The organism is Micromonospora sp. NBC_00821 (genome assembly GCF_036347035.1).
In the GTDB taxonomy this organism is placed as follows: domain Bacteria; phylum Actinomycetota; class Actinomycetes; order Mycobacteriales; family Micromonosporaceae; genus Micromonospora; species Micromonospora hortensis.
This window is the reverse complement of the sequence record NZ_CP108880.1, coordinates 1,547,816-1,604,919: the sequence shown is the minus strand read 5'-3', so window position 1 is coordinate 1,604,919 and position 57,104 is coordinate 1,547,816. Positions and strand designations below refer to the sequence as shown.

52 protein-coding genes and 3 tRNA genes (1 of these 55 cut by a window edge) are annotated in these 57,104 nt (G+C 71.3%); 23 read left to right on the top strand and 32 right to left on the bottom strand.

Annotated features, from left to right (window positions below; all coding sequences use genetic code 11):
- Positions 1-446, bottom strand: the 5' portion of a protein-coding gene (gene leuC / locus OHB44_RS07520; protein ID WP_238684638.1) for a 3-isopropylmalate dehydratase large subunit. The gene continues 1,000 nt to the left of window position 1, outside the view; only the first 446 of its 1,446 coding nucleotides appear in the window; its start codon is at positions 444-446; its stop codon lies beyond the left edge, outside the window.
- Positions 447-495: 49 nt separating this feature from the next.
- Here leuC and OHB44_RS07515 point away from each other — a divergent pair, with 49 nt between their 5' ends.
- Positions 496-1,182 (top strand): IclR family transcriptional regulator, encoded by a 687-nt coding sequence (locus OHB44_RS07515; protein WP_007456408.1) that lies wholly within the window; start codon positions 496-498, stop codon positions 1,180-1,182.
- Positions 1,183-1,354: 172 nt separating this feature from the next.
- Here the strand turns inward: OHB44_RS07515 and OHB44_RS07510 are convergent.
- The 4 genes from OHB44_RS07510 to OHB44_RS07495 form a co-directional block, all read right to left on the bottom strand.
- A tRNA-Glu gene (locus OHB44_RS07510) sits at positions 1,355-1,427 on the bottom strand.
- Positions 1,428-1,601: 174 nt separating this feature from the next.
- A tRNA-Glu gene (locus OHB44_RS07505) sits at positions 1,602-1,674 on the bottom strand.
- Between the two features lie 134 nt (positions 1,675-1,808).
- Positions 1,809-1,880 (bottom strand) — tRNA-Gln (locus OHB44_RS07500).
- Positions 1,881-1,988: 108 nt separating this feature from the next.
- Positions 1,989-2,792 carry a fumarylacetoacetate hydrolase family protein gene (locus OHB44_RS07495; RefSeq protein WP_091393135.1) on the bottom strand — a complete coding sequence of 268 codons (804 nt, stop codon included), beginning with the start codon at positions 2,790-2,792 and terminating at the stop codon, positions 1,989-1,991.
- Positions 2,793-2,966: 174 nt separating this feature from the next.
- Between OHB44_RS07495 and OHB44_RS07490 the strand changes: the two genes are divergently transcribed.
- Both OHB44_RS07490 and OHB44_RS07485 read left to right on the top strand, forming a co-directional pair.
- Positions 2,967-4,496: a hypothetical protein gene (locus OHB44_RS07490; RefSeq protein ID WP_330440038.1), complete on the top strand. Its 1,530-nt coding sequence runs from the start codon at positions 2,967-2,969 to the stop codon at positions 4,494-4,496.
- A 34-nt stretch (positions 4,497-4,530) separates the two neighbouring features.
- Positions 4,531-5,397: a 3-methyladenine DNA glycosylase gene (locus OHB44_RS07485; protein ID WP_330440037.1), complete on the top strand. Its 867-nt coding sequence runs from the start codon at positions 4,531-4,533 to the stop codon at positions 5,395-5,397.
- Between the two features lie 64 nt (positions 5,398-5,461).
- Here OHB44_RS07485 and arfB read toward each other — a convergent pair whose 3' ends face one another.
- The 7 genes from arfB to OHB44_RS07450 all read right to left on the bottom strand — a co-directional run bounded on the left by arfB (position 5,462) and on the right by OHB44_RS07450 (position 11,051).
- Positions 5,462-5,887 (bottom strand): alternative ribosome rescue aminoacyl-tRNA hydrolase ArfB, encoded by a 426-nt coding sequence (arfB, locus tag OHB44_RS07480; RefSeq protein WP_238680798.1) that lies wholly within the window; start codon positions 5,885-5,887, stop codon positions 5,462-5,464.
- A gap of 34 nt (positions 5,888-5,921) precedes the next feature.
- On the bottom strand, positions 5,922-6,218 hold the full coding sequence (locus tag OHB44_RS07475; protein ID WP_238684641.1) for a hypothetical protein: 297 nt from the start codon (positions 6,216-6,218) through the stop codon (positions 5,922-5,924).
- A 98-nt stretch (positions 6,219-6,316) separates the two neighbouring features.
- Positions 6,317-7,204, bottom strand: coding sequence for a S1C family serine protease (locus tag OHB44_RS07470; RefSeq protein ID WP_238684642.1), 888 nt, complete (start codon positions 7,202-7,204; stop codon positions 6,317-6,319).
- A gap of 38 nt (positions 7,205-7,242) precedes the next feature.
- Positions 7,243-8,202 (bottom strand): VWA domain-containing protein, encoded by a 960-nt coding sequence (locus OHB44_RS07465; RefSeq protein ID WP_238684643.1) that lies wholly within the window; start codon positions 8,200-8,202, stop codon positions 7,243-7,245.
- Entirely contained in the window at positions 8,199-9,212 is a 1,014-nt protein-coding gene (locus tag OHB44_RS07460) for a DUF58 domain-containing protein (protein WP_266303446.1), read from the bottom strand. The genes OHB44_RS07465 and OHB44_RS07460 overlap by 4 nt, the downstream gene beginning before the upstream one ends.
- Positions 9,209-10,258: an AAA family ATPase gene (locus OHB44_RS07455; protein WP_238684645.1), complete on the bottom strand. Its 1,050-nt coding sequence runs from the start codon at positions 10,256-10,258 to the stop codon at positions 9,209-9,211. Before OHB44_RS07455 ends, OHB44_RS07460 begins: the two co-directional genes overlap by 4 nt.
- Positions 10,259-10,544: 286 nt before the next feature.
- Positions 10,545-11,051, bottom strand: a complete 507-nt coding sequence (locus tag OHB44_RS07450; RefSeq protein ID WP_210786399.1) for a hypothetical protein — start codon at positions 11,049-11,051, stop codon at positions 10,545-10,547.
- A 341-nt stretch (positions 11,052-11,392) separates the two neighbouring features.
- Here OHB44_RS07450 and OHB44_RS07445 point away from each other — a divergent pair, with 341 nt between their 5' ends.
- Complete coding sequence (locus tag OHB44_RS07445) at positions 11,393-12,370, top strand: endonuclease/exonuclease/phosphatase family protein (protein ID WP_442932689.1); 978 nt, start codon at positions 11,393-11,395, stop codon at positions 12,368-12,370.
- A gap of 144 nt (positions 12,371-12,514) precedes the next feature.
- Here the strand turns inward: OHB44_RS07445 and cimA are convergent, their stop codons facing one another.
- On the bottom strand, positions 12,515-14,098 hold the full coding sequence (gene cimA / locus OHB44_RS07440; protein ID WP_238684646.1) for a citramalate synthase: 1,584 nt from the start codon (positions 14,096-14,098) through the stop codon (positions 12,515-12,517).
- Positions 14,099-14,414: 316 nt separating this feature from the next.
- Between cimA and OHB44_RS07435 the strand changes: the two genes are divergently transcribed.
- The 4 genes from OHB44_RS07435 (at position 14,415) to OHB44_RS07420 (ending at position 16,510) form a co-directional block, all read left to right on the top strand.
- Complete coding sequence (locus OHB44_RS07435; protein ID WP_330440033.1) at positions 14,415-14,609, top strand: hypothetical protein; 195 nt, start codon at positions 14,415-14,417, stop codon at positions 14,607-14,609.
- A gap of 2 nt (positions 14,610-14,611) precedes the next feature.
- Positions 14,612-15,142 (top strand): carboxymuconolactone decarboxylase family protein, encoded by a 531-nt coding sequence (locus tag OHB44_RS07430; protein WP_330440032.1) that lies wholly within the window; start codon positions 14,612-14,614, stop codon positions 15,140-15,142.
- Positions 15,143-15,225: 83 nt separating this feature from the next.
- Positions 15,226-15,684 (top strand): PRC-barrel domain containing protein, encoded by a 459-nt coding sequence (locus OHB44_RS07425; protein ID WP_330440030.1) that lies wholly within the window; start codon positions 15,226-15,228, stop codon positions 15,682-15,684.
- A gap of 55 nt (positions 15,685-15,739) precedes the next feature.
- On the top strand, positions 15,740-16,510 hold the full coding sequence (locus tag OHB44_RS07420; protein ID WP_330440028.1) for a tyrosine-protein phosphatase: 771 nt from the start codon (positions 15,740-15,742) through the stop codon (positions 16,508-16,510).
- A 51-nt stretch (positions 16,511-16,561) separates the two neighbouring features.
- Here the strand turns inward: OHB44_RS07420 and OHB44_RS07415 are convergent, their stop codons facing one another.
- Together OHB44_RS07415 and OHB44_RS07410 are read right to left on the bottom strand one after the other, a co-directional pair.
- Complete coding sequence (locus OHB44_RS07415; protein WP_238684651.1) at positions 16,562-17,659, bottom strand: branched-chain amino acid aminotransferase; 1,098 nt, start codon at positions 17,657-17,659, stop codon at positions 16,562-16,564.
- Between the two features lie 156 nt (positions 17,660-17,815).
- The gene (locus OHB44_RS07410; RefSeq protein WP_330440026.1) at positions 17,816-18,847 is read right to left on the bottom strand and encodes a 3-isopropylmalate dehydrogenase; all 1,032 of its coding nucleotides are present in this window, start codon (positions 18,845-18,847) and stop codon (positions 17,816-17,818) included.
- 228 nt (positions 18,848-19,075) lie between these two features.
- On the opposite strand from OHB44_RS07410, the gene OHB44_RS07405 reads away from it, so the two are divergent.
- Positions 19,076-19,918 carry an FAD:protein FMN transferase gene (locus OHB44_RS07405; RefSeq protein ID WP_238684652.1) on the top strand — a complete coding sequence of 281 codons (843 nt, stop codon included), beginning with the start codon at positions 19,076-19,078 and terminating at the stop codon, positions 19,916-19,918.
- Positions 19,919-20,227: 309 nt separating this feature from the next.
- The gene (locus OHB44_RS07400; protein WP_091393184.1) at positions 20,228-20,584 is read left to right on the top strand and encodes a hypothetical protein; all 357 of its coding nucleotides are present in this window, start codon (positions 20,228-20,230) and stop codon (positions 20,582-20,584) included.
- A 75-nt stretch (positions 20,585-20,659) separates the two neighbouring features.
- On the opposite strand, the gene serA is transcribed toward OHB44_RS07400, so the two are convergent.
- The 5 genes from serA to OHB44_RS07375 all read right to left on the bottom strand — a co-directional run bounded on the left by serA (position 20,660) and on the right by OHB44_RS07375 (position 28,695).
- Positions 20,660-22,258, bottom strand: a complete 1,599-nt coding sequence (gene serA / locus OHB44_RS07395; RefSeq protein WP_238684654.1) for a phosphoglycerate dehydrogenase — start codon at positions 22,256-22,258, stop codon at positions 20,660-20,662.
- Positions 22,259-22,648: 390 nt separating this feature from the next.
- Positions 22,649-23,662, bottom strand: coding sequence for a ketol-acid reductoisomerase (gene ilvC / locus OHB44_RS07390; protein WP_238684655.1), 1,014 nt, complete (start codon positions 23,660-23,662; stop codon positions 22,649-22,651).
- Between the two features lie 95 nt (positions 23,663-23,757).
- Positions 23,758-24,273 (bottom strand): acetolactate synthase small subunit, encoded by a 516-nt coding sequence (gene ilvN, locus OHB44_RS07385; RefSeq protein WP_088946549.1) that lies wholly within the window; start codon positions 24,271-24,273, stop codon positions 23,758-23,760.
- On the bottom strand, positions 24,273-26,153 hold the full coding sequence (locus tag OHB44_RS07380; RefSeq protein WP_238684656.1) for an acetolactate synthase large subunit: 1,881 nt from the start codon (positions 26,151-26,153) through the stop codon (positions 24,273-24,275). Before OHB44_RS07380 ends, ilvN begins: the two co-directional genes overlap by 1 nt.
- 187 nt (positions 26,154-26,340) lie before the next feature.
- Positions 26,341-28,695: a putative bifunctional diguanylate cyclase/phosphodiesterase gene (locus OHB44_RS07375; RefSeq protein ID WP_442932688.1), complete on the bottom strand. Its 2,355-nt coding sequence runs from the start codon at positions 28,693-28,695 to the stop codon at positions 26,341-26,343.
- Between the two features lie 129 nt (positions 28,696-28,824).
- On the opposite strand from OHB44_RS07375, the gene ilvD reads away from it, so the two are divergent.
- Positions 28,825-30,672: a dihydroxy-acid dehydratase gene (ilvD, locus tag OHB44_RS07370; RefSeq protein WP_238684658.1), complete on the top strand. Its 1,848-nt coding sequence runs from the start codon at positions 28,825-28,827 to the stop codon at positions 30,670-30,672.
- Between the two features lie 69 nt (positions 30,673-30,741).
- On the opposite strand, the gene OHB44_RS07365 is transcribed toward ilvD, so the two are convergent.
- The 5 genes from OHB44_RS07365 to OHB44_RS07345 all read right to left on the bottom strand — a co-directional run bounded on the left by OHB44_RS07365 (position 30,742) and on the right by OHB44_RS07345 (position 35,069).
- The gene (locus tag OHB44_RS07365) at positions 30,742-31,302 is read right to left on the bottom strand and encodes a phosphoribosyltransferase (protein ID WP_238684659.1); all 561 of its coding nucleotides are present in this window, start codon (positions 31,300-31,302) and stop codon (positions 30,742-30,744) included.
- A gap of 172 nt (positions 31,303-31,474) precedes the next feature.
- A complete protein-coding gene (locus OHB44_RS07360) occupies positions 31,475-32,389 on the bottom strand; it encodes a DNA-processing protein DprA (RefSeq protein ID WP_238684660.1) in 915 nt (304 codons plus the stop codon).
- A 117-nt stretch (positions 32,390-32,506) separates the two neighbouring features.
- Positions 32,507-34,531, bottom strand: coding sequence for a hypothetical protein (locus OHB44_RS07355; RefSeq protein ID WP_266303455.1), 2,025 nt, complete (start codon positions 34,529-34,531; stop codon positions 32,507-32,509).
- Entirely contained in the window at positions 34,528-34,779 is a 252-nt protein-coding gene (locus tag OHB44_RS07350; protein ID WP_238684662.1) for a hypothetical protein, read from the bottom strand. Before OHB44_RS07350 ends, OHB44_RS07355 begins: the two co-directional genes overlap by 4 nt.
- The gene (locus tag OHB44_RS07345; protein WP_330440016.1) at positions 34,776-35,069 is read right to left on the bottom strand and encodes a DivIVA domain-containing protein; all 294 of its coding nucleotides are present in this window, start codon (positions 35,067-35,069) and stop codon (positions 34,776-34,778) included. Before OHB44_RS07345 ends, OHB44_RS07350 begins: the two co-directional genes overlap by 4 nt.
- 207 nt (positions 35,070-35,276) lie before the next feature.
- Between OHB44_RS07345 and OHB44_RS07340 the strand changes: the two genes are divergently transcribed.
- Positions 35,277-36,161 (top strand): helix-turn-helix domain-containing protein, encoded by an 885-nt coding sequence (locus OHB44_RS07340; protein ID WP_330440015.1) that lies wholly within the window; start codon positions 35,277-35,279, stop codon positions 36,159-36,161.
- Positions 36,154-36,345 carry a DUF397 domain-containing protein gene (locus OHB44_RS07335; RefSeq protein ID WP_330440014.1) on the top strand — a complete coding sequence of 64 codons (192 nt, stop codon included), beginning with the start codon at positions 36,154-36,156 and terminating at the stop codon, positions 36,343-36,345. The genes OHB44_RS07340 and OHB44_RS07335 overlap by 8 nt, the downstream gene beginning before the upstream one ends.
- A 256-nt stretch (positions 36,346-36,601) precedes the next feature.
- On the opposite strand, the gene OHB44_RS07330 is transcribed toward OHB44_RS07335, so the two are convergent.
- The 3 genes from OHB44_RS07330 to OHB44_RS07320 all read right to left on the bottom strand — a co-directional run bounded on the left by OHB44_RS07330 (position 36,602) and on the right by OHB44_RS07320 (position 40,013).
- Positions 36,602-37,414 (bottom strand): DUF4352 domain-containing protein, encoded by an 813-nt coding sequence (locus OHB44_RS07330; RefSeq protein ID WP_330440013.1) that lies wholly within the window; start codon positions 37,412-37,414, stop codon positions 36,602-36,604.
- Positions 37,415-37,836: 422 nt separating this feature from the next.
- Positions 37,837-38,664 (bottom strand): DUF3152 domain-containing protein, encoded by an 828-nt coding sequence (locus tag OHB44_RS07325; RefSeq protein ID WP_266303464.1) that lies wholly within the window; start codon positions 38,662-38,664, stop codon positions 37,837-37,839.
- A 176-nt stretch (positions 38,665-38,840) separates the two neighbouring features.
- On the bottom strand, positions 38,841-40,013 hold the full coding sequence (locus tag OHB44_RS07320) for an ROK family transcriptional regulator (protein ID WP_238684669.1): 1,173 nt from the start codon (positions 40,011-40,013) through the stop codon (positions 38,841-38,843).
- A 163-nt stretch (positions 40,014-40,176) separates the two neighbouring features.
- On the opposite strand from OHB44_RS07320, the gene OHB44_RS07315 reads away from it, so the two are divergent.
- From OHB44_RS07315 to OHB44_RS07290, 6 genes are read left to right on the top strand one after another with little or no spacing between them, the layout of a single operon-like run.
- Positions 40,177-40,905: an amino acid ABC transporter ATP-binding protein gene (locus OHB44_RS07315; RefSeq protein ID WP_210781094.1), complete on the top strand. Its 729-nt coding sequence runs from the start codon at positions 40,177-40,179 to the stop codon at positions 40,903-40,905.
- Between the two features lie 19 nt (positions 40,906-40,924).
- The gene (locus OHB44_RS07310) at positions 40,925-41,893 is read left to right on the top strand and encodes a glutamate ABC transporter substrate-binding protein (protein ID WP_330440011.1); all 969 of its coding nucleotides are present in this window, start codon (positions 40,925-40,927) and stop codon (positions 41,891-41,893) included.
- Positions 41,894-41,909: 16 nt separating this feature from the next.
- Positions 41,910-42,554, top strand: a complete 645-nt coding sequence (locus OHB44_RS07305; RefSeq protein WP_091393215.1) for an amino acid ABC transporter permease — start codon at positions 41,910-41,912, stop codon at positions 42,552-42,554.
- Entirely contained in the window at positions 42,551-43,420 is an 870-nt protein-coding gene (locus tag OHB44_RS07300; RefSeq protein WP_238684672.1) for an amino acid ABC transporter permease, read from the top strand. The genes OHB44_RS07305 and OHB44_RS07300 overlap by 4 nt, the downstream gene beginning before the upstream one ends.
- Positions 43,417-44,436 (top strand): asparaginase, encoded by a 1,020-nt coding sequence (locus OHB44_RS07295; protein ID WP_330440009.1) that lies wholly within the window; start codon positions 43,417-43,419, stop codon positions 44,434-44,436. The genes OHB44_RS07300 and OHB44_RS07295 overlap by 4 nt, the downstream gene beginning before the upstream one ends.
- The gene (locus OHB44_RS07290) at positions 44,433-45,176 is read left to right on the top strand and encodes a copper homeostasis protein CutC (RefSeq protein WP_330440008.1); all 744 of its coding nucleotides are present in this window, start codon (positions 44,433-44,435) and stop codon (positions 45,174-45,176) included. The genes OHB44_RS07295 and OHB44_RS07290 overlap by 4 nt, the downstream gene beginning before the upstream one ends.
- A gap of 116 nt (positions 45,177-45,292) precedes the next feature.
- On the opposite strand, the gene OHB44_RS07285 is transcribed toward OHB44_RS07290, so the two are convergent.
- Both OHB44_RS07285 and OHB44_RS07280 read right to left on the bottom strand, forming a co-directional pair.
- A complete protein-coding gene (locus tag OHB44_RS07285) occupies positions 45,293-45,829 on the bottom strand; it encodes a hypothetical protein (protein ID WP_330440007.1) in 537 nt (178 codons plus the stop codon).
- A 466-nt stretch (positions 45,830-46,295) separates the two neighbouring features.
- The gene (locus tag OHB44_RS07280) at positions 46,296-48,764 is read right to left on the bottom strand and encodes a glycoside hydrolase family 2 protein (RefSeq protein WP_330440006.1); all 2,469 of its coding nucleotides are present in this window, start codon (positions 48,762-48,764) and stop codon (positions 46,296-46,298) included.
- A 110-nt stretch (positions 48,765-48,874) separates the two neighbouring features.
- Here OHB44_RS07280 and OHB44_RS07275 point away from each other — a divergent pair, with 110 nt between their 5' ends.
- Positions 48,875-49,894: a LacI family DNA-binding transcriptional regulator gene (locus OHB44_RS07275; protein WP_330440005.1), complete on the top strand. Its 1,020-nt coding sequence runs from the start codon at positions 48,875-48,877 to the stop codon at positions 49,892-49,894.
- 6 nt (positions 49,895-49,900) lie between these two features.
- On the opposite strand, the gene OHB44_RS07270 is transcribed toward OHB44_RS07275, so the two are convergent.
- Positions 49,901-52,267, bottom strand: coding sequence for a GGDEF domain-containing phosphodiesterase (locus tag OHB44_RS07270; protein WP_330440004.1), 2,367 nt, complete (start codon positions 52,265-52,267; stop codon positions 49,901-49,903).
- Between the two features lie 217 nt (positions 52,268-52,484).
- Here OHB44_RS07270 and OHB44_RS07265 point away from each other — a divergent pair, with 217 nt between their 5' ends.
- Positions 52,485-52,877 carry a PH domain-containing protein gene (locus OHB44_RS07265; RefSeq protein ID WP_238684679.1) on the top strand — a complete coding sequence of 131 codons (393 nt, stop codon included), beginning with the start codon at positions 52,485-52,487 and terminating at the stop codon, positions 52,875-52,877.
- On the opposite strand, the gene OHB44_RS07260 is transcribed toward OHB44_RS07265, so the two are convergent.
- Entirely contained in the window at positions 52,871-53,797 is a 927-nt protein-coding gene (locus OHB44_RS07260) for a 2-hydroxyacid dehydrogenase (RefSeq protein WP_238684680.1), read from the bottom strand. The genes OHB44_RS07265 and OHB44_RS07260 overlap by 7 nt on opposite strands.
- Positions 53,798-53,983: 186 nt before the next feature.
- On the opposite strand from OHB44_RS07260, the gene OHB44_RS07255 reads away from it, so the two are divergent.
- Complete coding sequence (locus tag OHB44_RS07255) at positions 53,984-55,801, top strand: SpoIIE family protein phosphatase (RefSeq protein WP_330440002.1); 1,818 nt, start codon at positions 53,984-53,986, stop codon at positions 55,799-55,801.
- Between the two features lie 93 nt (positions 55,802-55,894).
- Positions 55,895-57,067 (top strand): PQQ-dependent sugar dehydrogenase, encoded by a 1,173-nt coding sequence (locus OHB44_RS07250; RefSeq protein ID WP_238684682.1) that lies wholly within the window; start codon positions 55,895-55,897, stop codon positions 57,065-57,067.
- Positions 57,068-57,104: the final 37 nt, after the last annotated feature.

Here is a 57,104-nt window from a genome sequence, read left to right as displayed (position 1 = left end):
GTGGCGGTGTGCGAGTCGCCACAGACGATCGTCAGGCCCGGCTGGGTGAGACCGAGCTGCGGGCCGATCACGTGCACGATGCCCTGGTTGTCGTCGCCGAGCGGGTGCAGTCGCACGCCGAACTCGGCGCAGTTGCGGCGCAACGTCTCGATCTGCGTACGCGACGTGGGGTCCTCGATGGTGAGCAGGTCACCACGGCGGAGGCGGAACGCCGGGTCGGCGTACCCGGTCGGGGTGTTGTGGTCCTCGGTCGCGAGGGTCAGGTCGGTACGACGCACCCGGCGCCCGGCGAGCCGCAGCCCGTCGAAGGCCTGCGGGCTGGTCACCTCGTGCAGCAGGTGCAGGTCGATGAAGAGCAGGTCCGGCTCACCAGCGGCGGACCGTACGACGTGCGCGTCCCAGACCTTCTCGGCCAGGGTCCTCGGCTCAGGAGTGACTCCCACCATCTGGACATCCTAAATTCTGGGAGGTAAGTTTCGGCTTGTGGGACACAGTATGAGCGGTGTCGGCGTTCTCGACAAGGCGGTGGTCATCCTGGCCGCCTGCGTGGACGGCGCCAGCCTGGCCGAACTCGTCGAACGCACCAAGCTGCCCCGGGCCACAGCACATCGCCTGGCCCAGGCCCTGGAGATCCACCGAATGCTGGTGCGTGACACCCAGGGCAGATGGCGGCCCGGCCCCCGCCTGGGCGAGCTGGCCAACGCCGCACCGGACGTTCTGCTGACCGCCGCCGAGCCGCTGCTGGCCGCGCTGCGCGACGCCACCGGCGAGAGCGCGCAGCTCTATCTGCGCCGCGCCGACGAGCGGATCTGCGTGGCGGCGGCGGAACGCGCCAGCGGCCTACGGGACACCGTTCCGGTCGGCTCGGTGCTGCCGATGACCGCCGGCTCCGCGGCCCAGATCCTGCTCGCCTGGGAGCCGCCGGAGGCGGTGATGCCGCTGCTGCCGCGCAGCAAGTTCACCGGCCGCACCCTCGCCGAGGTACGCCGACGCGGCTGGGCGCAGAGCGTCGCCGAGCGGGAGGCCGGTGTGGCGAGCGTCTCCGCACCGATCCGCGACCGCACCGGCCGGGTCATCGCCTCGGTCAGCATCTCCGGCCCGATCGAGCGCCTGGGCCGCCGCCCCGGCGAACGCCACGCCATGGCCGTAGTAAGAGCCGGCCAACGCCTATCCGGCCTCTAACCCCCCAGTGCCCGCGTTGATCATGAAGTTATTGCCACCCACCTCGGCGTGTCGTGACAATAACTTCATGATCAACCGGGGAACGAGGGGTGCGGGCCTGGGGTGGGGGGACGGGGGCGGGGTCGAGGGACGAGAAAGGCTCATCTCGCGTCGCGAGATGAGCCTTTGGTTGTAGCCCCGACCGGATTCGAACCGGCGCTACCGCCTTGAGAGGGCGGCGTCCTGGGCCGCTAGACGACGGGGCCAGAACTTTTCCGTTCACCACCCTCGCGGGCGGTGCGAATGTAGTCTAGCGGCACCGTACCCGGGCACGAGCGCGGGGTGTGCTGTCACCCGAGGGCCCGGCGGGGGGCCGGAACGGGCCCGGCGGCGGACACGAAACAGCCCGCCTCACGAGGTGAGACGGGCTGTGCACGCTGTAGCCCCGACCGGATTCGAACCGGCGCTACCGCCTTGAGAGGGCGGCGTCCTGGGCCGCTAGACGACGGGGCCAGAACAACTTTTGCTCCCCCACCTTACCGGTGGAGGAGCTGCACTCTACCGAAGACCACCCTCCGCCCCCGGAGGGGCGGAGTCGAACTCCGTCAGAATCCAGCGTCTGGAAATTCTCGCGAATTCCAGCAGCGCTGGGGTACCAGGACTCGAACCTAGACTAACTGAACCAGAATCAGTCGGGCTGCCAATTACCCCATACCCCATTGGCCCCTTGCGGTGCCGGGAGTGAACTTTACCCTCCCGGTACCGACAGGCCAAATCCGATCCCCCCGAACCGCCCGTGAGCTGCGGAAGCAGGGGCATCAGACGGATCAGGCGACGGGCACCACCGGGTTGGTGAGCTCGCCGATGCCGTCGATCCGCACGGTGACCGTATCCCCCTCGACAAGCGGGCTAACCCCGGCCGGAGTGCCGGTGAGAACCACGTCGCCGGGCAGCAGAGTCATGACGTGCGAGATGTAGGACACCAGGCCCGGCACGTCGAAGACCATGTCCTTCGTCCGGCCGAGTTGGCGCACCTCCATCTCCTCCGGGTTGCGACCCACCTCACAACGGATCTCCAGGTCGGAGACGTCCAGCCCGGTGGTGATCCACGGGCCGATCGGGCAGAACGAGTCGAAGCCCTTGGCCCGGGTCCACTGCCCGTCCGAACGCTGGAGGTCACGAGCGGTGACGTCGTTGGCGCAGGTGTAGCCGAAGATGGCGCGTTCGGCGGCGGCGCGGTCGGCCCGACGCGCACCCGGCGCCCCGATCACGACCGCCAGCTCCGCCTCGTGCTCGACCTGCTTGGAGAAGATCGGCAGCCGGATGGCGTCCCGGGGGCCGATCACCGAGGTGGACGGCTTGAGGAAGAGCAGCGGCTCCTTGGGCACCTCGTTGCCGAGCTCGGCGGCGTGGTCGGCGTAGTTGCGGCCGACACAGACGACCTTGCTGGGCAGGATCGGCGAGAGCAGCCGGACGTCGGAGAGGGCCCAGCGGGCCCCACTGAAGGACAGATTGCCGAACGGGTGGCCCTCGATCTCGGCGATGGTCAGGCCCTGCGGCCCAGCCTCCGCTTCGCCTTCGACGGCACCGAACGACATTCCCTTGGCATGGGCGAAACGAGCGATACGCACCCGGCCAATCTAGCGCCGACGGCGCCCCAACCGGCCAGGACAGGCGCTCGGGTGTGCTCAACCTGTCAGCGCGCGGCACCCTATCGGAGCTGGAGGTGACCGGCGCGGACTTCTCGACTTCGTACCCGCACGGAGGCGGCTCGCCCCTAGCGTCGGCTCCGGAGGTTCGTTCGTATGCCTGCATCGACACGACACCACAGAGCCCTCGCAGTGTTCGTGCACTGCCTCGGCATCCTCGCCGCCGTGCCGGCCCTGCCGTCGGCGGCTCCGGAGGCGGCGGCCGCACCACGACCACCGGCCGCCACGCCACAACCAACGGCGGCCGCACCACGACCACCGGCCGCCACGCCACAACCAACGGCGGCCGCACCACGACCACCGGCCGCCACGCCACAACCAACGGCGGCCGCACCACCAGCGACCGCACCACCAGCGGCCGCACCACCACCGGCCGCCACACCAGCATCAGCGGGAACCCGGCCGCCGCTGGCGATGGTCGCGCGGGTGACCGAGCCCACCCCGCCGTCGGCGCCACCGGCGATGGCACCACCGACCCGGGCACCGGCGTCGGCGCCCCCGCAACAGGTCACGGTGGCGGTAGCGACGGAGAGCAGCCCGGCGCCGAGGTACCGGATCCAGGTGCGCAACGTGAGCAACTCTCCGCTGGAGACCACTGTGCGCCAGGAACTGCCGCCGGGCTCGTCGACGACAGCTATCAGCGGTGGTGGCCGGTCCACCCCGGCCGGCGGATCGGCCACCGAGGTGACCTGGCGCTTGCGGCTGCCCGCGCACAGCACCACCACCCTGGGCACCGCGCTCGCGACGACCGCGCCGGGCCGGCCACTGACCGCGCCGACCTGCGCGTTCACCAGCGACGGCAGCCGGCCGTACGACTGCGCCACGGCCACCTGGCGGGCGGCAGCGGTACCGGCCGCCGAGGTGAGCGAGGCGCCGGCGTGGCGCCGCTACCCGGTGCTGCTCGCCGGCTTGGCGGTCCTGCTGTTGATCAGCGCCGCCCTGGTGTGGGTGTGGCGACGTCGGCGCGGGCGTCGGGTGACGGCTGCCGCGTTGTCCACCGGCGGCGGCGAGGGTGACCGCGGGACGGTCTACCCGCGCCCGGCAGCCCCGAGTCCGGTACGGCGTCGGCGTACCCCACCGGTCTGGATGTTGGTGGGCGCCGCCGTCGTGGTGCTGGCCGGCGTGGTCGGCACCGCGGGTTGGACGGCGACCCGGCAGGTAGCGGCGATCGACACGCAGAAGCAGCCCACCAGTGGCGCGTGGGTGGGCACCGGGGTCAACGGGTCGCTGGGCGTGCCGCTGCGCGAGTCGGCGTTCGAGTTCACCGTGTACCGGATGACCTGCGGCGCGCCCGGCACCGCCGGGAAGCCCGACGGTGGCGGTGCCGCACCGGCCAACGGGCGACGCTGCGAGGCCACAGTGGGTGTGCGCAACGTCACCGGCGAGCACCAGCCCTGGCACAGCGAGCTGCAACGGGCGTACCTGCCCGGTGGGCGCTGGGTGAGCACCGACGAGTCGGCCACCCGGACGGCGAACCTGGGCCGGGACGTCTTCGCCGACCCGATGGCGGCGGGCACCCGGATGGTGCTCCCGCTGGTCTTCACCGTGGACGGGCGGGACCCGCCCCAGCAGCTGGAGCTGCGCAGCGGGGTGTTCTCCGCCGGGGTCCGGGTGCAGATGCCCTGACCGGGTGTGCGGGCGGCGGTCGTACCCTGGGTGCGTGACCGCCGCCCTCGCCCCCGCCGTGCTCGACGCGGCGCGGTGGCGGGCCCGCCGGCGGGCCCACGAGGAGCGGGTCGACGTCTGGCTGACGCCGCACCTGGCCCGGCGACGACGCGGTGAGCGGCATCCGGTGGCCGACTTCCTGTTCACCTACTACTCGCACCGCCCGGCCCAGCTGCGTCGCTGGCATCCGGGACCCGGGGTCGAGCTGCGCGACGCCGATCCGGGCGAGTTCGGCCGCGACTACCGCGCCAGCGCCGCCGGGGTCACCCTCGACACCGCTGGGGTACGCGCGCGGCGCGGCGAGTCGATCGCCTGGATCCGCTCCCTGCTGGAGGCGACGCGGGGCCGGGCGCCGCACTTCGGCTGCTTCGGGATGCACGAGTGGGCGATGGTCTACCGGCAGACCCGGGAGGAGTTGCGGCACAACTCCTGGCCGCTGCGGCTCAGCGCGGAGCGCACCGCCGAGGTCGTCGAGGAGCGGGGCGTGCGGTGCAGCCACTTCGACGCGTTCCGGTTCTTCACCGCGCCGGCCCGCCCGCTGAACCTGCTCACCCCGACCCGGGAGACGCAGCACGCGCACGAGCAGCCGGGCTGCCTGCACGCCAACATGGATCTGTACAAGTGGGCGTACAAGTTGTCGCCGTTGGTCTGCTCGGAGCTGGTGGCCGACGCGTTCGACCTGGCCCGGGACATCCGCACGCTGGACATGCGGGCCAGCCCGTACGACCTGGCGGCGCTCGGCTACCCGCCGGTGCGGGTGGAGACTCCGGACGGCCGGGCGGAGTACGCGGCGGCGCAGCGCGGGTTCGCCGAGCGGGCCGCCGTGCTGCGCGACCGGCTACTCGCCGCCGTCCCGGCCTAGTCGCCGTTCCGGGCGGGTCGCCGTCCCGAACGGGTCGCCGTCGCGGGCTGGTCGTCGTCGCGGGCTAGTCGTCGTCGGCGCGGCGGTCCCGCTTGCGCTGGGACTGGCGTTTCTTCTCGGCCAGCCGGCGTTCCTTGGCCCCGCGGGACGGGCGGGTCGCTCGGCGGGTCGGCGGTGGGGGCGCTGCGGCCTCCCGCAGCAGGGCGGTCATCCGGGCCCGGGCCGCCTCCCGGTTGGCCAGTTGGGCCCGGTGTTCGCTGGCGGCGATCGTCAGCACCCCGTCGACGAGGCGGTTGGCCAGCCGGTCCAGCGCCCGCGACCGCAACCACTCGGGCACGGCCGGCGAGTTGGCCACGTCGTAGCTCAGCTCGACCCGGGAGTCAGCGGTGTTCACACCCTGCCCGCCCGGCCCCGACGAGCGGGAGAAGCGCTCCCGTAGCTCCCCGGCGGGGACGACCCACCGGTCGGTCACCCGCAGTCCGTCGTCCACGCCCCGAGGCTAACCCGCGACGACCCGCCGGGGGTCATCGGTGCGGAGGCTCACTCTGCGTCGGGGACTGGCTGGGCACCGGCCCGGCGGTCTCCTCGTCGGAGCCGACGGCCGCGTACGCCACAGCGCCGAAGAGCAGCACCCCGATCACCGCGGCCTTCACGACGACGCCACGGATCAGCGACCAGGCGCCCCGGCGGGCGCCTGGCACCGATTTCTTGACGGTCTGGTAATCGTTCCACCCGCGCCGTGCCCGGGTGTACGCCGACCCCACTGCACATCCGATGACCAGGCCCACCAGCAGGAGGACCGTGAGAAGAGGACGCTCCACCTCCGCCAGTATCCATACCGAGCGTAATATTTCCATGGTCCGATGCCGTCTGGCCGGATATCTGACAGTGGTGGCCCCCGTGGGGGCGTTCGGGCAGCTCAGCCGCCCTTGCCGATGATGGTGTCGGCGGTCTGCTGCACCTGGTCGATCGGGATGGCGAACCCGATGCCGATCGAGCCGTTTCCGTCGATGGTGGCGATGGCGGTGTTCACCCCGACCACCTCCCCGCGGGCGTTGACCAGTGGTCCACCGGAGTTGCCGGGGTTGATGGACGCGTCGGTCTGCACAGCGCTGTGCCGGTTGTTGCCGAGCCGTACCTCCCGGTCGAGCGCGCTGACGATGCCCGCGGTGACAGTTCCGGCCAGACCGAGCGGCGACCCCACCGCGAGCACCGGCTCACCAACCCGGGTCGCGCCCGGCTTGGCCAGGGGCAGCGGGGTGAGACCGGCCGATGCCGGCACCTTCAGCACCGCCAGGTCGCTGCGCGGCTCCCGTCCGACGACCTCGGCGGCGAACCGGCGGCCGTCGGGCAGCTCCACTGTCACCGGCCCGCCACCTGCCTTGGCCAGGATGTGGTCGTTAGTGATCAGGTGCTGCTGGTCGTCCACCGCGAAGCCGGAGCCGGTCGCGGACCCGCCGGTCGTGGATCCGCCGGTCGTGGATCCGCCGGTCCTGGATCCGCCGGCCAGCACCGACACCACCCCGGGTACGGTCCGCTCGGCCGCGGTGACCAGCTCGGCGGGCACCGGGGCGGCGGACGCCGCGGCCGGGCCACCAGCCCCGTCCCGGCTGGCCACCACGCCGCCGGCGAGAGCACCGGAGACGGCCGAGACCGCCACCACTGCCAACACGGCGAGCAGCCGCCCGGGCCGTCGCCCGCCCGGGTCGCGCTCGGGCGTGTCCCACCACCCGCGCCCGTCCGGGCCGAGTTCCGGTGAGATGAACCAGGGACCGCGCGGTTCGCCCAGTCCGGTCTGCACTGCCATGCGTGCTCCTCACTGTCGACGTCGGTTGTGCGCGGCGATCAGGGCAGTCGGGAGAACCAGCGCATCGAGCCGGCGGCGGCGCCCATCGCGAACACCAGTCCGAGGCCGATGAACCGGGCCGAGATGTCCTGCCGCTCCGTGCGGTAGCCGACCGAACTGCCGATGTCGTCGTAGACGGCCCGCAGCTCGTCGGTGGTGCTGGCCTCGTGGAACATGCCGCCGGTCTCCTCGGCGACCGCCTTGAGGGTCTGTCCGTCCACCGGCACCTGGATGGGCCGTCCACCCCTGTCGACGAAGCCGGACGGGGTGCCGAACGAGATCGAGTGCACAGGCACCTCCGCCTTCACCGCTTCCGCGGCCGCCTCCATGGGGTCCATCCCGGAGGTGTTGGCGCCGTCGGAGAGCAGGATGACCCGGGCGGGTGGTGTCTCCTTCGCAGCCTCGCTGTCCAGGCTCTTGACCGCGCCGAGTGAGGTGTTGATGGCCTCGCCGATCGCGGTGCCCTGGACACCGGTGATGCCCTCGGCGAGCCTGTCGATCCCCTCGTCGAGGGCGTCCCGGTCGGTGCCCGGGGGCACCAGCACTGCCGCACTGCCGGCGAACGCGACGAGACCCACGTTGAACTCGTCGGGCAGGCCCTCGACGAATCGCCGGGCGGCCTCCTTCGCCGCGGCCAACCGGTCCGGTTCGACGTCGGTGGCGAGCATCGACGTGGAGACGTCCACCGCCACCATCACAGTGGCCCGTTCCCGGGGCACCCGGACCTCGGCGCTCGGACGGGCGAAGCCGACCACGAGCAGCGCCAGCATGGCCAGGAAGAGCCCGGCCGGTACGTGTCGACGCCAGGCGGGCCGCTCCGGCGCCACCCGGTCCAGCAGCCGCAGGTTGGTGAAGCGGACCGCGTACCGGCTGCGTCGCCGCTGCAGCACCAGGTACGCGACGACCAGGGCGAGCACGCCGAGCAGCAGCCAGAGCCGCAGCGGCGACTGCCAGATCACGCGGCACCTCCCCGGTGTCGGCCGGCCGGCGCGGCGGCCAGCCGACGCTGGGCGTGCACGTGCCGGACGATGTCCGCGCTCCAGTCGCCGTCGGTGCGCAGCGGCAGATGGGTGGCCCCGCTGCGGCGCAGCGCCTGGTGGACCTGTTCGCGCTGGGCGGTGGCGGCCTCGGCGTACCGCTCGCGCAGCCCACGGTCCGATGTGCACACCTCGCGGTGTCGGCCGGTCTCCGGGTCGACGAGCGTGATCAGGCCGACGTCCGGTAGTTCCAGCTCCCGCGGGTCGGTGACCTCGATCGCCAGCACCTGGTGCCGGACGGCCAGCCGGCGCATGGTCCGCTCCCAGGGCGCTGTCTGGCCGGGGTCGTCGGGCAGGCCGTCGAGGAAGTCGGAGACCACCACGACCAGCCCACGCCGGTTGGCGATCCGGTGCAGCGCGTCGAGCCCGTCGGCCAGATCGGGCGGTCGGGTCGCCGGCCCACGCCCCGGCCGGTCGGGGGGCGCTGTGGCCCGGGGGGCGGCGAGCAGCGCGCGGAGCAGGGAGAGCAGATGGGTACGCCCGCTGCGGGCCGGGAAGCGGCGTACCCCGTCGGCGCGCAGCACCTGGGCGCCGAGGCGGTTGCCGACGCCAGCGGTCAGGAAGCCGACCGCCGCGACGGCAGCCACGGCCAGTTCCCGTTTGTCCAGCTCGGCGGTGCCGAACTCCATGCTGGCGGTGCCGTCGACGAGCAGCCAGGTGGTCAACTCCCGGTCGGCGTCGACCTGCCGGACGTGCGGCACTGCGGTCCGGGCGGTCACCGCCCAGTCCATCCGGCGGACCTCGTCCTCGCCCGGTCGGTATTCGCGACTGCCGGAGGGTTCGCTGCCGGGACCGGGCAGCAGACCACGGTACTGGCCGTGCAGCAGACCGTTCAGTCGGCGCGTGACGGTCAGTTCCAGGCGGCGCAGGCGCTGGTCCGGGGCCAGCTCGGCCAGGCCGGGGTCGGCGGGCGCGACGGCGGCGCGTCTCATGCCGCCGCCAGATCCGGTGCCTGCTGCGGGTGTCCGGTGGCAAGCCGGGGCGGCGGTACCGCCTCGACGAGCCGTCGCACCACGCTCTCGGCCGACACCCCGTCGGCCACCGCGTCGAAGGAGAGCACCAGCCGGTGGGCGAGGACGTCGACGGCAAGCTCGCGGATGTCCTCGGGCAGCACGTACTCCCGCCCTCGCAGCAGGGCCTGTGCCCGGGCAGCCGCGACCAGGCCCAGGGTGGCCCGGGGGCTGGCCCCGTACGCCAACAGCGGGGCGATCTCCGGCAGCCCGAACCGGCCGGGGTCGCGGGTGGCGAGGATCAGCCGCACGACGTACTCGGCCAACGCGTGGTGGACGAAGACCCGCTCGGCGTGGAGCTGGAGGTCCCGCAGCCGTTGCGCGTCGAGCACCTGGCGCGGGGTGGGCCGGTCGGTGCTCATCCGGTAGAGGATGGCCAGCTCGTCGGCGTCGCTGGGGTAGTCGACCACCACCTTCATCAGGAACCGGTCACGCTGTGCCTCCGGGAGCTGGTAGACCCCCTCGGACTCGATCGGGTTCTGGGTGGCCAGCACCAGGAACGGCTCCGGGACCGGCCAGCTGCGCCCGCCGATCGAGACCTGCCGTTCGGCCATCGCCTCCAGCAGCGCCGACTGGACCTTGGCCGGGGCCCGGTTGATCTCGTCGGCCAGCACCATGTTGGCCATGATCGGGCCCAGCTCGATGTCGAAGGTCTCCTTCGACGCCCGGTAGATCCGGGTGCCGACGATGTCGGAGGGCACCAGATCCGGGGTGAACTGGATCCGGGAGAAGGTGCCGCCGACCACCGTCGCGAGGGTCTGCGCGGCCAGTGTTTTGGCCACGCCGGGTACTCCCTCCAGGAGGCAGTGTCCGTTGGCGACCAGGGCGGTGAGCAGGCGTTCGACGAGGCGATCCTGCCCGACGATCACGCGTTTGACCTCGAAGAGGGTCTGTTCCAGCTCGATGCCGGTCGGCTCCGGATCGACCGGGCTGGGCATGCTGGCCAGGGTGTCCGAGATGTCCGTCACGGTGCTTGCTTCCCTGGCACACGCTCGACAAACGTGGGATTGTGCGGCAGGGACCGGCCCTGAGTGGCCGGAATGGGGATGAGCCGCGCGGAAGGGTGACGACCGTCGCGAGCCTGCCGAGTCACGGACAACCGGCGAGGGATCGGCCAGTGTGCGCCCGACCGGCACGAACCGGTCGAGGAGGGCCCGACGCTTCCTGGGCTGCCGATCCGGGCGGGCGGCGCGCGCCGGGCGGACAGGGTCCGGCCCCCGCGCCGGAGGCGACGGGGGCCGGGTGTCGGTTCGGTCAGGGTGTGTGGGTGAGCAGGGTGAAGCCCAGGTTGGCCGGCGTCCCGGCCGAGTTGCGGGTCTGCACGAAGACCGCGTTGGGCGTCAGCAGCCGCGGGGCGACCGAGACCTCCCCACCCGGCGGAATGCAGCAGGAGCCGGACAGGGAGAGGGTGGCCAGGAAGGCACCAGCCGAGACGGTGTGACCGAAGATCACCTCGTACTCCCCGACGCCGTACTTGACCACGGTGCCGCCGCCGCGCGCCTTGGTGCCGTTGGAGTTGACGACGGTGAAGACGTTTGTGGCCACCAGTGGGGTGGCCGCACTCGCCTTCAGCGCTGCTTTCGCGATGCGCGCCGACTCGGCGCTGACCGGCGGCTGGGAGTTCGTGCCGCGTGCCGGCTGGACCGTTTCCTGCGGCGCCTTCGCGGACGGCTGGGCGATAGCGATGCCCCCGCCGGCGAGACTGAGCCCCAGGACAGCGAACGTGACCGCCGCCACCTTGCGTCGGAAGGATGTGCTCATGACAGGTCCCCCTTGTGTGACCGTGCGAATTCGGCCGACCCGCGGGGCGGGACGGATGACTGCCCATAAATAGGCGTACGACGACAGTTGGGCGGGGGAAAGCTGCCTCGCTCACACCCAATGAGATTGATTTTCCACCAATCTTCATCCCCTCTGAGCTGCTGTTACTACTCAGAGTTGCGTCGTTTAAGCCAGATGGAACGTAGCACCGGAAAAAGCCGCCAGTCAATAGTTGATCTCGCTTTTCCGGGGTGTCAACCAACCGTCAGATAATTGTGAAAGGTGAGCGCATCGCCATTCATGAAATGGGTTCGTCGGGGCCGACTACGATCACCGTCGTGATCGTCGACGCTCCACCCGCGCACCGGAACGCTCGGCTCGGCACGGTGCTCTGCTGGCTTGCCGTCGTACCCACCGCCCTCTGGGCGGCGGCCCGACTGCTCGGCCTGGACCGGGGGCCGTTGGTGCAGGCGCTCGCCTTCACGCCGTACGTCGCGGGGGTCAGCGTGCTGGTCCTTGCCCTCGCGCTCGCCCTGCGGCGCTGGTGGCCGGCGGCGCTCGCGGCCCTGGCAGCGGTGGCGTTGCTCGGCACCGTCGCACCTCGGGCGCTGGCCAACCCGCAGCCGGCGGCGGCCGGGCCGACCGTGCGGCTGCTCACGGCCAACCTGCTCGCCGGCGCCGGCGACGCGCGGACACTTGTGGAGTTGGTCCGGCGACACCAGGTGGACGTGCTCACCGTGCAGGAATTCACCCCGGACGCGCAGGCCGCCCTGGATCGACTCGGCCTCGCCACGCTGCTGCCGCACCGGCAGCTCAACCCGGAGATCGGCACCCCCGGCTCCGGGCTCTACTCGCGGTGGCCGATCACCGACGGCGGCGTCCGACGCAACCTCGAAGGTTGGGGCTTCAGCCAGGCGTACGCGACGGTGTCCGTCCCCGGCGGGCCCGCGGTCCGCGTCGAATCGGCCCACCCCTCAGCGCCGTACGCGCTGGACCAGGTGGGTGCGTGGCGTGCCGACCTGACCGCCCAACCACCGGCCACCCCGGACGGTGGTCTGCGTATCCTCGCCGGGGATTTCAACGCGACCCTCGACCACGGTCCACTGCGGGCCCTGCTGCGCAGCGGTTACGTCGACGCCGCCGATGCCACCGGAGAGGGCCTGACCGGCACCTGGGGTCCGTACGACGGCGACCTCATCCCACCCGTCACCATCGACCACGTCCTGGTCGACCACCGGATAGCGGTCCGCTCGGTCCAGGTGTTCACCCTGCCCGGCAGCGACCACCGCCCCGTCCAAGCCACCCTCACCCTCCCCTAACCCCTAACCCCTAACCCCACCCCGGCCCCACCCCACCTCGTCGATCTTGCACTTACTGTCCCGGCATCAGCGACAAAAGCCGCAGACCGTCGACACAAAGTGCAAGATCGCGGAAGTGGGGGGTGGGGGCGGGGAGGCAGCGGGTTAGACGGGGGTGGGGGCTAGGCCGTAGGTGAGGGCGTCTACCAGGGCGTGCCAGCTGGCCTCGACCACGTTGGGGTGGACGCCCACAGTGGTCCAGTCCCGGCCGCCGCCGTCGGAGGTTTCCAGCAGGACCCGGGTGACCGCGCCGGTGCCGTGGCTGCCCTCCAGGATGCGCACCTTGTAGTCGGCCAACTCGAAGTCGCGCAGCTGCGGATAGTGCCGCGCCAGCCCCACCCGCAGCGCCTCGTCGAGGGCGTTGACCGGGCCGTTGCCCTCGGCGGTGGCGATGACCCGCTCACCGCGAACCCGGATCTTGACAGTCGCCTCGGAGACCACGGCGCCGTCCTCGCGATGCTCGACCAGCACCCGGTACGACTCCAGGGTGAACGGTCGGGCCGGGCTGCCCTCCGGCAGCTCGGAGCGGACCAGCAGCTCGAAGGAGGCATCGGCCGCCTCGAAGGACCAGCCACCCGCCTCCAGCTCCTTGACCCGCTTGGTGACCCGGGTCAGCGCCTCGGGGCTGCCGGCCAGGTCCAGGCCGAGCTCACGGCTCTTGAGCTCGACGCTGGCCCGGCCGGCCATCTCGGTGATCAGGATCCGCATGTCGTTGCCCACCACCGACGGATCCACGTGGTTGTAGAGCAACGGGTCGACCTTGATCGCGCTCGCGTGCAACCCCGCCTTGTGGGCGAAGGCAGCGGCCCCGGCGTACGCCTGGTGGGTGTCGGGGGCGATGTTGGCGATCTCGGCGATGGCGTGCGAGACCCGCACCATCTGCTCCAGGCAGCCCTCCGGTAGGACGGGCATGCCGAGCTTGAGTTGGAGGTTGGCGACGACGGCGAAGATGTCGGCGTTGCCCGGACGCTCGCCGTACCCGTTGGCGGTGCCCTGCACGTGCCGGACGCCCGCCTCCACGGCGGCGATCGTGTTGGCCACCGCGCAGGCGGTGTCGTTCTGGGCGTGCATACCGAGCAGCGCGGCGTCGATCCCCAGCCTGGTCGTCAGGTCGTGGATCACGGCGGTCACCTGGGACGGCAGCATGCCGCCGTTGGTGTCGCAGAGCACCATCCGCTCGGCGCCGGCGGCGAGCACTGTCTGCACCACTGCCGCGCCGTACGCGGGGTCGTGCCGATAGCCGTCGAAGAAGTGTTCCCCGTCGACGAAGACCCGTCGTCCCTCGCGGACGAGGTGGTTGACAGTGTCGTGGATCATGGCGAGGTTCTCCGCGCCGGTAGTGCGCAGCGCGCGCTCGACGTGCCGGCTGTCGGCCTTGGCGACCAGGGCCACGGCCGGGGTCTGCGCGTCCAGCAGGGCGCGTACCTGGGGGTCGTCCGCGACCGCGACGCCGGCCTTGCGGGTGGCGCCGAACGCGACGAGCACGGCGTGCCGGAGATCCAGCTCGGTGCGGGCGCGGCGGAAGAACTCGGTGTCCTTGGGCACCGCGCCCGGCCAGCCGCCCTCGATGAAGCCGACGCCGAACTCGTCGAGCAGCCGGGCCACTGCCAGCTTGTCGACCACCGAGTAGGTGAGCCCCTCGCGCTGGGCGCCGTCGCGCAACGTGGTGTCGAAGACCTGGAACGTCATCAGGATCCTTTCTCGGAGCAACAAAAAGACCTCCCGCGGATGCGGGAGGTCTGCGCGCTCGGCAGAGGGGAGAGCCGGCGCGCTAGGTCGCAATAATCAGGGCGGTGCTGGTCACGATGGCCACTCTGCCACCCCTCCCCTGTATGTGGGAGGAACAATCCACATAGCGGGATGGTGATGGAGGGTTCGTTCGCCCCGAACCGCCGCTCGTGATCGGCTTCACAAGCCACCGGGCCACCCATTGGCGGAAACAGCGATGCGGAAGCATCTGGAACGGATCCGATGATGGCCACCGTGCCGTCTGCAAGGAGGACCTGTGCTCACCGTCAGTGACCGCTTACCTGAGCACGGACCCGCCGCCTGCGTATCGCTGGGTGCCAACAACGCGTCCAGGACGATCAGCCACACGTCCCACGAGGGCACGTGGTGCGTGGTCTTCGTCGGGCCGATGGGTTTCACCTCCATCAGCCCGACGGAGATCGCCGACGAGACCCCCGCCGCCGGAGTCTGACCATGGGCCTGGACGCGATCAAGGCAGCCCTGCCGGAGTACGCCAGGGACATCAGGCTCAACCTCGGCTCCACCATCGGTTCCTCGGCGTTGACCCCGGCTCAGACCTGGGGCACCGCGCTGGCCAGTGCGGTCACCGCTCGCAACCCTGTCGTGTTGCGGGAGATCGCGGCCGACGCGCTCGGGCACCTCGGGCCGGAGGGCGTCGAGGCGGCCAAGGGCGCCGCGGCGATCATGGCGATGAACAACATCTACTACCGGGCCAAGCACCTGATCGGCGACGAGCAGTACGCCTCGATGCCGGCCCGACTGCGGATGCAGATCATCGCGAGGCCGGGGGTGGACAAGGGCGACTTCGAGTTCTGGTGTTTCGCCGTGTCGGCCATCGCCGGCTGTGAGGTGTGCCTGGAGTTGCACGAGAAGAAGCTGCGCGCCAGCGGCTTCACCCGGGAGCAACTGCACGAGGCCCTGCGGATCTCCGCAGTGGTGCACGCCGCCGCCGTCACCCTGGACGCCGAGGCCGCCCTGGCCTGAGCCTGCCGCCGTTTCCGGCCCCCGACGGCCGGGTAGCTCCTGCGGAGACATGAGTTGATCGGTGACAGTCAGGAGTGAACGGCATGGACAGGATCGATCCGCACGCCACCCACGCCGGGCCGGACCCGCTGCGCGGCGGCGACCAGGGCGCGGTGCCCGGCGGCGCGCCGGCCGGCACGTTCGACCCCTGGCGCTACCGGGACCAGGCCGGCGTGGCCGACGTCGACCTGGTCGGCTACAAGGTCGAGGCCACCGACGGTGGAGTCGGCAAGATCGACAGCGCCAGTCACGAGGTGGGCGGCAGCTACCTGGTCGTGGACACCGGGCCCTGGATCTTCGGCAAGAAGGTGATGTTGCCGGCCGGCACCGTCAACCAGGTCGACCACGACCAACGCACCGTCTCCGTCGACCGGACCCGGGACCAGATCAAGGCCGCCCCGGAGTACGACGAGACCAGCCACAGCGACCCGAGCTACCGGGACCAGTTGGGTGGCTACTACGACGAGACGTACGGCGCGCTCCCGCCCGGCACCGCACGGTGACTGTTCGACCCGACGGCCGGTGGGGCACTGTCCCACCGGCCGTTACCGTGAGGGCGTGGACGCCATCGACGACAGCCGACAGATTCCGCTCCCCGCCACCTTCAACTTCCGCGACGCCGGCGGCTACCTCGGGCACGGCGGCCGACCCGTACGCCGTGGCCGCCTCTACCGCTCCGACTCGCTGCACCGCCTCACCGAACAGGACCGCGACGCGTTCGTCGCGATCGGCGTCCGCACCGTCATCGACCTGCGCCGCCCCACCGAGGTGGAGCGGGACGGCCGGGTGCCGGCATACGAGGGGTTGACCTACCGGCACATCCACCCGGAGCACGACGACTGGGCGGGCGTGCCGCACGAGGAGGGCGCGAGCCTGGCCCGGTACCTCGCGGACCGGTACGCCGACCTGGCCCAGACCGGCACGGCCGGGCTGGCCGAGGCGGTCGGGCTGATCGCCGACTCCGCCAACGCCCCGGTGGTCGTGCACTGCGTGGCTGGCAAGGACCGCACCGGCATCGTCTGCGCGCTGACCCTCGCCGTGCTTGGCGTCGACGACGCTGACATCACAGCGGACTACGCGTTGAGCAGCGAGGCGTCGGCCCGGTACAGCGCCTGGCTGGCCTCCATCAACCCGGACGGAGTGGAGGTGCCGGCGCCGTTCCTGGCCTCCCCCGCCGAGGCGATGCAGATCTTCCTGGACGAGCTGCGCGCGGGGCACGGCTCGGTCGAGGCGTACCTGCGCCACGCCGGGGTGACCGACGAGCAGCTCGCCGCGCTCCGCGACCACCTGCTCGACGAGCCCACCAAGGCGCAGCCCACCGACGCGTAGGGCCGACTGTGCCGGCCGGTCCGGGTGGACGGGCCGGCACAGCGACGGAGATCAGAAGACCCGCTGCACCCAGCCGTGCGGGTCGGCCGCCTTGCCCCGCTGGATGTCGACCAACTGCTGACGCAGGGCCATGGTGACCTGACCGGGCTCGCCACCACCGATCAGGAACTCGCCGTCCGGGAAGCGGACCCCACCGATCGGGGTGACCACCGCGGCGGTGCCGCAGGCGAACACCTCCCGAAGGCGTCCGCTGGCGGCGTCGGCCTGCCAGTCGGCGAAGCTGACCGGCCGCTCCTCGACCTGGTGCCCGGCTGCGCCGGCCAGCGCGAGGACGGCGTCGCGGGTGATGCCCGGCAGGATCGTGCCGGTCAACGGTGGGGTGACCACAGTGCCGTCGTCGTAGACGAAGAAGACGTTCATGCCGCCCAGTTCGTCGACGAACCGGCGCTCCACCGCGTCCAGGAAGACGACCTGGTCGCAGCCGGCCTCGATGGCCTCCGCCTGGGCGGCGAGCGACGCGGCGTAGTTGCCGCCGCACTTGGCCGCGCCGGTGCCACCGGGCGCGGCCCGGGTGTAGTCCGGGGAGACCCAGACGGTGACCGGCTTGACGCCACCGGTGAAGTACGCCCCGACCGGTGAGGCGATCACCATGTAGAGGTACTCGTTGGCCGGGCGGACGCCGAGGAAGACCTCGCTGGCGAACATGAACGGCCGCAGGTAGAGGCTGCCGTCCTCGCCGGTGGGGATCCACTCCCGGTCGATCTCGATGAGCTTGTGCAGCGAGTCGACGAACACCTCCGGCGGCAGCACCGGCATCGCCATCCGCTGCGCTGAGGTGGCGAAGCGGGCCGCGTTGGCGTCCGGCCGGAACATCGTCACGCCACCGTCGGCAGTGCGGTACGCCTTGAGCCCCTCGAAGATCTCCTGCGCGTAGTGCAGCACGGCGCTGGCCGGGTCCATCGGGATCGGGGCACGGGCTTCCACCCGGGCGTCGTACCAGCCCTTGCCGTCGGCGTAGCGGACGGTGACCATGTGGTCGGTGAAGACCCTGCCGAACCCGGGGTTGGTCAGCAGTGCGGCCCGATCGGCGGCGGATACCGGCGCGAGATTCGGACGGATCTCGAAGTCGATCTTGTCGCCACCGCTCATCGCGCTGACCTCCCTGCGGAACAACGGCATGCGGGACCGCACACCGACATGGCTGTGCCAGAAACTTACCCCGAACGGTCGTTAAGCGGGTAGCGCCGGTCGGGCTGCCCGTGGCAGATCCGCCTCAGAGGCCGGTCGCCACTCGGGCCGGGGCGATCAGGCTACGGCGTGGGCGGCGAGCCGGTCGCCGACCTCTTCGGTACGCAGCGTCACGCCCGGCACCCGGCTGGCCAGCTCGGCGGCGACCGCCGCGTTGACCCGGGCGGCCGACTCGCTGTGCCCGAGCTGTTCCAACAGCAGCGCGGCGGAGAGGACCGCGGCGACCGGGTCGGCGACGCCCTGCCCGGCGATGTCCGGCGCCGAGCCGTGCACCGGCTCGAACATCGAGGGGTACGCCCCCTCGGGGTTGATGCAACCGCTGGCGGCCAGCCCGATGCCACCGGTGACGGCCGCGGCGATGTCGGTGAGGATGTCGCCGAAGAGGTTGTCGGTGACCACCACGTCGTAGCGCTGCGGCTGGGTGACCAGGAACATGGCCGCCGCGTCGACGTGCTGGTACTCGGTTTCGATGTCCGGGTGCTCGGCGGCGACGGCGTCGAACGTGCGCGCCCAGAGCGACCCGGCGTGGGTGAGTACGTTGGTCTTGTGCACGAGGGTGACCTTGCGCCGCTCCCGGCGGCCGGCGCGCGCGAACGCGTCGCGGATCACCCGCTCCACGCCGTGCCGGGTGTTCAGGCTCTCCTCGGTGGCGACCTCGGCCGGGGTGTCCCGGTGCAGGGAACCGCCGGCACCGGCGTAGAGCCCCTCGGTGCCCTCGCGCACCACCACGAGGTCGACCTCGCCCGGCTTCACGTTGCCCAGCGGGCCGGCGACCCCGGGCCAGAGCCGGGACGGGCGCAGGTTGACGTACTGGTCGAAGGCGAAACGGAGCTTGAGCAGCAGCCCACGCTCCAGCACACCCGGCGGGACCGTCGGGTCACCGACCGCGCCGAGCAGGATCGCGTCGTGCCCGGCCAACTCGGTCAGCACCGAGTCGGGCAGCACCTCTCCGGTACGGTGCCAGCGGGCGGCGCCGAGGTCGTACTCGGTGGCCTGCACGTCGGGCAGCACCGCGTCGAGGACCTTGCGGGCCTGCGCGACCACCTCGGGCCCGATGCCGTCTCCGGCCACCACCGCGATCCGCGCCACGACCGCACTCCTCTGCTCAACGGTTCCGTCCGGGCAACGGTACGTCGCTGTCCCGCCTCCCGGTACGCAGCGTCCACAATTTGGGATGCGGGAATGCACAGCACCCTCTCAGCTGGGACTCATGGGGCGGTCATCTCCGCTGCCTACGGTAGTGCTCAGTGGGTCGCGGGGGCCCGCTGACCAACGGGGTCGCGGTGACGCGGCGCCATGTGCGAGGGGGCAGATGCGATGCGCATCGACGAGCAGCCACGGACACGCTGGCCGGACCCGTCCGCGTTCCGCAACCGCCGGCCGGACCTTCGACTCGGCAGCCGTCGGCACCGGATCGACCCGGCCGCGGCCACCGAGGGCCGGATCGCGGTGCAGCACACCGTACGCACCGCGACCGCCGAGTACACACTGCTGCTCAACGCCCCTGAGTGGCTCGGTCGCCGGGGCGTGGGCGAGGCGCTGCGGGACAGCGTCGCCGAGCTGCGCGCCATCGACCTCACCTACGGCCCCAACCGACCGGAGAGCCTGGTCTCCCGGCTGCGTCGGGGCGAGATCAGCCCGGAGTCGTACCCGCCGCTCGCCGACCTGGTGGACCGCTGCGCCGCGATGCGCGCGGCCACCGACGGGTGGTTCGACGCCTGGGCGGTGCCCGGCGGCTTCGACCCGGGCGGCCTGCTCGGCGGTTGGGCCGTGGAACGCGCCGCCGAGCGACTGCGCGCCGCCGGCATCCACGACTACGCCGTACTCGCCGGCGCCGACCTCGTCGTCCGGGGCCGCGCGGCGCACGGCGGACCGTGGCGGGTAGCTGTGCACCATCCGACCGCACCCGAGCGCGCGCCGCTGGTGCTGGAGATGACCGCCGGCGCGATCGGCACCTCCGGGGTGACCGGGCGGCAGGGCCACGTGGTGGACCCGCACACCGGCGAGCCGGCCGACCACCTCGTCGCCGCCACAGTGGTGGGCCCCGACCTGACGATCGCCGACGCCTACGCCACGGCGCTCTACGCCGCCGGCCCCACCGGCCTGGCGTGGTTCCGGGGCAACTCCGACTATCGCGCGCTCTTCGCACACCGTCGCTGAGCCGGTCGGGCGCGCGATCGGCCCCCACGGTCTCGGCAACGACCGTGAGGGCCGGTCAGCGACGAGTGCGCGTGGCTCGCACAACCGAGGGGTGCGGACCGGTCGGGCCGGACGTCGACCGCGCCACCCGAAGACGGGCCGGCGCCTCGAACTCGGCCAGTGACCGCAGTGCGTACGCTAGCGAATCGACGCAACTCGACGCAAGAGTCTCCACACCGGACCGTCGTGACCGGAGCACGCGGTGATCGGTGGTTGACCGGCGGCGAGGCAGTTTCGACATGCTGAACGGCGGATGGCACGCTATCCGCCGTGAGTTTCGATCTGAGCGTGTGGGCCCTGGAGGACGGGGCGACGCCCGAGGACGTGCGGACAGCGGTCAACGGTTGCCGGCAGGGGCGGCACGTGGATCGCTATCCCGATCCGCGGGTGGTCAGCTTCTACCGGGCGATCACCGCCTCCTATCCGGACCGTCACCCCGGCCCGAACAGCCCGTGGGCGGTGGCGCCGCTGCACGCGGCCCACGACCACGTCGAGCTGAACCTGCACCCGACCTGCGCGGACCAGGTGCTACTGGACATCGAGCGGCTGGCCGGCGAGCACGGGCTCATGCTCTTCGACCCGCAGGACGGCTCGGTCTACCCGCCGCCGGCGCGACTGCCCGGCTGACCTGAACGGCGGCACGGACGGGAAATGACGAGGGGCCCGGCGAATCGCCAGGCCCCCCACGGTGTTTGTCGTCTACTATTCGTCGCGCAGGTCGGCGGCGCTGGCCGCCGTGGCGCCGATCGACTCGGCGGCCGAGGTGAGCAGGTCGGCGCCGAGCGCCTGGTCGACGGTGAGCGTCATCAGCGTCTCACCGCCCGCCTCCCGACGAGCCACCTGCATGGCGGCGATGTTGATGCCCGACTCGCCGAGCAGGGTACCGACGGTGCCGACCACACCGGGCCGGTCGGCGTAGCGCAGGAAGAGCAGGATGCCCTCCGCGCCGATCTCCACGTCGAAGCCGTCCACCTCGGTCAGCTTCAGCACGTCCCGAGCACCGGAGTGGGTGACAGTGCCGGAGACACTGACCGTCCGACCGTCCGGCAGCGCGCCGCGCACAGTGACCAGGGTCGGCTGCTCGGCCGTCTCGGCCAGCGTGGCCAGGGTGACCTCGACGCCACGCTCGGCGGCCAGGTGCGGGGCGTTGACGTAGGTGACCTGCTCCTCGACCACTGAGCTGAACAGGCCCTTGGTGGCGGCGAGCTTGAGCACCGACACGTCGTGGCTGACGATCTCACCGCGAACCTCGACGGTGACGCTGGCGGCGACCCCGCCCGCGACCGCGGTGAACGCCCGGCCGAGCTTCTCCGCCAGCGGCAGCAGCGGCCGAACGTCCTCGGCGACCACGCCGCCGGCCTGCACGTTCACCGCGTCCGGAACGAACTCGCCCTGCAACGCCAGCTTGACGCTCTTGGCCACGGCCAGACCGGCCTTGTCCTGCGCCTCGTGGGTGGAGGCGCCCAGGTGCGGGGTGGCCACCACGTTGTCGAAGGCGAACAGCGGGGACGAGGTGCACGGCTCCTTGCTGTACACGTCGACGCCGGCGCCGGCGACCCGGCCCTCGGCGATCGCGTCCGCCAGCGCCTGCTCGTCGACCAGCCCACCACGGGCGGCGTTGATGATGCGAACGCCGGGCTTGACGAGCGCCAACTCCTTCTCACCGATCAGGCCCACCGTCTCCGGCGTCTTCGGCAGGTGGATGGAGATGAAGTCGCTCTCCCGCAGCAGTTCCTCCAGCCCGACCAGGCGGACGCCGAGCTGCGCCGCACGGGCCGGCTGGATGTACGGGTCGTACGCGATCAGCCGGGTGCCGAAAGCGGCGATGCGCTGTGCGAAGAGCACCCCGATACGACCGAGCCCGACCACGCCGACGGTCTTGCCCTGCACCTCGACGCCTGTGTACTTCGACCGCTTCCACTCCCCCGCCTTGAGCGCGGAACTGGCGCTCGCGGTGTTGCGGGCGACGGCGAGCAGCAGCGCGACGGCCTGCTCGGCGGCGGAGACGATGTTGGAGGTGGGCGCGTTGACGACCATGACGCCCCGCGCGGTGGCGGCCGGCACCTCGACGTTGTCCAGTCCGATGCCCGCCCGGGCGACCACCTTCAGTCGCGGCGCGGCAGCAATCGCCTCGGCGTCGATCTGGGTCGCGCTGCGCACGATGACGGCGTTGGCCTCGGAGAGCGCCGAGAGCAGGGCCGGACGGTCGGTGCCGTCGACGTGACGGACGTCGAAGTCGTGGGCGAGCACCTCGATGGCGGCGGGGGCGAGTTCTTCGGCGATCAGTACGACAGGATTCATCGGTCCTCGTAGAGGTCGTGTTTGCGATCGGCCCGGGCGGCGGGGCGCCGCACTGCGCCCTGCGCTGATCCGTGCCGTGGCCGTCAGGTGCCGGCTGCTGCACCTACAGGCGATCGTAGGGGCCCCGCTGGTCGGCGTGTTCCGGTCTTCGGGGTGAGTGCCCTCACACGCCCGGTCGGGCGACGGACATCGGCCGTTCACCGCACCGACACGGTTCTCCGGCCGCGCCGAGCACCGACGGCGTCGGTCACCCGGTCAGTCCGGGAGAGTCGTGGCGCACGAGCACTGCCGCCCGACGTATCGACGGGCGGCAGCATGCCGGGCAGCCCCGGGGCGGCGCTGGGGAGAGCGCCAGCCCTGGGGCTGTCGGTGGATCGTCGTTCGAACGGGTCAGGCGGTCTCGGTGATCGGGCGGTCGACCCAGCTCATCATGCCGCGCAGCTTCTTGCCGGTCTCCTCGATCGGGTGCGCCGCACCCTCGGCCTGCCACTTGGTGAAGTTGGGCCGGCCGGCCTCGTCCTCGGCGACCCACTCGCGGGCGAACTCGCCGGACTGGATCTCACCCAGGATCTTGCGCATCTCGTCCTTGACCCGGGAGTCGATGATGCGCGAGCCACGGGAGAGGTCGCCGTACTCGGCGGTGTCGGAGATGCTGTAGCGCATCTTCGCGATGCCGCCCTCGTACATGAGGTCGACGATCAGCTTCAGCTCGTGCAGGCACTCGAAGTAGGCGATCTCCGGGGCGTAGCCCGCCTCGGTGAGCACCTCGAAACCGGTCTGCACCAGCGCCGAGGCGCCGCCGCAGAGCACCGCCTGCTCGCCGAAGAGGTCGGTCTCGGTCTCCTCGGTGAAGGTGGTCTTGATCGCGCCGGCGCGGGTGCCGCCGATCCCCTTGGCGTACGCGAGGGCGAGCGCGAGCGCGTTGCCGCTGGCGTCCTGCTCGACGGCGACGAGACAGGGCACGCCCTTGCCGTCGCTGTACTGGCGGCGGACCAGGTGACCGGGGCCCTTGGGCGCGACCATCGCGACGTCCACCTCGGCCGGCGGCTTGATCAGGCCGTACCGGATGTTGAAGCCGTGGCCGAAGAAGATCGCCTTGCCCGGGGCGAGGTGCGGGGCGATCGACTCCGCGTAGATCCCGCGCTGGGCGGTGTCCGGTGCGAGCACCATGATCACATCGGCCTCGGCGGCGGCCTGTGCGGGCGTGACCACTCGCAGGCCCTGCTCCTCAGCCTTGGGACGGCTCTTCGAGCCCTCCGGCAGACCGATCACCACGTCGACGCCGGAGTCACGCAGCGACAGCGCGTGGGCGTGGCCCTGGCTGCCGTAACCGATCACCGCGACCTTCTTGGCCTGGATCAGGCCGAGGTCGGCATCGTCGTCGTAGTACACCTCAACGCTCATGAGAACTTCCCTTTCGTACGACGGCCGGGGCGGCCCGTCGTGGTCTGTGCGGATGAATTCGCCGGACGGCCGGCCGAGGGCCGACCGGCGGCGGGTCAGGCGGCCCGAAGCGCGGGACCGGCGGTGATCGAACGCGAGCCGCGCCCGATGGCCACCAGCCCGGACTGGACCATCTCCTTGATGCCGAAGGCCTCGAGGTCGCGGAGCAGCGCGTCGAGCTTGTCCGGGGTGCCGGTGGCCTCGATGGTCAGCGTGTCCGGTGCGACGTCGACCACCCGGGCGCGGAACAGGTTGACGGTCTCCAGCACCTGCGACCGTGCGGACCGGTCGGCGCGAACCTTCACCAGCAGCAACTCTCGGGCGACCGAGACCTGGGGATCCAGCTCAACGATCTTGAGCACGTTGACAAGCTTGTTCAGCTGCTTGGTGACCTGTTCCAGCGGGGACGACTCCGCGTTGACCACGATGGTGATCCGGGAGACGTCCGGGTTCTCGGTCTCGCCGACGGCGAGGCTGTCGATGTTGAACCCGCGCCGGGAGAACAGGCCGGAGACCCGGGCGAGCACGCCCGGCTTGTTCTCCACCAGCACGGACAAAGTATGCATGGTCATTAAATGTCATCCTCGTCGAAGGCCGGGCGGACGCCACGGGCGAACATGATCTCGTCGTTGCTGGTGCCGGCGGCGACCATCGGCCAGACCATCGCGTCCTTGCCGACCACGAAGTCGATCACCACGGGGGCGTCGTTGATCTCCATGGCGGCGGCGATCGTCTTGTCCACGTCATCGGCGCTCTCGCACCGCAGCCCGACGCAGCCCAGGGCCTCGGCGAGCTTGACGAAGTCGGGGATGCGGTGCTTGTGGGTGCCGAGCTCGGTGTTGGAGTAGCGCTCGTTGTAGAAGAGCGTCTGCCACTGCCGGACCATGCCGAGATTGCCGTTGTTGATGACGGCGATCTTGACCGGGATGCCCTCCAACGCGCAGGTGGCCAACTCCTGGTTGGTCATCTGGAAGCAGCCGTCACCGTCCACCGCCCAGACCACCGTGTCCGGCTTGCCGACCTTGGCGCCCATCGCCGCCGGCACCGCGTAGCCCATCGTGCCGAGGCCGCCGGAATTCAACCAGGTGTACGGCTTCTCGTAGGAGATGAACTGTGACGCCCACATCTGGTGCTGGCCCACCCCGGCCACGAAGATCGCGTCCGGGCCGACGATCTCGCCCAGCCGCTTGATCACGTACTGCGGGGACAGGGTCCCGTCGACCGGCTCGTCGTAGCCCAGCGGGTAACGGTTGCGCAGGTCGTTGAGCTGCGTCCACCAGTCACCCAGGTCGGCGGTGTGCCCTGCCGACCGCTCGGCGGTGACCGCGGCGATCAGCTCGTCGATGACGTGCTTGGCGTCACCGACGATCGGGACGTCCACGTGCCGGTTCTTGCCGATCTCGGCGGGGTCGATGTCCGCGTGCACCACTGCCGCGTCCGGGGCGAACGAATCCAGTTTGCCGGTGACCCGGTCGTCGAAGCGTGCGCCCAGCGCGACGATCAGATCCGCCTTCTGCAGGCCGTAGACCGCGGCGACAGTGCCGTGCATGCCGGGCATCCCGAGGTGCTGCTGGTGCGAGTCGGGGAACGCGCCGAGCGCCATCAGCGTGGTGACGACCGGGATGCCGGTCAGCTCGGCCAGCCGGCGCAGCCCGTCGGTGGCACCGGCCTTGAGCACGCCGCCGCCCACGTAGAGCACCGGCCGCCGGGCTGCGGCCATCAGCCGCGCCGCCTCCCGGATCTGCTTGCCGTGCGGGTGCAGGGTGGGCCGGTAGCCGGGCAGGTCCAGGGTGGGCGGCCAGGAGAAGGTGGTCGGCGCCTGGAGCACGTCCTTGGGGATGTCGACAAGCACGGGGCCGGGTCGCCCGCTGCTGGCCAGGTGGAACGCCTCGGCCAGCACCCGGGGGATCTCCTCGGCGTTCTGCACGAGGAAGTTGTGCTTGGTGATCGGCAGGGTGATGCCCTGGATGTCCGCTTCCTGGAAGCCGTCGGTGCCGATCAGCGGGCTGGCCACCTGTCCGGTGATCGCCACCATCGCCACCGAGTCCATGTACGCGTCAGCGATCGGGGTGACCAGGTTCGTCGCGCCCGGGCCGGAGGTGGCGATGCAGACGCCGACCTTGCCGGTGGCCTGCGCGTAGCCGGTCGCCGCGTGCCCCGCGCCCTGCTCGTGCCGCACCAGGATGTGCCGGACCGTCGAGTCGTAGAGCGGGTCGTACGCCGGCAGGATCGCGCCGCCCGGAATGCCGAAGACGACGTCGACCTCGAGCGCCTCGAGGGACCGCACGAGCGAGCCGGCCCCGGAGATCGGGGTCGCGGCGGCGGGCCGTACCGCCGGGGCGGCCGGGGTGGTCGTGCGCGTGGCGGCCTGGTCGACATCGAGGGTCGGGTCGGCGGCCGCGCGGGCCCGGCGGGCGGTGTGGGCGAGGGTCTCGGGCGTGGGTCTCGTCATGGCGGTTCTGGCCTTCGGCTGGAGTGGCTGGTGGCTAGTCAAGCGATGCGACACGGGCGGGGCCCGCCTCGCCAGGTTCCGATGGCAATAAAAACGGCCCTCGTGCAGATGCACGGGGCCAGCGCACTCTCAGGTGGGAGAGTGCGCTCAGGTAAGTACTCGCAGCGACCGGTACGACGACATGCGGCTAAGCCTGACGCATCTCACGCGATGAGTCAACTGATCCCACATGTTGGTTAACGGAGGTCGGCGCGTCGGCCTGCGACGCGCCATCGGCAGGTGGGGTGAGCTGCCCGGATCCACCCGGAGCACGGCGTGGTGCGGGCACCGGAGCGGGACGCGCGCCCGGGGATGTGGCCGCCTCCAGCATCGCCTCCAGGTGCTCGGCGGGCACCCCCCAGCCGAAGAGCGCGCCCTGGCCAAAGCGGCAACCGGCGGCCACCACGGCGGCCAACTCGGTCGGGGTGGTCACCCCCTCGGCGATCACCTCCAGCCCCAACTGGTGGCCCAGGCGCATGACGATGTCGACCATCGGGGCGAACGCGGGGCCGTCCTGGCCGACCGGGCGGACCGGCTCGTGCTCGGCGACCAGACTGTGGTCGATCTTGAGGATGTCGATCGGCAACCGGCGCAGCTGCCCCAGCGACGAGTAGCCGGCCCCGAAGTCGTCCAGCGCGATCCGGACACCTGTCAACCGCAGCGCGGTGAGCCGCCGGATCAGCTCGTCCAGGTCGGTGGCGACCGCGTGCTCGGTGACCTCCAGGACCAGCCGCTGCGGCGGCACGTGGTGGGCACGCAGCGCCTCGGCGACCTGGACCACGTACTGCGGGGCGTGCAGCTCACGCGGGGAGACGTTCACCGACACCCAGACGTCGTGCCCGTCCGCCAGCCACCGGGAGAGCTGGTAGCAGGCCTGATGCAGCACCCAGGCACCGAGCGGGGCGATCATGCCGCACTCCTCGGCGAGCGGGATGAACTCGTCCGGACGCACGTTGCCCAGCTCGGGATGGTGCCAGCGGAGCAGCGCCTCGGCGCCGACCGGCCGCACCGACGGCAGCGACGCCACCGGCTGGAACGCCAACCGCAGCTCGTCGCGGTCGATGGCCCCGCGCAGCTCGTGCTCCACAGTCGTACGGCGGCGCAACAGCTGGTCGTACGCGGCGTCGTACCGCTCGATCCGGTTCTTGCCACGCTGCTTGGCGTAGCGCAACGCCAGGTCGGCGTGGCGCAGCAGCAGCTCCACGTCCGGCTCGTCGGCCCAGTCGGCCACCCCGATGCTCACCGACAGGAAGACCGGCCCCTCCGGCTGGTCGTAGGGGCGGTTGAGCACCCCGAGGAGCCGTTCGGCGACCCGGTCCGCCTCGACCGACCGACCCTGCATGAGGACGGCGAACTCGTCGCCACCCAGCCGGGCGGCAACGTCGCCGGGGCGCAGGTTGCCGCGCAGCCGCCGGCCCACCTCGGCCAGCACGGCGTCGCCCACGTCGTGGCCCCGCATGTCGTTGACGTTCTTGAAGCCGTCCAGGTCCAGGCCGAGCAGCACACACGGGTTGTGGTCGGCGGCGTTGCGGTGCAGCGCCCGGAGCAGCCCGCGCCGGTTGGCCAACGACGTCAGCGGATCGGTGTGCGCCAACTCCCGGAAGTGCGCCTCCCGCTCGGCCAGGCGGCTCGCGTACCCCCGGACGTCGCGAAGGGTGAGGTACTGCCGTGCCACCAGGGCGAAGCCCTCCACGCTGCCGGCCACGATGCCCGCTGCGGTGAACCGGCCGTCCTGGGCGAGGTGGTACATCGCCGAGGCGGCCATCGCCAGCATCGGGGCGATCGCGTACTCGCCGTCGCTGCCGACCAGGTCCAGGTCGATCTGCCCCGGCCGGTCGGCCCGGTACACGGCGAGCGCGACGATCAGCAGACCAGCGGCGAGCACCGCCGCACCGGCCAGCGCCATTGTCGGCCCGGCCTGGCAGAGCCCGGCGCTGAGACCCAGCCCACCGCAGGTCACCGCGCTGATGCCGGCGCCCAGCGCGGCGAGCCGTCGACGTGGCGCGGCGGCCCGGAAGACGACGATCACGACGAGCCCGGCACCGAGCGCGGCGCTCACGGTGGCCACCAGGATCGCCGGGCAGGCCATCGGCGTGGCGGCACCGAGCAACCGGGTGGGCTCGGTGAAGAGCACCCAACCGACGAACCACAGCGCCGCCGCCATGACCAACCCGTCCAGGGCGAGCCGGGTCGTTCCAGCAGCGGTGGCTGCCACCCCGGGCAGCCGGAGCAGACCAGCGGCGAACGCCAGCCCGCTCACCGCGGTGCCGATCGCCACCGCTGTCGCCCAACCGGTGCGCTGCCCCTGCTCGTGGGCCCAGTGGTCGTTCGCGCTGAGCGCGGCGACAACCCCGGCCAGGAGGCTGAGCAGTGCAACTCCGGCGGCCGCCGCGAGCAGCACGTGTGCCGGTCGACGCGGCGCCACCCGCCGCCGGGCGACGACGGTCAGCAGCACGGCGGCCACCGCGGCGACGAGCCCGCTGAGCGCCGCGACAGCGACCATGCCCGGTGGAAAATGCACGCCTCCAAGAGTGCCGGATGGGCGCACGTCATGGGGGGCTGGGTGTGCATCTGTTGGGACACGGCAGATACCGGGGTGGGCCGGTGCGCCGACGGTGTCATGCTGGTATGCATGCCTGAGCTGCGGTCGAGGACTTCCACACACGGTCGGACGATGGCCGGCGCCCGGGCCCTCTGGCGGGCCACCGGGATGACCGACGACGATTTCGGCAAGCCGATCGTCGCCATCGCCAACAGTTTCACCCAGTTCGTGCCTGGTCACGTACACCTCAAGGACATGGGTGGCCTGGTCGCCGACGCGATCGCCGAGGCCGGCGGGGTGGGCCGGGAGTTCAACACCATCGCTGTCGACGACGGCATCGCGATGGGCCACGGCGGCATGCTCTACTCGCTGCCCAGCCGCGAGCTGATCGCCGACGCCGTCGAATACATGGTCAACGCGCACTGCGCGGACGCCCTGGTCTGCATCTCCAACTGCGACAAGATCACCCCCGGGATGCTGCTGGCCGCGTTGCGGCTCAACATCCCGACCGTCTTCGTCTCCGGCGGCCCGATGGAGGCCGGCAAGACGATGGCGATCGAGGGCGTCGTGCACAGCAAGATCGACCTGATCGACGCGATGATCGCCTCCTCGAACGAGGCGGTCACCGACGAGCAGCTCGGTGAGATCGAACGCTCCGCCTGCCCGACCTGCGGCTCCTGCTCCGGCATGTTCACCGCCAACTCGATGAACTGCCTCACCGAGGCGATCGGGCTCGCGCTGCCCGGCAACGGCTCCACGCTGGCCACCCACGCCGCCCGCCGGTCGCTCTTCGTCGAGGCCGGCCGGACCGTCGTGGAGATCTCCAAGCGGTGGTACGACGGCGACGACGACTCGGTGCTGCCGCGTGCTGTCGCCTCCAAGGCCGCCTTCGAGAACGCTGTCGCCCTGGACGTGGCGATGGGCGGCTCCACCAACACCGTGCTGCACCTGCTGGCCGCCGCCCGCGAGGCGGAGATGGACTTCGGCGTCACCGACATCGACGCGATCTCCCGGCGGGTGCCCTGCCTGGCCAAGGTCGCGCCGAACTCGCCGAACTACCACATGGAGGACGTGCACCGGGCCGGCGGCATCCCGGCGATCCTCGGCGAACTGGACCGGGCCGGGCAGCTCAACCGGGACGTGTGGGCCGTGCACTCCCCCTCGCTGGCACAGTGGCTGACCGACTGGGACGTGCGCGGTGGCTCCCCCACCCCCACGGCCGTCGAGCTGTTCCACGCCGCTCCTGGCGGCGTGCGTACCGTCGAACCGTTCTCCACCACCAACCGGTGGTCGTCGCTGGACACCGACGCGGCCGGCGGCTGCATCCGGGACCGCGAGCACGCCTACTCCGCCGATGGTGGTCTGGCCATCCTGCACGGCAACCTGGCACCCGAGGGCAGCGTGGTGAAGACCGCCGGCGTGCCCGACGACTGCCTGACCTTCCGTGGCCCGGCGAAGGTCTACGAGTCGCAGGACGACGCGGTGACAGCGATCCTCGCCAAGCAGGTGGTCGCCGGGGACGTCGTGGTGATCCGGTACGAGGGGCCCAAGGGCGGCCCCGGCATGCAGGAGATGCTCTACCCCACCTCGTTCCTCAAGGGACGCGGGCTGGGCCGCTCCTGTGCGCTGCTCACCGACGGCCGTTTCTCCGGTGGCACCTCCGGGCTCTCCATCGGGCACGTCTCCCCCGAGGCGGCCTCCGGCGGGCTGATCGCCCTGGTCCGCGACGGCGACGAGGTCGTCATCGACATCCCGGGCCGGTCGATCGAGCTGAACGTTTCCGCCGAGGAGCTGGAGGCTCGCCGGGTGGCCGAGGAGAAGCGCGACAAGCCGTACACCCCCACCGACCGGCAGCGGCCGGTGTCTGCGGCGCTGCGCGCGTACGCCTCGATGGCCACCTCGGCCAGCGACGGCGCCTACCGCCGCGTCCCGGAGTAACCACCGCTCGCATCGACATCCGTGATGTCGGGTATCCCGTCGGCCCGGATACCCGACATCGGTGCCGAATCATCGTTCTACAGCGCACCTAGCCGGGTCGAACATCGGATCCTCGATCGCCTTCAGCAGCGGTCGGGATGCCACATGCTCCGGCCTGATGTGCCGCCCGAGCACCACGACCGCCACCGACGACGCGCCAGCGCTCTTCAACGCGTACGCCAGCGACTGCGCCCGGGAACCTGTCGTCCAGGTGTCGTCCAGGACCAGCGGCCGAACGCTGACGCTCTCGACCGGAAGCTGGACCGTGAACCAGTCGCGCTGGAACGTCCGCGTCTCAGATCCGTGGCGGGGATTCGACAGCGCCGCGAGCCACGGCAGTCCAAGACGGTCGCCGATCAGATCCTGCAGGGGGTGCGGATGAGCCTGGCTCCGGGTGCTCGGCACGACCACCACGTGGGTCGGCGCACCGCCCATCCGATCAGCGACGCAGTCGAGGTGCCGCTGCAGGAACAGCAGCAGCAGTGCGAGCAGATTCCACCTAGCCTGGGCCGACCCCGGCGTGGACTTGTACAGGCACAGGTGGTGGTGATGCTGACCGGTACGCGGCGAGTAAGCGATTGGAGCGACCACGTCGGCGAGCAGGCCACCAGACGCCGTCTGGTGTTCCTGGCAGGGGTAGCAGTAGTCGAACCCGGGAGTGCGGACACCGCGACACGTCGGGCAGATCCAGGGAAGAGTGGGCAAGGGATTTCGAAGAAAGTTCCGCTGGGTCTCGACGTACTCCCGGACCCTGGCCCACGGGTCAGAGGCTGGCGAAATCAGGAAAGCCCTCCAACTCGGCCGCAGCCGGTGAACGGTCGAGAATGGCGTCGACCGCCTCCACCAGGTCCATGGTCCCGTGCGCGACGTGGACGCCGGGCCGGGTGGCGAAGGCGCGTGCCCAGTCGTGCCGCATCACCTGACTGGTGAGCACCACGGGCCGACCGTGCTGAAGAGCGAGCCGCGCCTGGATCCGGGCTCCACTGCGTTCGCCGGCTTCGATGACCACGGTGGCAGCGGCGTAGCCGCTCATCACCGCGTTTCGCATTGGGAAGCTCTGCTTTGTCGGGGCGGCATCGGGCCAAAACTGGCTGAGCACCAATCCGACCTTTGCGATGTGCTCCTGGAGCGCGTGGTTGACCGTCGGGTAGTGGTGACGAATTCCGGTGCCGATGACCGCGACGGTGCGGCCCCCTGCCGCGAGTGCCGCCTGGTGGGCTGCGGTGTCGATCCCTTTCGCCAGACCGCTGACCACCGTCACACCACGGCGGGCAAGTGATTCTGATACCGAGCTGGCGATCTCGACGCCTCGATCGCTCGCTTCGCGGCTGCCGACCACTGCGATGGCCCGAGCGTCGGGACGCGACTCACCTCGGGCGAAGAGCACTGGCGGCATCTCGCGGATGTCACGCAACTGGGCGGGGTAGTCGTCGTCGAAGAAGGCCCGCACTGTGATGCCCTCGGCCCGCCAGCCCGCGAGGTCGCCGGCTGCGGCCTCGATCAGCGAGTCGACGGAGCGGGTGTCGGGAAAGAGCGTGTCGGTCTGCCCGACGACCCGGCGCAGGACTGCCAGGGCGGTGCCGACCTCTTGAATGTCGTGCACGGCATCAGACCAGCCGAGGTCTGGCTGCCGCAGCAGCGCGATCAGCGCAGCCCGCTCCACCGTCACCCGGTCCATGCCCCTGATCGTAGAGGCAACTCCCGGCCGCCCGGCCCACCGGCCACGCGGAGCCGGCAGAGAAGCTCGGCGCACCTCAGATCGCCCCACGTGATCGAACATATGTTCCCTCAGTCCTCAGGTCAACCGGACGTCGCGCAGGTCGGGGGCTTCGGCGAGGAGGTGTACGCCGTCGTCGTCGTGTCGGTACGCCGTGCAACCGGCGCGGGTGAAGCGAACGGTGAGCACCTGCCCGGCGTGCTGGGCCGCCAGGCGTAGCAGTTCCGGCTCGGGATCGGCGACGTCACGCGGCCCCGAGCCGGGCACCGGGATGGGCACCGTCGGGTCGGTGGGGGCGGCCCCGGCTACGGCGTCGGTCAGGCATTCGACGCACCAGGAGAGCGCGGCGGCCAGACTCGGCCGGTAGGGGAAGTCGTCAGGACGGACAGGTGCGTCAAGCGGCTTCACGTCGACCGACCAGCGCAATCCGTCGGCCAGCAGTGGGTCTGCGGCGTTGTGCCGCAGGTCGCACACCGCCACCACGAGGGCCAGGTCAAGGCCGAGGGCGAGCCGCAGCAACTCGGCCAGCGGCGGCGCGTCGGGAGGCGTCGCCACCACGATCAGACGGCCGGCCGGCGTACCCCGGCTTGCGTTGCGGACGTGCTCCCCGACCGGGTCGGCCCCGGCCCAGGGCAGTGTGACGTAACCGTCGCGGAGGTCTTTGCCGATCTGCTGCCCACCGTCGGCGTCGGCCAGGTCGTCGGGCCGCGCACCGAGGACGGCCGCCCAGGAGCCGAGCCGGTAACGGTCCGGAAGCTGGACGACGGGCTTGCCGCCCGGTTGGGTGGCGACCAGCGGAGCGACTTCGGGCGCACCGGCCTGCCAGGCCAGGTGCACCACCCGGTGCCGCAGGTCGGTGATCGTGACCACCACCGTCCGGTGCAGACGGTGGGTGTCGCCGCAGGTGAAGCAGTGCAGCGCGGATGGGCGCAGGCCGGCGCCGCAGCAGTGCGGGCAGTCGGGGTCGGCCACCCGACCGCCGAGCCGGCAGTCGCAGGCGCGTAGCCGGCTGTGTGGTCGGCAGTCCGGGCACTGCCGCCAGTCGACGGGTTCACCCAGCCACTGCGGGTCGGGCGGTTCGTAGCCGCGGCTCACCGGCACCCGCACACGGCGGACGACCTGGCCGGTGGGCTGCTCCGCGAGGGTCTCCACCGGCTCGCCGGCGCGCAGAGTCGTGTGCCACCAGCGGCCGTTGCGCCACAGCGCCTGCGCGCCGGGCAACTCGTCGCCGTGGGCCGCGTCGTTGCAGTCAGCGAGCACGCGGCGTTCGAGTTGATCGACGTCCACGGCCGAAGCGACGGGTGGGCGCGGCGAGTCAGGTCGCAGCAGCCGGGCGGGAGCGGCCAGGCCGCGTTGGGCAAGGCCGTCGAGCGCCTTGGCCACGTCGGTGCAGGCCAGCGACTCCGGCAGGTCCCGGCACCAGCCGGGCGAACCGAGCGGCACCGGGGAGCCGGGCACCTCGTACCGAATGGCCCAGCAGAACCCGGCATCCTGCCGGCGGGCCTCGACGACCAGGTCGAGCAGCAGCAGGTCGGCCAGCGCACACAGCCGGGCCAGCCGTGCGGCCGGGTCGACGGTCGCCGGGACGGTGGATCGGCCCAGCACCAGCCGCCAGGGGGCGTGATCGGCCCGCAGGATGGCGTGAGCCTCCAACTCGTGCCGAAGCGCTGCGGGCAGGTCGGGCTGCCACTGCCGGTCCAACCACAGCGAAGGCACATCGGCCTCGTCCAGGACCGCGCCGACGGTGGCGGCGAGTTCGCGTACCCGGGAAGCAAGGTCGACCACCCAGTGGCCCGCCGGGTCGCGGTGGGGGTCGAGGCCGCCGGGCACGACCTGGTGGGACGCGACAGCGCCGGTGTCCAGGTTCGCGACGGTGACCACGAGCTGCGCCCGCCGCCGGCCGCGCCGCCCGCAGCGATAACAGGGGTACGTGACGGTGCCCGCGCCGCGACACTGCTCGCAGCTCCGGTACGCCTCCCGGCGTGGCCCGAGCACGTCGGCGTCGGCGAGGAACCGGTCACCGTAGGTGGTGCACCGGCACGGCTCCAGCGTGAAGGTCATCCCGTCGCAGTCCGGGCAGACGACGACGGGCACGGCGGTCACCGACACCGCCGGGCCGCGCAGTCACCGTCGTGTTCCACCCGCCGCACGCACCGCCGACCGCCGTCGAGCGGCAGGTCGCAGAAGACCCGATGGCGTACGCCCTGGGCGTCCTCGGCGGACACCGTGGTCTCACCGGCGTCCACTTCGGTGAGGAAGCTCAGGGAGCGGGCCAGGGTGCCGGCGAACTGTTGGGCGGCCGGCAGGTCGGCAGCGGTGAACGGCAGGTGCGCCACCCAGCGGGCGCTCATCGGCGGGCCGCCAGATCCTCGCGGGCCCGCCGTGACTGCCAGCACCTCAGCGCATCCTTGATCCGCTCGGTCTCCCGCCGGCTGCTGCCCAGCGCCGCGTACACCTCGGCGAGATCGTGGGCGACCCGGTCGAGGAACTCGGCTACCTCCAGGGCGTCCACGCCACGCCGGCCACGGCGGGTGAACCGGCGTCCGCGGACCTGCCAGGGCTTCAGAGGTACGTAGTTGGCCGCCCGATAGGGCGCCGGCCGGGGTGGCTCGGCCCGGAGATGACGGAGAAACGCGCACACGAAGCAGCACCACCCTTCCTCATATTTGATCGACGATCACCGGCGCGGGAATTGCGCGTCCATCGCTGTTGTCGGACCAATCTTGTAAGGTCGGAAGCACCATCGCAATGAATGTCGACTCACACTGTTCCGCTATTTGTGGGCAACATTCCCCTGTTGCAGAACGGCTGTCGGGATGTTGCAAAACTCAACAGGAAGGAGAGCTGGGTGGCCGATGACATGGGCTCGACGGTGCCCCGACGCCAGCTCGGCAGGGCGCTGCGTGACCTGCGCACCGAGGCGGGGGCGACCCTGGACGCGGTCGCCGAAGCGCTGGAGTGCAGCCGCCAGAAGGTGTGGCGGATCGAGAGCGGGCTCGGCTCGGTGCGCGGCGTCGACGTGCGAGCGATGTGCGAGCTGTACGGGGCGACGGGCGAGCTGACCCGGGCGCTCATCTCCCTGGCCGGCGAGACGAAGGCGAAGGGCTGGTGGCATGCGTACGGCGATGCCGTCCCCGAATGGTTCGAGCTGTACGTGGGCCTCGAATCCGCCGCCTCGAAGCTCCGCTTCTACAAGAACAGCCTCGTGCCCGGCATCCTCCAGAGCCGCGACTACGCCCGGGGCATCTACCGCATCGACCAGCCCGACATGAGCGACGACGACCGGGAGCGCGCGGTCGAGTTGCGCCTGCAACGGCAGTCATTGCTAACCCGACGTCTCCCACGGGCCCCGCAGGTGCACGTGGTGCTCTGCGAGTCGGTGCTCCTTCGGCCGGTAGGCGGCCCCGAGACCATGGTGGATCAACTCCACAATTTACTTCGGTTGACCCGCCTGCCGAACATCTCGATTCGCGTGTTACCCCTGATCGCGGGGCCCCACCACGGGACCGTTGCTGGCGAGTTCGTGCTTCTTGATTTTCCGATCGGCAACCGAAGCATGCCCGAGCCGCCGTTGGTCTACAGCGAGGCGATCACTGGCGCTCTCTACCTCGACCGTCCCAATGAGTTCGCGACCTATGAGAAGGTCTGGTCGAGCCTGCTGTCACTCGCCCTCGATGAGGGACAATCGTTCCAACTGATCAACAAGATCATCGGGGAGGTTCACCATGGTTGACCTGACGGGCGCTTCCTGGCGCAAGAGCACCCGCAGCGCGGGCAATGGCGGTGAGTGCGTCGAGGTTGCCGACAACCTGCCCGGCATCGTCGCCGTACGCGACAGCAAAGACCCGCACGGACCGGCCCTCACCTTCTCCACCACCGCCTGGGGAAGCTTCGTTCGGGGGACCCACCGCCACTAACCTAATTCGCATCGAGCGCGCTCACGTTGAGCCTTCGTCAGGTGACTCCTCAGACGTAACCCGGCGCACGCTGGCTTGGGGTTATCACTACCCAACACCTGCCCTAACGACGAGGCCCCCAGCGCTTGCCGGGGGCCTCGCTCTTCACTCAGCGGACCAGGTGCGACGGCCGGTCGAGAACTTCGGTGGGCGTGTCGGGCGTTGAGAGCGCCAGTGACACTGGTCTGGGCATCATCGCCGAGAGGCTTGGCGACGGTCACAGGGTGATGACGGCGTCCTCGGCGAGCGTGAACAGCCCGGCGTCCAGGGTGATCGTCTTGAGCTTGGTGCCCTTTGGAACGTCGAAGAAGACGTTCGCGGTCACCGAGTTGCCCGGATTGATCTCATCGAGGAATCCCTGCCCGTCATCGTTGCCGTAGATCCCGGCCTCTCCGTCGACCTCGTATTTCCGACCACTCCCGTCCTGCGCGGAAATACTGCCGTCGGCGTGGAAGCTGTGCGCCTTCTTAGTAACGTTCTTGACCGTCACGCTGACTCTGCAGAACGTGCCCTGCGCCTTGGTGTTGAGGAACTCGCTGCCCACCTTCGCGATCCCACACTTCACGCTCTTGACGGTGAATTCGAAATCACCGCCGCGCACCTTGTCGCCGATGCCGGCTACCTTGGGCTTCGTCTCTGCGGGAGCCGCCGAAGTCTTGGCTGGTGTGGGTGCGACCGCCTCGTCTGCCAGTGGCGCTGCGCTCGCGGCAACGCTGTTCGTGGCGGCGGGTGCGCCACTGCTAACGGTGGCGGCGTCAACCTTCTTGTCATCAGCGGTAAGACTGACCACCGTGGCGCCACCACAGCACAGCACCACGAACGCGCCGACCCCGATGAGAGTGGGAAGTAGCCAGGATGCACGCTTCTTTGGGGCGGGCGGCGGCGGGAACTGGCCGGGCGGCGGCGGAGACTGACCTAATGGGGGCGGCGGGAACTGCCCGGCGGGCACCTGCGAGAACTGGGCCGTCGGTGGCATCGGCGGCTGGCCGGCGGGGAGCTGATTCTGGTGAGGCTCGTTGGGTGCCGTCATCGAGTGGTGTCTCCCGGGTCTTGACTGGCGCTGCTGCGCAAAGAAGCAAAGCGCTTTGCACAGTGCCATAGGCACCCTTGGAGATTAGTCCTCCGGCCGGGCTGGAACCACACGACGAGGCAGCTTATAAAGCACCCGGTCTGACCAGACCAATGTCAGCCGTTCAGGCAATTCTTGAACTCGGTCCAGCGAATATCCAAAATACCTCCACTCTCAGCTCTGTCAGATATCCTACAAAAGGCCTCTTTGTCTGATGGCTGGCCTGTTGATTCCCCGGTCAGGGGCCGGGAGGAAAGAGCGCCTTCGCCGCAGACCCAGCACGGCCGGAAGGACATCGACCACGGTACCCATTCTCGACCGTGCGACCCCACGGAAACCGTCCAATTCGGAGGACCGCAGGCCATCAAGTCCGGATCACCAGGTCAGGACGGTGCCCACGGTCCGCTGACGAACTGCCCGTTGCCGACGAACGGGCTGACGTTTGGCACGCACCCGCCCAGGCCCATCGTCTGGGTCATCATGACCGGGGCCGGCTTGCCGCGACCGCCACACTTCATGTGGGCGAAGCCGAGGAAGTGGCCGAACTCGTGATTGATCACGCCGGCGTGGTAATCGTCGATGCTGACCGGGTATCCCGGTGAACCCTGGAGCCACCGCCGCAGGTTGATCATGATGGTCTTGCCGTACTTGCAGGAGTAGACGCCCTCGGTGTCGACGCCGCTCGCGCCGCAGAGGCGGTCCACTGTCCTCGGTGTCGCGAGCCGCACGTCGACGTCGACAGTCGAGGTGCCGACCCGTTGGAAGGACCACGACGCCCGGGTCAGGTTCACCGAGGCGTTGGTGACCGGGTGCTGTGCCGACGTGGCCCAGCCGTTCGGTGCGGCCAACACCTGCTCGATGCTCGCGGCGAACCGGTCGGGCTTCCAGGCGGGGATGTCACCCCAGGCGATGCCCTTCTCCACCGAGACGCTGTAGCGCACCCGCTTCTTGCCCTTGCCGATCACGCGACCCTTGCCGGTGGCGGTGGTGAAGGTGCCGGCGGCCCTGGTGGGGATCTGCGCGTCGGTGGGGATCTCCGGAGTCGGGCTGGAGGTTGGCGTGTCGTCGGGGCTCGGAGCGGAGTTCTGCGTACTCGGGCCGGGGCGTGGGACTTCGGCCTGCCCGGACGCCGGTGCCGACAGGCCGCAGGCGGCGGTTGCCAGCACCGCTGCCAACGAGATCGGCAGGAGCAGCCGTCCGTTGATCCGCACGTCGAAACCTCCAGGAGCAATCACGGGTGAGTGAGGAACACCGGAAGGCTACGTGACTGCCTGTAAGGAAACTGTCAGGATGATCGGTGCCGTCGCGCGGGCAAAAGCACATAGATCCGGCATGCGATACCGAGGCAGGTCACCCTAGGTGATCAGGGCTGTCGGTTTGAGCGAGGTCAGGCGGCCGCGACGACGTGGTCGATCACCAGGTGGGCGGCACCGGTGATGCCGACGTCCTGGCCGGCGGCGACCCGTTCGATGAGCAGGGTCTGGGTGGCCAGCGGGAGGCACCGCTCGTAGAGGGTGGCCCGCATGCTGGCCAGCAGCGGCTCGCAGTCGGCGAGCCGACCGCCGATGGCCACCACCTGCGGGTTGAAGAAGTTGACCACCACGGCCAGGATCTCGCCGACGGCGCGGCCGGCCTGCCGGGCGAGTGCGGTGGCCTGCCGGTCACCGTCGTCGATCAGGCGGATCACACCGGTCAGGTCGGAGACCGGCACGCCCTGCTCCCGGAGCGCGGTGACCAGTGCGGCGCCGCTGGCCACCGCCTCCAGGCAACCGGCGTTGCCACAGGTGCACGGCGGCGCGGGGTCGGCCACCACCCGGCAGTGGCTGATGTCCCCGGCCGAGCCCTGCGCGCCCCGGTGCAACCGTCCACTGGAAATCACACCCGAGCCGATTCCGGTGCCAGCCTTGACGTAGACGGCGTGGTCCAACTCGGAATGCGCGGTGCGGTGCGCGCCGAGCGCCATCAGATTGGCGTCGTTGTCCACGATGATCGGTACGTCGACACGGCCGGCGCAGAACGCGGCGACGTCGAAGCCGTTCCAGCCGGGCATCCGCGATGGGCTGACGATCCGCCCGGTGGAGTGCTGCACCGGACCGGGAATCCCGATCCCGACGCCACGGAGCGCACCTCCTGCCGAGCCGCCGGCCGTCGGGGCGCTGCCCACCAGGGTGGCGACCTCGGCGAGTAGCGCGCCGAGCACCGCCTCCGGGCCGTCCTCGATGCGGACCGGCAGGGTGCGGGCCTGGACCACCCGACCGGAGAGATCCAGTGCGCCGACGCGGGCGTGATGCGCGCCGAGGTCGATGGCGCCGACCACGGCACCGCCGGTGGGCACGGCGAGTTGGCGGGGTCGCCGCCCGCCCCGGGACCGCCCGGCGCCGGCCTCCTCCAGCAACCCCTGGCTGATCAACGCCTCGACCCGCTGGGAGACCGTCGACGGGGAAAGCCCGGAGAGGCGGGACAGGTCGGCCCGACTGACGGCCGCTCCGGTGGCCACCCAGCGCAGTAGCTCCCGGGGGCCGCCCCGGAGGGCATCGCGTGGCGCGTCGTCAATCGTCACGTCAGCTTCTTAGCACCCGGAGTTTGTTCAAGCAACCGGTTGACTTAGTTTGCTGGCTACCTTTAGATGGCGCTGTTGGTTCGATATGAAGCTGACTTAGTTTTGTAGTCGAAGGAAGTGAGGCCGTCTGGTGGCACCGGAGACGACGGGTGCGAACCGACCGATGGTGTCGGTACGCGGCCTGAACAAGTGGTTCGGTCCGCTGCACGTGCTCAAGGACATCGACCTCACGGTCGCCGCCGGCGAGGTGGTCGTCGTGGTGGGGCCTTCCGGATCGGGCAAGTCGACACTGTGCCGCTGCCTCAACCGGCTGGAGACCGCCGGGCAGGGCAGCGTCGAGATCGACGGTGAGCCGCTGCCCGCCGAGGGACGCGCGCTGGCCCGGCTACGCGCCGATGTCGGCATGGTCTTCCAGTCCTTCAACCTCTTCGGCCACAAGACGGTGCTGGACAACATCACCCTCGGCCCGACCCGGGTCCGCCGGATCCCCCGACCCGAGGCGCGACAGCAGGCGATGGCCCTGCTGGAGCGCGTCGGTATCGCCGACAAGGCGGACCACCACCCGGCCCAACTCTCCGGCGGGCAGCAGCAGCGGGCCGCGATCGCCCGCGCCTTGGCGATGCAACCGAAGGTGCTGCTCTTCGACGAGCCGACCTCGGCCCTCGACCCGGAAATGGTCAACGAGGTGCTCGACGTGATGGTCTCCCTCGCCGCCGAGGGGATGACCATGATCGTGGTGACCCACGAGATGGGCTTCGCCCGTCGCGCCGCCGACCGGGTGGTCTTCATGGACGACGGCCGGATCGTCGAATCCGGCGCACCCGACGACTTCTTCGCAGCTCCGCGCACCGAGCGGGCCCGCGACTTCCTATCCAAGATCCTCCAGCACTAGCCCCCAACGGGAGGGTGTCATGTCAATCCTCAAGATGAGCTTCACCGGGCGGCGGTCGCTCGCCCTCACCGCCACCGCCGTGGCGGTGGCCCTCGCCGCCACCGGCTGCGGCGGCGACAGCGGCGGCGGCGCTCCGACGCTGCCCGGCAACCCCGGCCTGGGCGGAGACGGCGTGGTCGCCCAGTCGGTGTACGACGCGGCCCCGGTGGCCACCGACGCGGACATCCCGGCCGGTTCGACGATGGAAGCGATCCGCAAGCGCGGCTACCTGAACATCGGCGGATCCCTGGACGCGCCGCTGCTGGCCCAGCAGAACCCGGTCAGCGGCACCATCGAGGGCTTCGACGCCGACATGGCGAAGTTGCTGGCGAAGTACATCATCGGCAAGCCCGAGGTGAAGACGACGACCATCGGCACCCAGACCCGGGAGGCCATGCTCCAGGCCAAGTCGGTGGACGCGGTCTTCCAGACGTACACGATCACCCCGCAGCGGGCCACCCAGGTCGCCTTCGCCGGGCCGTACCTCACCTCCGGCCTCGCCGTCGGGGTCCGCAAGGACGACACCTCGATCAAGAGCGTCAAGGACCTCGCCGGCAAGACCGTGATCGTCGGGGCGAACACCCCCGCCGTCACCGCGCTGCCCTCCGCCGCGCCCGGCTCGAAGCAGATCGCCTTCGGCACCGACCCGCAGGCGTTGCAGGCGCTGCTGCAGAAGCGCGGCGACGCGTACGTGCAGGACTTCACGCTGCTCGCCTCGGGGGCCAAGGCGAACCCGGGGATGAAGGTGGTCGGCGAGCCGTTCACCACCGAGGCCTACGGCATCGGCCTCAACAAGGAGGACGCGCAGTTCAAGGAGTTCGTCAACAACTGGTTGAAGAAGATCCAGGCTGACGGCACCTGGGCGAAGGTCTGGGAAGGCACCCTCGGCTCGGTGGTGGAGGGTGGGGCGCCCACCCCGCCCGCCCTCGGTTCCGCCGACGGCTCCTGAGCAGCCTCTCGTACCGATGGAAGCCCTCACCTCCCACCTGAGCGAGCTTGGCCACGGCCTGGTCACGACGGTCGAACTGACCGTCGTGACCACCGTCGGCGCGATGCTGCTGGGCATCGTCGTGGCCACCCTGCGCATCGCCCCCGTCCCGCTGCTGCGCGCCATCGGCACCGCGTACGTGGAGGTGTTCCAGAACCTGCCGCTGCTGGCGCTACTGGTGCTCTTCGTGTTCGCGCTGCCGACCATCGGCATCACGTTCCCGCTGTTCACCTCTGCCGCGATCGTCATCGCCGTGTACGAGGGGGCGTACCTGGCCGAGGCGATCCGCGCCGGGATCAACACGGTCGGCGTGGGTCAGGCTGAGGCAGCCCGAGCCATCGGGCTCACCTTCGGGCAGTCCCTGCGGCACGTGATCCTGCCGCAGGGACTCCGGGCGGTGATCCAACCGATCGGCAACATCTGCATCGCGCTGCTGATGAACACCTCGCTGGCCGCCGCCGTCGGCGTGGTCGAGCTGACCCAGGCGGCCAACACCGTCAACCTGGTCGAGGCTCAACCGATCGCCGTCTTCACCGGCGCGGGCCTCGCCTACATGCTGCTGGCGCTGATCATCGGTCAGGTCACCGGCCTGCTCGAACGAAGGCTGGCGATCGTCCGATGAACAAGACGCAACAGATCCTCTTCGACGAGCCCGGTCCGCGCGCCCAACGGCGGATCCGGATCGCCACGGTGCTGGGTGCCGTTCTCCTGGTCGGCGCAGTGGTCGCGGCCGTCTACCAGTTCGCCAGCCACGGCGAGTTGGCCGCCGCCCGGTGGGAACCGTTCACCACCTGGCCCATCTGGCGGTACCTGCTCAACGGCCTCTGGGCCACGCTGCGCGCCGCCGCCGCGACCGCAGTGCTCAGCGCCGCGCTCGGACTGCTCCTGGCGCTCGGCCGGCTGTCGACGCACCGACCGCTGCGCTGGCTGGCCGGCGCGTACGTGGAGATCTTCCGGACCGTACCCACCCTGCTGCTGATCTACGTGACGCTGTTCGCGCTGCCGCAGTACGGGTTGAACTTCCCGCTGTTCTGGAAGCTCGTGGTGCCGCTGGTGGTCTCCAACTCGGCGGCCTTCGCGGAGATCTTCCGGTCCGGCATCCTGGCCTTGGACCGTGGCCAGACCGAGGCCGGCCTCGCGGTCGGACTGCGCCGGGGGCAGGTAATGGCGTTGGTGGTCCTGCCACAGGCGCTGCTGCAACTCGCCCCTTCCCTGGTCAGCCAGCTCGTCGGGCTGCTCAAGGACACCTCGCTCGGCTTCGTGGTCAGCTACACCGAGCTGCTCTACAGCGGGCAGGTGCTCTCCTCGTACACCCACCTGCTGATCCAGACGTTCCTGGTGGTGGCGCTGATCTACCTGGTGGTCAACGCCTCGCTGTCGAAGTTCGCCCGCGTCCTCCAGGCCCGCAACGGCCGCTTCGGCGGACGGCGCGGACGGCGGACCGCCGAGCTGCCCCCGCCACTTCTCGAAGGGAACACCCCCCGGTGACCATCTTCCGCTACGCCGAACTGGCCCGGGTCGTGCGCAACGGCTTCGTGGAGAGCCGGCACTACGGCAGCGTCGTGGTGCTCGCCCCGGACGGCACTGTCGCCCTCGCCGCCGGCGTACCCGACGAGCCGGTGCTGCCCCGCTCCACCCTCAAGCCGGTGCAGGCACTGGCCTGCCGGATCGCGGCGGGCGACGAACTGACCGGCCCGGCGCTGGCCCTCGCCGCCGGCAGCCACACCGGAGACGACCGGCACGTCGAGGTGGTACGGGCGATGCTGGCCGGGGCCGGCCTGACCGAGAACGCGCTCGGCTGCCCGGAGGACTGGCCAGAGGACGAACCGACCCGGGAACGGCTGATCCGCGCCGACGGACAGCGCGACCGGATTCGAATGAACTGCTCCGGCAAGCACGCAGCGATGCTCGTCGCCTGCGTCGCCCGGTCCTGGAGCACCCACGACTACCTCGACCCCGACCACCCGCTCCAGCGGGAAACCGCCGCCGCCGTCGCCCGGCTTGCCGGCACGCCGATCGCGCACCACGCCGTCGACGGTTGCGGGGCACCGCTGTTCGGCCTGTCGCTGACCGGCCTGGCCCGCACCTTCCAGGCGTTGGTCACCGCGCCCACCGGCAGCGACGAGGCGCTGGTCGCGCAGGCCATGCGCCAACACCCGGAGTACGTCGGCGGCTGGAACGGGCACCCGAACACCGACCTGATGCGGGCGCTGCCCGGCTTCCTCGCCAAGGGCGGGGCCGAGGGCGTGCTCGCGGTGGCCGCACCGGACGGTCACGCGGTGGCGGTGAAGGCGATCGACGGTTCGCCCCGAGCCACCACAGCCATCGCCCTCGCCGCCCTCGACGCCGTGGGCGTACCGGTGGGTGGAGCCGACGCGCTGCGCCAGGTGCCGGTGCTCGGCGGCGGCGTACCCGTTGGTGCCGTCACGGCCGTCATCGACTGGACCACAGCATCGTCTCGGACCGAAGCGGCATCGCCTCGCACGGAAAAGGAAGAATCATGAACACATTCGAGATCTGCATCGACAGCGTCGAGGGAGCGGTCGCCGCCGAGGAGGCCGGCGCCGACCGGGTGGAGTTGTGCTCCGCGCTCTTCGACGGCGGGCTGACCCCCAGCCTGGGCACCATCGAGACGACGCTGCGCGCGGTCAGCCGGATCCGGGTACACGTGATCGTCCGTCCCCGGGCCGGCGACTTCATCTACTCGCCGTTCGAGATCGAGGCCATGGAGCGGGACGTCCGGGCCGCGGTGGCGGCCGGCGCGCACGGCATCGTGATCGGCGCGTTGACCGCCGAGGGTGACGTCGACGTGCCGACCACCCGCCGGCTGATCGCCGCCGCGGGCGACGCCAGCATCACCTTCCACCGGGCGTTCGACATGACCCGTGAGCCGCACGCGGCGCTGGAGCAGCTGATCGAGCTGGGCGTGCACCGGGTGCTCACCTCGGGGCAGGAGGTCAGCGTGCTGGAGGGTGCCCCGCTCATCGCCGACCTGGTGCGCCGCGCCGCCGGCCGGATCGTCGTCATGCCGGGCGGTGGCATCACCCCGCGCAACATCGCCCGGATCGTCGAGGCGACCGGCGCCGACGAGTACCACTTCGCGGCCCTGGTCAGCTCGGACAGCCCGGCCGTGCACCGCAACCCGGCGCCGCTGATGGGTGGCAGCCTGAACCGGCCCGAGTACGAACGTTCGGGCACCTCGGGCGCCCTGGTCGGCCAGGTGCTCGCCGCCGCCCGCGCCTGACCCAGTCGGCAGCTTCGCCGAGCGGTGGGTCTGGAGAAGCAACCTTCAGGCCCACCGCTCGCGGGTATCAGCCGAGGGGCCAGGCCGCGACGTCACCCCGGTCTGGCGGCGACTGCTCAGTAGCCCAACAGGGCGACGAGCAGCGAGGACACCGCGGCGACCAGGAGCACACCGCCGGTGCCGAGCCCGACCACAGCACTCACCGCCACGGCGCGGGCCCGGGCCACCGGCACCGCCGCGAGGGCCACCACGGTGACGAGCACGGCGACCACATAGATCAACGGATAGTCGATCAGCGCCGCGACCGGGAAGAGGTGCACCCCCACGACGAGGGCGATCCAGGGGGCGGCCAGCTCATTGCGCCGCAGCAGTGCCAGCAGCCCCGCACCGACCGCGGCGGCGCCGAACTCGATGCCGACGACGAGGCCGAAGGTACGGCTGGTGTCGGCGTCGAATGCCGTACCGTCCGACCAGTGACGCCAGGCCAACAGGGCTCCGGCGGCCGCTGTGAGCAGGGAAAGAACCGAACCGGCGATGAGCACCCGCCGCCACCGCTTCGGGGGCGCCTCCTGCGCCCAACCGAACCAACTGGTGGCGAAGAAGCCGAAGACGAACGCCGTCGCCGCCGCGTCTCGGACATGTTCGGTGATCATTGGCTCCCCGATCATTGCCTGGGCTCGACGTCTGCCTTCGCCTCGTCTGTCAGCCACATTGTCGAGCCGCGATCATGATCGCGGTAGATACTGCCGCATCGGGACGGCTGCCCTGCCCGCACCCGCCCCGATCACGCGCCTCCCGACCGTTACGGCCGGTCAGACGGAGCGGCCGGCTAGGCAAGACCTTGATCGCCAGTAGGCCCCTCGCCGTGGTGAGGGGCACAGGCCACCCCCACACCCTTTGCTCTGCACCCCAATAAGCACCAGTCGCAGACCGTAGCCGTCGCGCCCGCGGGTGCAGAGCAAAGGACAACCGACACCCAACACCCCTCACCCCCGGCCACCTCGGGCAGACGCCAACAGAGACACCCAGCAGTCACGCAAAGGACATCAGTGCCGCGTTGACATGGAAGTAGTGGCCTCCGCAGCCTCGGGAGGCCACTACTTCATCGATCGAGCACGATCATGGGACCGTGCGCTGACTCGACGCGATGTCGTTGACGCAGCGCAGCACCGGGCGTGCGGTCAGTGCGGCAGAGTCCAGCGACCGATCCGCCCGCACGGTGAAGGTCGTCGACTCGCCGGGCAGCAGAGTGACAAGGGCCGTGTCCACAGTGGCAGTGGCGTCCAGCCGGTCCGGGAAGAGGGTCAGGTCGCGCAGGACCGTGCGGGCCGTGACCCGGACCCGCTGCCCACCGTCGACCGGCTCGACAGTCGCGTCCCAGGCCGCCGCCGGCCAGTCCACCTCCCGGTCCTCGGCGAAGAACCACAGGGCGCGCTCTGCGCTGCCGCCGGCCTCCGCGACCAGCACCTCGCGCCGAGCATCCTCCGGCCGCGCCAGGTCCGTCGACAGCGCCAGCACCACCGAGGAGTACGCCGCGACGTCGAGGTTGACCGAGGTCTTCGCCCCCGGCTCCCCGGTGAGCGTGAACCGGGTGACCGCGGCCGGCACGGTCCACGCCTCGGCGGTCTCGTTGACGGCTACCAGGGCCAGGCCGCCGTCGCGGGGCTGCACGGTGAGCAGCCGGTCGGCGTACGCGTGGCGCAGCGCGTACCACAGGGGTTTGCGGCGCCCGTCGCCGTCGACTGCCGACCAGGAGGTCACCGGCCAGCAGTCGTTGAGCTGCCAGACGATGGTGCCCGCGCAGACGTCCCGGTGGGAGCGGAAATGTTCCACCCCGAGTTGGATCGCGCGGGCCTGGTTGAGCTGGGTCAGGTAGTGCCAGTCGTCGAAGTCCGCCGGGGTGGGCAGGTGCGCGTCGAGGCCCCGCTGGAGTTTGGCGTCACCGCCGGCCGCCTTCTGGTGGTGTGCCATGCCCGGTGAGTCGTGCGCCAGGGGTTCGTCGCTCAACGCGCGGCGCAGCGTGGCGTACGCCGGTGGGGCCTGGTAGCCGAACTCGGCAACGAAGCGCGGGACGTACTCCCGGTACCTGGTGTAGTCGTGGGTGTTCCACACGTCCCAGATGTGGGTGGTGCCGTGCGCCGGGTCGTTGGGGTGGATCGCCTCGGTGCCCGACCAGGGGCTGCCCGGCCAGTACGGGCGGGTCGGGTCCAGCTCGCCGACGATTCGGGGCAGCACGTCGAGGTAGTAGCCGCGCCCCCAGGTGCGCTCGGCGAGGGCCTGCTGCCAGTCCCAGTCGTGCCAGCCCCAGATGTTCTCGTTGTTGCCGGTCCAGAGCACCAGCGACGGGTACGGCGCGAGCCGGGTGACCTGCTCGGCGGCCTCGGCGGCCACCTCGGTGCCGAACGGCTCCTCCTCCGGGTACGCGGCGCAGGCGAAGAGGAAGTCCTGCTGGACGAGGAGACCGCGCTCGTCGGCGAGGTCGTAGAAGTCCGCCGACTCGTACCGGCCGCCGCCCCAGACCCGGAGCAGGTTGACGTTGGCCGCGAGGGCCTGGTCGAAGCGCTCGGCCAGCCGCTCCCGGGTGATCCGGGTGGGGAACGTGTCGTCCGGGATCCAGTTGACCCCGCGGACGAAGACCGGGACGTCGTTCACCGACAACGCGAACGGGGTGCCGTGCTCGTCGGGTGTGGTGTCCAGCCGCACCGAACGGAAGCCGATCCGGTGCGACCAGCTGTCCAGCGTGTCGCCGTCCGGCGCGTGCAGCGTCACAGCGATCGGGTGGCGGGCCTGCTCGCCGTACCCCCGGGGCCACCACAGCGCCGGCTCGCGGACGGTGAGGGTCAACACGGCAGTGCGCTCCCCGGCCGGGACTACCACCTCGGCGCGGACGCCGGCCACTGCGGCGCGGACGGTCAGCGGGACGTCAGCGACCCGCTCGACCTCGACGTGCACCTCGACCCGGCCGTCGCGACCGTCCATGGTGACCAGTGGACGGACGGTGGCCAGTCGGGCGGTCGACCAGGCGTGCAGGCTGATCTCCTGCCAGATGCCGGCGGCGACCAGTGTCGGCCCCCAGTCCCAGCCGAAGTTGCAGGCCATCTTGCGGATGAAGTGGAACGGCTCCGGGTAGGCGTTCGGCCGGTCGCCGAGCCGCTCCTGCTGTGCCTCGGCGTAGCGGTACGCGGAGTCGAACGTGACGACCAGGTCGTTGTTCCCGTCGCGCAGCAGCCCTCGGACGTCGAACCGGTAGCCGCGGTGCATGTTCGCGGTGCGGCCGACCTCCACACCGTTGACTGCGAGCGTGGCGACGGTGTCCAGGCCGGCACACACCAGGTCGACGCGCTCGTCGTCGCCCGCCCGGTGCACGAATGTGGACTGGTAGACCCAGTCGGTGCGCCCGATCCAGGCCACCGCCCGCTCGTTGTCGTCGAGGTACGGGTCTCCGATCAGCCCGGCGTCGAGCAGATCGGTGTGCACGCAGCCCGGTACTGTCGCCGGCACAGACCTACCGGCGATCTCCTCGGGCACCTGTGCTCCGGGGGCCGCTCGCACTGTCCAACCGTCGTAGAGTGCCTGTCGGCTCACCATGTCACCGCACCTTCCCGCATCGAAAGATGCCGAACTGAACCGGATAAGCTGAGAAACGGTACGGTCCGGAATCCGGGCTGTCAACGGCCAGAGAGCGAAGGAGCACGCCGGTGAAGCGGCCGACCATCGCCGATGTCGCCCAACGCGCCGGGGTGTCAAAGGGCGCCGTGTCGTACGCGCTGAACGGGCAGCCCGGCGTCTCCGAGGCCACCCGGCAGCGCATCCTGGCCATCGCCACGGAGATCGGTTTCAGCCGCAGCAGCGCCGCCCGAGCCCTCTCGGCCGCCACCGCCGGGGCGATCGGCCTGGCCCTGTGCCGACCGGCGCGGACCCTCGGCGTCGAGCCGTTCTTCATGGCGCTGATCAGTGGCGTCGAGGCCGAACTCTCCGCCCGCTCGTACGCGCTGACCCTCCAGGTGGTGGCCGACCCGGACGCCGAGATCGCCGTCTACCGGCGGTGGTGGGGCGAACGACGGGTGGACGGGGTGCTCGTCTGCGACCTGCGCACCGACGACCGTCGCATCCCCGCACTCGAACAACTGCAACTGCCGGCGGTGGTGATCGGCGGCCCCGGCGGCACCGGTGAGCTGGCGAGTCTCTGGTCCGACGACGCCGCCGCGCTGACCGAGACGGTGGAGTATCTGGCCGCGCTCGGGCATCGGCGGATCGCCCGGGTGGCCGGCCTGCCCGACCTGCGGCACACCGAGATCCGCACCGATGCCTTCGCGGCGGTCTGCCAGCGACTCGGCCTGGTCGACGCGGTCACCGTCTGGTCCGACTACACCGGCGAGGAGGGCGGCCGGGCCACCCGCCGGTTGCTCAGCTCGGCCAGCCGGCCCACAGCCGTCATCTACGACAACGACGTGATGGCCATCGCCGGGCTCTCCGTCGCCCAGGAGATGGGCCTGACAGTGCCCGGCGATCTGTCCATCGTGGCGTGGGACGACTCGCCGCTGTGCCGGCTGGTGCACCCGCCGCTGACCGCGCTGGGCCGGGACATCCCGGCGTACGGCGCGCACGCCGCCCGGCAACTGCTCGCCGTCGTCGCCGGGCAGCCGGGCGGGCGGGTGCAGGACGAGACAGCCCACCTCACGCCGCGCGGCAGCACCGCACCGCCCCGGGTGAGATGAACCGGTTCAGCGAGACGCTGAGGGAAACTCCTCGAAGTACGCCTCGACCCGCTCGGCCGTCGCCGGCCGGGCCAGTGCGAACCCCTGCCCGTACCGGCAACCACCCCGGCGCGCCCCCTCGACCTGGGTCGACGACTCCAACTCCTCGGCGACGATCTCGACGCCCAACCGCTCACCCACGTTGACCACCACGTCGATCAGCGGCGGTTGCCCGTCCGGCCGTGCGCCCACCAACTCCGGGCCCACCTTGAGCAGATCGATCGGCAGGCGGCGAAGCTGCGCCAGTGAGGCGTGCTCGGCCCGGAAGTCGTCCAACGCGGTGCGTACGCCCAACGACCGCAGCCCGGCCAGCCGAGCCACCACCGTCGACAGGTCACCGGCGACCCTCGGCTCGCTCACCTCCACCACCAGTCGCTCCGGTGGCACCCCGTACGCGGCCAGCACTGCCGCGAGCCGCTGGACGAAGTCGGGGGTGGTCAGCTCCCGGGTCGTGACGTTGACCGCCATCCACAGCTCCCGGGCGCCCACCGACCAGTCGGACAACTGCCGGCAGGCCCGGTCCAGCACCCACCACTCCAACTCGCCGACCAGGTCCAGGTCCTCGGCGACCGGCAACAACTCGGCCGGGAGCACGGTGCCGAGCACCGGGCTGCGCCACCGCAGCAGCGCCTCCGCGCCCACCGGCTGCCCGTCGGTCAGGTCGACCACCGGCTGGTAGACGAGGTCCAGCTCGCCGCGCGCCACCGCACCGGGCAGCTCGCGCTCCAGGTCGAGCCGGCGCACCAGCTGTTCCTCCAGGAACGCGTCGTACCACTCCACCCGGTCCCGGCCCAGCTGCACGGCCCGTCGTCGGGCCAGCTCGGCCTGCCGGAGCACGTCCGCCGGCCCCGCGCCGCTCACCTCGGCCAACCCGATGCTCGTCTGCACACGCAGCATCGCGCCGGCCAGGCGGTAGGGCGGGCCGAGCGCGCTCAACAGTCGGGTGCCCAGCGCGTAGGCCAGCACCGGGCCGGCGGCCGTGACCACCGCGAAGCCGGTGCCCGTGCACCCGGTGACCAGATCGTCGGGGGCGATGACCGCGCGGGCCCGGTGTACCGCCTCGGCCAGCACGTCCTCCCGGGCCGTCGGGCCGAACCCCTCGGTGCCGTGCAGGTCCACCAGCAGCAGCGCGCCGGCCGGCGCCGGAACGTCGCCGATCGCCGCCAGGGCGTCCAGCAGGGCAGCCCGGTCGCCGCCGCCCGCCGCCGCGGGCCGCCGGCTGAGCCCCGACCACGCGGAACTGTGATCAGGCGACCAGGTCGAGCCGGCGCCCGTGGCGGTTGCCGCGCCCTCCGGGACGCCGAGGGCTCGCTCGGGCGGCGGCTCCGGTGTGCCCGGCCAGCGGCCGGGGGCCGCCCGGCGGTGCCGCAGCGACCGGCCGGCCGGTCGCCGATGAGCGGCCCGCCGAACGGACGTGGACGCGTCACCGGCGCGCAGCAGCTCGCGCAGCACCAGGGGCGGTACCGCCGCCAGGGCCAACAGCACGCTCGTCCGGTCCGGTGCGCGGCCGGCGCCCAGGTGCACACCCGATGCCAGCAGCAGCACCGCCGCGGGGAGCACCGACCGGGGCCAGGCCGCGGCGACCGGCTCCACCGACTCCGTGTCGTCCGCCGCATGCGCCGCGCCGACCGCGACGAGCAACATCCCGAACACCAACGGAGGTACGGCCAGCAGGGCCACCCGGTCGGCCGGCGCGGACGGCAACGTGGCCAGCAGCACCAGCCCGCCCACTGTGAGCAGGACGCCGCCCCGGCAGAGCGCCGCGCCCGAGCGCCGCCGTGGCCCCGCGAACGCGTTCAACGCGGCCATGCCCAACCCGCCGAGCGTCAACGCGGCGGCCAGCCGAACCGGGACCGGTGGGCCGTCGGGGGGCAGCAACAACCAGCCGGCGAGGGCCAGACCGACTGCCGGGCCGGTCGACTCGGCCAGCCACCGCAACCGGACCGAGGCCGCCGCTCGGGACCGGCCGGGGAGCCGGTACAGACCGGCCGTCGAGAGGGCCGCCACGACCAGCGACCCGATCAGCACGGCGAGGGTGTGCCCGATGCCGGCCAGGGGCAGCACGACGGCGGTGAGACCCGCGGCCACCACCGCCGCGTCGAGCAGCACCCCCGCCGCACGCGGTGTCGGATCGGTGCCGCGGCGGGAGGCCAGCCGGGACAGTCGCAACCCGGCGAGCGTGGCACCGGCACCGGCGGCCAGCGCGATCACCACCGAGGGCGGGACCAGGTCGACGGAACCGGCGAGGAGGAGCAGCGCCACCGCCACGGACGTGGCGGCCTCCGGCGCCGCACGGCGGGGGACGAGAACGCGGAACGGGTACGCGAGGAGCACGGCGGTCGCCTTCGTGAGGGGGCACGGGGGCGGTGCGGCGGTGCGGGACATCGGACGTTGCGAGTCCGCTACCCACGATTGGCAACGATGGACGGCCGAATTGGTTACTTGCCGGTCACTCAGGGAAGACAACGACCCGTGTCACTGTACGGCGTACCGCACGCTGCCGGCACCGCCCGCCGCGAGCCGAAACAACCCGAAGTGGGATCATCGGAGGGTGAGTAAGCCCGACACGGTCCGCTTCCGGTACAACCAAGCCATCCTGGTGGCCGCGATCATCGCCTTCGTCGGCGCCCTGCCGCTGGCCAACGCCCAGGACTACCTGCTGCCGGTGCTGCTCGTCCCGCTCGCCGTCGCGGTGTGGGCCTGGCGGGCCGGCACCGACGCCGACGCGCGGGAGCTGCGCATCCGGGCACTGATCGGGCACCGTCGGATCGACTGGGACCAGGTCCTCGAGCTGACCACCGACCAGCGCGGGCGGGCTGTGGCCCGGCTCGACGACGGCCGCCAGGTCGCCCTGCCGGCCGTCCGTGGCGCGGATCTGCCCCGACTGGTCGCGGCGACCGGCCAGCCGCTACCGGACGCTCCGGCGGAGACCCCCGGTCAGTAGCCGTCGACCACCGTGTTGATCAGCGGCTGCCCGGCGGCGAACCGGCGGACCTGATCGCCCACCAGCCGGTAGGCCCGTGGCAGCAGCCCGCGCACCGACCCGCCGACGTGCGGAGTGAGCAGCACGTTCGGCATGACCCAGAGCGGAGAGTCGGCGGGCAACGGCTCCGGGTCGGTGACGTCCAACGCCGCCGAGATCCGACCGGTGCCCAGCTCGGCGACGAGCGCCTCGGTGTGCGCCACCGGGCCCCGGGCGGCGTTGACCAGCAGCGCCCCGTCCGGCATCGCGGCCAGGAACGCCTTGTCGATCAGACCACGGGTCTGGTCGGTGAGCGGCACCAGCACCACCACCACGTCCGCGTCGGGCAGGAGCCGGGGCAACTCCTCGACGGCGTGCACCCCCTGCTCCGGGCGGGCCGTCCTGGCGACCAGCGTGAAGCTCACGTCGAAGGGGGCGAGCCGGTCGCGCACCGCGGAGCCGATCGAGCCGGCGCCGATGATGAGCACCCGCTTACCGGTCAACTCGTCGGTCGGGGCGTTCTCCGCGAACGTCCAGCGCCGCTCGGCCTGCGCGCGGACGAACGCCGGGAACGCCCGCAGCTGGGTGAGGATCGCGGTGACGACCCACTCGGCGGTGGAGGGGTCGTGCACGCCCCGGGCATCGCAGAGCGTGACAGCCGGCGGTGTCCGGCCGGCCCAGGCGTCCGCCCCGGCGGAGAGCAACTGCACCACCGCCAGGTCGGGCAGCTCCCGCAGCACCGCCGTCGCGTCCGAGCCACCCAGGAACGGCGGCACCCAGAAGCGGACGTCCGCCGCCTCGGACGGCATCCGGTCGGTGTGCTCGAAGACCTCCACCGTCACGTCCGCGGGCAGCTCGCCCAGGAGGTTCAGGCCGGCCTGGTGCGGAATCCATACCTTCACGTCCGCCGACGATAGTCCCCGGCGCCGCGGCTGGTGGAGGCACGGCGGCGAACCGGCGTCCCGGGGGATGGCGCGCGGTGTCGAGGCGGGCGAGACTCAGCACACCGATGTTCGACTCCGCCCCCAACGAGGTATAACGAAGGGTCGGAGGGCCGGTCGGCCTCCGCCCCGGCAGACAGGTGCTCGATGACCGACGGCTCCCCCGGCCCCGCCCGGCGTTCGATCGCGCCACCTTCGGTGCTCGGCGACCCGCAGCGGTTGCGCGCGCTCGCCGACACCGGGCTGGACGCCGTCCCGGACGAGGCGTTCGACAGGTTCGCCCGGCTGGTGAGTGACCTGCTCGACGTGCCGGTCGCGCTGGTCTCCCTGGTCTCCGCCGACCGGCAGTTCTTCCCCGGCGCGGTCGGGTTGCCCGAGCCCTGGTCGCAGCGCCGGCAGACTCCGCTGAGCCACTCGTTCTGTCAGCACGTGGTGGACACCGAGGTGCCGATGGTGTTGCCGGACGCCCGGCTCTACCCCCGTGTCCGGGACAACCTGGCCATCGACGACCTCGGCGTGGTCGCGTACGCCGGGATGCCGCTGACCGACCTCTCCGGCCGGGTGCTCGGCTCGCTCTGCGCCATCGACAGCAAGCCCCGCGCCTGGACGGCAGCGCAGCTGCGGACACTGGCCGACCTGGCCGCCGCCTGCTCGTCCGAGCTGCGCCTGCGGATCGCGCTCGACGGCGCGCAGGAGGCCCGGCGGCGGGTCGTGCAGGCGCACGAGCGGCTGGAACTCGTGGCCGGGGTGAGCGAGACGCTGGCCGGCACCCTGGACGTGGGCACCGCGCTGCGCCGGCTCGCCGCCACCATGGTGCCGCTGCTCGCCGACTGGTGCCTGCTCACCCTGATCGGGCCGACCGGCCTGCCCCGCGAGGTGGTCTCGGTGCACCGGGACCCGGCCCGCACGGCGGACGTCGACCGCTTCGGCGAGCTGCTGCGCACCGGGTTGAGCCCCGAGTCGGTCATCCGGGCGGTGCTCCGGACCGGCCAGCCCCGGCTGGGCAGCGTGGCGTCCCTGGCCGACGTCACGAGGGGCACCACGAACCCGGAGATGGCCTCCATCGCCAGTCGGCTGGGCATCGCCTCCTACCTGAGCGTGCCGGTGCGGGGTGTCGGCGGCACGGTGCTGGGGGCGATCACGCTCGTCAACGGTGGCCAACGTCAGCAGTTCGACGACCGGGACCTGCTCACCGCTGTCGACATCGGCCGCCGGGCCGGCCAGGCAGTCGGCAACAGCTCGATGTACGGCGAGCAGCGGCACGTCGCCGAGGTCCTGCAACACAGCATGCTGCCCCGGCTTCCGGTGGTGACGGAGCTCGAGTTGGCGGCCCGCTACCAGCCGGCGGCCGACCGCAACGAGGTGGGCGGTGACTGGTACGACGCCTTCGTGCAGCCCGACGGTGACGTGATCGCGGCGATCGGCGACGTGGCCGGGCACGACATCGAGGCGGCGGCGACCATGGGCCAACTGCGCAACCTGGTGCGGGGCAACGCCTTCGGCCGGCCGGACGCGGTCGGGTCTCTAATGAGCAACCTGGATGGCGCCATCCGCGGCCTGCGGCTGCCGATCGCCGCCACCGCGACGCTGGTACGGATCTGTCCGCAGCACGCCGGTGTGCACGAGGTGACCTGGTCCAACGCCGGGCACCCGCCGGCGCTGGTGGTCCGCGTCAGTGGGGCGGTGGAGGTCCTGGAGGCGACGCCGGAACCGCTGCTCGGCCTGGCCCGCCCGTCGCCCCGGAGCAGCCAGTCGACCGTCCTGGCCACCGGCGACACCCTGCTGCTCTACACCGATGGACTGATCGAACGGCGGGACCGCTCCATCGACGAGGGGTTGGCCGAGCTGGTGGGTCTGCTGACCGGCACCGACACGCTGCCCCTCGACGACCTGTGCGACCTGCTGCTCGCCTCGATCCGGCACCGTGAGGACGACACCGCGTTGCTGGCCGTACGGGCTCGGTGAGCGGTCCACCGGGGATCATCGGGGGGGGTCCTTCGGCACCCGTTGCATCTCGACGGGCCCGGTCGGGTCGCGCGGCGGGCTACCCTGGGCCGGGTGAGCGCCCGTCCCCCGTACCCTCGCATCCACCGCCTCCGGGTGGCCCTCGCGGCGTCCTGCGCGGCGCTGCTGTTCACCGCCGGTTGCAGCTTCGGTGAGCCGGAGCCCGACCCGGCCGGCGAACCGCCCAACCTGCCGACCCCGTCCGCGTCGGCGAGCCCCGGCGGCGCCGGCCAGCAGGCGGTGGCCACAGTGCTCGCCAAGGGTCTGCGGGTGCCCTGGGCGATCGCCTTCCTGCCGGACGGCGGCGCGTTGGTCACCGAGCGGGACAACGGCCGGATCCTCCAGGTCGGGCCCGAGTCCGGGCCGGACGGGCTGCGGGTCCGCCCGGTGCAGACGATCACCGACGTGGCGGCGGCGGGCGAAGGTGGCCTGCTCGGCATCGCCGTGTCCCCCGACTACGCCCGAGACCGGACGGTGTTCGTCTACTACACCGCCGAGCAGGACAACCGGGTCGCCCGGCTGCGACTCGGCGGGCAGCCCACCCCGATCCTCACCGGCATCCCCAAGGCCAACGTGCACAACGGCGGAGGGCTCGGCTTCGGCCCGGACAAGCAGCTCTACGTCAGCACCGGTGACGCCGGTCAGCGCCCCCTCTCGCAGGACGTGAAGAGCCTCGGCGGCAAGATCCTCCGGATCACCCCGGACGGCAAGCCCGCCGCCGGCAACCCGTACCCCAACTCCCCGGTGTGGTCGATGGGGCACCGCAACGTCCAGGGTCTCGCCTGGGACGCCGCGAAGCGGATGTACGCCGTGGAGTTCGGCCAGAACACCTGGGACGAGATCAACCAGATCACCAAGGGCGGCAACTACGGGTGGCCGGAGGTCGAGGGCCAGGCCGGCGACAGACGGTTCACCGACCCGATCGCGCAGTGGGCGACGTCGGACGCGTCCTGCTCCGGTCTGGCCGCCACGGACCGGCTGCTGGTCACCGGTTGTCTACGCGGCAAGCGCCTCTGGGTGATGGAGTTGACCGACACCGGCACCCTGCTCGGTCAGCCCAGTGAGCTGCTCACCAACCGCTACGGTCGGCTGCGTGCGGTGGCCGCGGCACCGGACGGGTCGCTCTGGGTGAGCACCTCCAACCACGACGGCCGGGGTGACCCGGCGGGCGACGACGACCGGCTCCTGCGAGTGGTCTTCGCGGGTGGTGACGGCGGACGCAGCTGATTGCGTCACCATCCGTTCAGGTTTGCCAAGATCTTCC

Excerpts from the sequence above, each read along its gene's own strand:
- OHB44_RS07300 (WP_238684672.1), top strand. The coding sequence starts at position 42,551 with ATGAACAAGACGCAACAGATCCTCTTCGACGAGCCCGGTCCGCGCGCC.
- ilvD (WP_238684658.1), top strand. The coding sequence starts at position 28,825 with ATGCCTGAGCTGCGGTCGAGGACTTCCACACACGGTCGGACGATGGCC.
- OHB44_RS07290 (WP_330440008.1), top strand. The coding sequence starts at position 44,433 with ATGAACACATTCGAGATCTGCATCGACAGCGTCGAGGGAGCGGTCGCC.
- serA (WP_238684654.1), bottom strand. The coding sequence starts at position 22,258 with ATGAATCCTGTCGTACTGATCGCCGAAGAACTCGCCCCCGCCGCCATC.
- OHB44_RS07310 (WP_330440011.1), top strand. The coding sequence starts at position 40,925 with ATGTCAATCCTCAAGATGAGCTTCACCGGGCGGCGGTCGCTCGCCCTC.
- OHB44_RS07430 (WP_330440032.1), top strand. The coding sequence starts at position 14,612 with ATGGGCCTGGACGCGATCAAGGCAGCCCTGCCGGAGTACGCCAGGGAC.
- OHB44_RS07425 (WP_330440030.1), top strand. The coding sequence starts at position 15,226 with ATGGACAGGATCGATCCGCACGCCACCCACGCCGGGCCGGACCCGCTG.
- OHB44_RS07460 (WP_266303446.1), bottom strand. The coding sequence starts at position 9,212 with ATGAGACGCGCCGCCGTCGCGCCCGCCGACCCCGGCCTGGCCGAGCTG.
- OHB44_RS07470 (WP_238684642.1), bottom strand. The coding sequence starts at position 7,204 with ATGGCAGTGCAGACCGGACTGGGCGAACCGCGCGGTCCCTGGTTCATC.
- OHB44_RS07350 (WP_238684662.1), bottom strand. The coding sequence starts at position 34,779 with ATGAGCGCCCGCTGGGTGGCGCACCTGCCGTTCACCGCTGCCGACCTG.
- OHB44_RS07450 (WP_210786399.1), bottom strand. The coding sequence starts at position 11,051 with ATGAGCACATCCTTCCGACGCAAGGTGGCGGCGGTCACGTTCGCTGTC.
- OHB44_RS07330 (WP_330440013.1), bottom strand. The coding sequence starts at position 37,414 with ATGACGGCACCCAACGAGCCTCACCAGAATCAGCTCCCCGCCGGCCAG.
- OHB44_RS07305 (WP_091393215.1), top strand. The coding sequence starts at position 41,910 with ATGGAAGCCCTCACCTCCCACCTGAGCGAGCTTGGCCACGGCCTGGTC.
- OHB44_RS07375 (WP_442932688.1), bottom strand. The coding sequence starts at position 28,695 with ATGGTCGCTGTCGCGGCGCTCAGCGGGCTCGTCGCCGCGGTGGCCGCC.
- OHB44_RS07415 (WP_238684651.1), bottom strand. The coding sequence starts at position 17,659 with ATGAGCGGTGGCGACAAGATCGACTTCGAGATCCGTCCGAATCTCGCG.
- OHB44_RS07315 (WP_210781094.1), top strand. The coding sequence starts at position 40,177 with ATGGTGTCGGTACGCGGCCTGAACAAGTGGTTCGGTCCGCTGCACGTG.
- OHB44_RS07360 (WP_238684660.1), bottom strand. The coding sequence starts at position 32,389 with ATGGACCGGGTGACGGTGGAGCGGGCTGCGCTGATCGCGCTGCTGCGG.
- OHB44_RS07490 (WP_330440038.1), top strand. The coding sequence starts at position 2,967 with ATGCCTGCATCGACACGACACCACAGAGCCCTCGCAGTGTTCGTGCAC.
- OHB44_RS07335 (WP_330440014.1), top strand. The coding sequence starts at position 36,154 with ATGGTTGACCTGACGGGCGCTTCCTGGCGCAAGAGCACCCGCAGCGCG.
- OHB44_RS07405 (WP_238684652.1), top strand. The coding sequence starts at position 19,076 with ATGCGCATCGACGAGCAGCCACGGACACGCTGGCCGGACCCGTCCGCG.
- OHB44_RS07255 (WP_330440002.1), top strand. The coding sequence starts at position 53,984 with ATGACCGACGGCTCCCCCGGCCCCGCCCGGCGTTCGATCGCGCCACCT.
- ilvN (WP_088946549.1), bottom strand. The coding sequence starts at position 24,273 with ATGACCATGCATACTTTGTCCGTGCTGGTGGAGAACAAGCCGGGCGTG.
- OHB44_RS07285 (WP_330440007.1), bottom strand. The coding sequence starts at position 45,829 with ATGATCACCGAACATGTCCGAGACGCGGCGGCGACGGCGTTCGTCTTC.
- OHB44_RS07515 (WP_007456408.1), top strand. The coding sequence starts at position 496 with ATGAGCGGTGTCGGCGTTCTCGACAAGGCGGTGGTCATCCTGGCCGCC.
- OHB44_RS07380 (WP_238684656.1), bottom strand. The coding sequence starts at position 26,153 with ATGACGAGACCCACGCCCGAGACCCTCGCCCACACCGCCCGCCGGGCC.
- cimA (WP_238684646.1), bottom strand. The coding sequence starts at position 14,098 with ATGACGTTCCAGGTCTTCGACACCACGTTGCGCGACGGCGCCCAGCGC.
- OHB44_RS07280 (WP_330440006.1), bottom strand. The coding sequence starts at position 48,764 with ATGGTGAGCCGACAGGCACTCTACGACGGTTGGACAGTGCGAGCGGCC.
- ilvC (WP_238684655.1), bottom strand. The coding sequence starts at position 23,662 with ATGAGCGTTGAGGTGTACTACGACGACGATGCCGACCTCGGCCTGATC.